The organism is Pseudomonas sp. JR33AA (assembly GCF_021378985.1).
In the GTDB taxonomy this organism is placed as follows: domain Bacteria; phylum Pseudomonadota; class Gammaproteobacteria; order Pseudomonadales; family Pseudomonadaceae; genus Aquipseudomonas; species Aquipseudomonas alloputida.
Genome location: NZ_JAJSAW010000007.1, coordinates 169636 through 225265, shown reverse-complemented (window position 1 = coordinate 225265; position 55630 = coordinate 169636). Strand labels below are relative to the sequence as shown.

General features: G+C 60.8%; 53 protein-coding genes, 1 tRNA gene and 2 pseudogenes (1 of these 56 cut by a window edge). 26 read left to right on the top strand and 30 right to left on the bottom strand.

What is annotated here, in order from left to right; translation table 11 throughout:
* The first annotated feature begins 127 nt into the window (after positions 1 to 127).
* From dapA to LVS58_RS14130, 7 genes are all read left to right on the top strand, one after another.
* Positions 128 to 1015 carry a 4-hydroxy-tetrahydrodipicolinate synthase gene (gene dapA / locus LVS58_RS14160; RefSeq protein ID WP_233691616.1) on the top strand — a complete coding sequence of 296 codons (888 nt, stop codon included), beginning with the start codon at positions 128 to 130 and terminating at the stop codon, positions 1013 to 1015.
* Positions 1016 to 1030: 15 nt separating this feature from the next.
* A complete protein-coding gene (gene bamC / locus LVS58_RS14155; protein WP_233691615.1) occupies positions 1031 to 2152 on the top strand; it encodes an outer membrane protein assembly factor BamC in 1122 nt (373 codons plus the stop codon).
* Positions 2153 to 2911, top strand: a complete 759-nt coding sequence (locus LVS58_RS14150) for an MBL fold metallo-hydrolase (RefSeq protein WP_233691614.1) — start codon at positions 2153 to 2155, stop codon at positions 2909 to 2911. It begins immediately after the preceding gene.
* 30 nt (positions 2912 to 2941) lie between these two features.
* Positions 2942 to 3652 (top strand): phosphoribosylaminoimidazolesuccinocarboxamide synthase, encoded by a 711-nt coding sequence (purC, locus tag LVS58_RS14145; protein ID WP_003254733.1) that lies wholly within the window; start codon positions 2942 to 2944, stop codon positions 3650 to 3652.
* Between the two features lie 91 nt (positions 3653 to 3743).
* Positions 3744 to 3833: transfer RNA gene (locus tag LVS58_RS14140), tRNA-Ser, on the top strand.
* A gap of 214 nt (positions 3834 to 4047) precedes the next feature.
* Positions 4048 to 5352: a DNA cytosine methyltransferase gene (locus tag LVS58_RS14135; RefSeq protein WP_233691613.1), complete on the top strand. Its 1305-nt coding sequence runs from the start codon at positions 4048 to 4050 to the stop codon at positions 5350 to 5352.
* A 22-nt stretch (positions 5353 to 5374) separates the two neighbouring features.
* Positions 5375 to 6475 (top strand): hypothetical protein, encoded by a 1101-nt coding sequence (locus LVS58_RS14130; RefSeq protein ID WP_233691612.1) that lies wholly within the window; start codon positions 5375 to 5377, stop codon positions 6473 to 6475.
* Between the two features lie 339 nt (positions 6476 to 6814).
* Here the strand turns inward: LVS58_RS14130 and LVS58_RS14125 are convergent, their stop codons facing one another.
* The 10 genes from LVS58_RS14125 to LVS58_RS14080 form a co-directional block, all read right to left on the bottom strand.
* Positions 6815 to 7543: a recombinase family protein gene (locus tag LVS58_RS14125; RefSeq protein ID WP_233691611.1), complete on the bottom strand. Its 729-nt coding sequence runs from the start codon at positions 7541 to 7543 to the stop codon at positions 6815 to 6817.
* Between the two features lie 658 nt (positions 7544 to 8201).
* Positions 8202 to 9737, bottom strand: coding sequence for a hypothetical protein (locus LVS58_RS14120; RefSeq protein ID WP_233691610.1), 1536 nt, complete (start codon positions 9735 to 9737; stop codon positions 8202 to 8204).
* Between the two features lie 271 nt (positions 9738 to 10008).
* Positions 10009 to 10533, bottom strand: a complete 525-nt coding sequence (locus LVS58_RS14115; protein WP_233691609.1) for a hypothetical protein — start codon at positions 10531 to 10533, stop codon at positions 10009 to 10011.
* On the bottom strand, positions 10533 to 10931 hold the full coding sequence (locus tag LVS58_RS14110) for a hypothetical protein (protein ID WP_233691608.1): 399 nt from the start codon (positions 10929 to 10931) through the stop codon (positions 10533 to 10535). Before LVS58_RS14110 ends, LVS58_RS14115 begins: the two co-directional genes overlap by 1 nt.
* A gap of 727 nt (positions 10932 to 11658) precedes the next feature.
* Complete coding sequence (locus tag LVS58_RS25120) at positions 11659 to 13179, bottom strand: tyrosine-type recombinase/integrase (protein WP_233691607.1); 1521 nt, start codon at positions 13177 to 13179, stop codon at positions 11659 to 11661.
* Between the two features lie 218 nt (positions 13180 to 13397).
* Positions 13398 to 13748, bottom strand: coding sequence for an addiction module antidote protein (locus tag LVS58_RS14100; protein ID WP_019472417.1), 351 nt, complete (start codon positions 13746 to 13748; stop codon positions 13398 to 13400).
* Positions 13745 to 14053: a type II toxin-antitoxin system RelE/ParE family toxin gene (locus tag LVS58_RS14095; RefSeq protein WP_233691606.1), complete on the bottom strand. Its 309-nt coding sequence runs from the start codon at positions 14051 to 14053 to the stop codon at positions 13745 to 13747. The genes LVS58_RS14100 and LVS58_RS14095 overlap by 4 nt, the downstream gene beginning before the upstream one ends.
* Before the next feature lie 383 nt (positions 14054 to 14436).
* Complete coding sequence (locus LVS58_RS14090) at positions 14437 to 14709, bottom strand: DUF3077 domain-containing protein (RefSeq protein ID WP_233691605.1); 273 nt, start codon at positions 14707 to 14709, stop codon at positions 14437 to 14439.
* Positions 14710 to 14845: 136 nt separating this feature from the next.
* A complete protein-coding gene (locus LVS58_RS14085) occupies positions 14846 to 15109 on the bottom strand; it encodes a hypothetical protein (RefSeq protein WP_233691604.1) in 264 nt (87 codons plus the stop codon).
* 538 nt (positions 15110 to 15647) lie between these two features.
* The gene (locus LVS58_RS14080; RefSeq protein WP_233691603.1) at positions 15648 to 16265 is read right to left on the bottom strand and encodes a LysE family transporter; all 618 of its coding nucleotides are present in this window, start codon (positions 16263 to 16265) and stop codon (positions 15648 to 15650) included.
* A 188-nt stretch (positions 16266 to 16453) separates the two neighbouring features.
* On the opposite strand from LVS58_RS14080, the gene LVS58_RS14075 reads away from it, so the two are divergent.
* Positions 16454 to 16645 carry a YhfL family protein gene (locus LVS58_RS14075; RefSeq protein ID WP_003254720.1) on the top strand — a complete coding sequence of 64 codons (192 nt, stop codon included), beginning with the start codon at positions 16454 to 16456 and terminating at the stop codon, positions 16643 to 16645.
* A gap of 88 nt (positions 16646 to 16733) precedes the next feature.
* Here LVS58_RS14075 and LVS58_RS14070 read toward each other — a convergent pair whose 3' ends face one another.
* The 3 genes and pseudogenes from LVS58_RS14070 to LVS58_RS14060 all read right to left on the bottom strand — a co-directional run bounded on the left by LVS58_RS14070 (position 16734) and on the right by LVS58_RS14060 (position 20817).
* Positions 16734 to 19175 (bottom strand): TonB-dependent siderophore receptor, encoded by a 2442-nt coding sequence (locus LVS58_RS14070; protein ID WP_233691602.1) that lies wholly within the window; start codon positions 19173 to 19175, stop codon positions 16734 to 16736.
* A gap of 140 nt (positions 19176 to 19315) precedes the next feature.
* Positions 19316 to 20281 (bottom strand): FecR domain-containing protein, encoded by a 966-nt coding sequence (locus tag LVS58_RS14065; protein ID WP_233691601.1) that lies wholly within the window; start codon positions 20279 to 20281, stop codon positions 19316 to 19318.
* Positions 20282 to 20285: 4 nt separating this feature from the next.
* A pseudogene (locus LVS58_RS14060) lies at positions 20286 to 20817 on the bottom strand (sigma-70 family RNA polymerase sigma factor).
* Between the two features lie 332 nt (positions 20818 to 21149).
* Here LVS58_RS14060 and mqo point away from each other — a divergent pair.
* The 3 genes from mqo to LVS58_RS14045 all read left to right on the top strand — a co-directional run bounded on the left by mqo (position 21150) and on the right by LVS58_RS14045 (position 24213).
* A complete protein-coding gene (mqo, locus tag LVS58_RS14055) occupies positions 21150 to 22787 on the top strand; it encodes a malate dehydrogenase (quinone) (protein ID WP_233691600.1) in 1638 nt (545 codons plus the stop codon).
* A gap of 176 nt (positions 22788 to 22963) precedes the next feature.
* A complete protein-coding gene (locus LVS58_RS14050) occupies positions 22964 to 23602 on the top strand; it encodes a hypothetical protein (protein WP_233691599.1) in 639 nt (212 codons plus the stop codon).
* Positions 23602 to 24213 (top strand): helix-turn-helix transcriptional regulator, encoded by a 612-nt coding sequence (locus tag LVS58_RS14045; protein WP_233691598.1) that lies wholly within the window; start codon positions 23602 to 23604, stop codon positions 24211 to 24213. Before LVS58_RS14050 ends, LVS58_RS14045 begins: the two co-directional genes overlap by 1 nt.
* A 432-nt stretch (positions 24214 to 24645) precedes the next feature.
* On the opposite strand, the pseudogene LVS58_RS14035 reads toward LVS58_RS14045, so the two are convergent.
* Positions 24646 to 25289 (bottom strand): annotated as a pseudogene (locus tag LVS58_RS14035) (helix-turn-helix domain-containing protein).
* A gap of 46 nt (positions 25290 to 25335) precedes the next feature.
* Entirely contained in the window at positions 25336 to 25671 is a 336-nt protein-coding gene (locus tag LVS58_RS14030) for an ArsR/SmtB family transcription factor (RefSeq protein ID WP_233691597.1), read from the bottom strand.
* 49 nt (positions 25672 to 25720) lie between these two features.
* Here LVS58_RS14030 and xenA point away from each other — a divergent pair, with 49 nt between their 5' ends.
* A complete protein-coding gene (gene xenA, locus LVS58_RS14025; RefSeq protein ID WP_010952388.1) occupies positions 25721 to 26812 on the top strand; it encodes a xenobiotic reductase XenA in 1092 nt (363 codons plus the stop codon).
* 124 nt (positions 26813 to 26936) lie between these two features.
* On the opposite strand, the gene LVS58_RS14020 is transcribed toward xenA, so the two are convergent.
* The 5 genes from LVS58_RS14020 to LVS58_RS14000 form a co-directional block, all read right to left on the bottom strand.
* Positions 26937 to 28184, bottom strand: coding sequence for an FAD-dependent oxidoreductase (locus LVS58_RS14020; protein ID WP_233691596.1), 1248 nt, complete (start codon positions 28182 to 28184; stop codon positions 26937 to 26939).
* A 2-nt stretch (positions 28185 to 28186) separates the two neighbouring features.
* Positions 28187 to 29764 (bottom strand): aldehyde dehydrogenase (NADP(+)), encoded by a 1578-nt coding sequence (locus LVS58_RS14015; RefSeq protein WP_233691595.1) that lies wholly within the window; start codon positions 29762 to 29764, stop codon positions 28187 to 28189.
* Between the two features lie 153 nt (positions 29765 to 29917).
* A complete protein-coding gene (locus LVS58_RS14010; protein WP_233691594.1) occupies positions 29918 to 30865 on the bottom strand; it encodes a dihydrodipicolinate synthase family protein in 948 nt (315 codons plus the stop codon).
* Positions 30866 to 30907: 42 nt separating this feature from the next.
* The gene (locus tag LVS58_RS14005; protein ID WP_233691593.1) at positions 30908 to 31834 is read right to left on the bottom strand and encodes a 4-hydroxyproline epimerase; all 927 of its coding nucleotides are present in this window, start codon (positions 31832 to 31834) and stop codon (positions 30908 to 30910) included.
* 23 nt (positions 31835 to 31857) lie between these two features.
* A complete protein-coding gene (locus LVS58_RS14000; RefSeq protein ID WP_233691592.1) occupies positions 31858 to 33471 on the bottom strand; it encodes an APC family permease in 1614 nt (537 codons plus the stop codon).
* A 377-nt stretch (positions 33472 to 33848) separates the two neighbouring features.
* Here LVS58_RS14000 and LVS58_RS13995 point away from each other — a divergent pair, with 377 nt between their 5' ends.
* A complete protein-coding gene (locus LVS58_RS13995; protein ID WP_233691591.1) occupies positions 33849 to 34631 on the top strand; it encodes an AraC family transcriptional regulator in 783 nt (260 codons plus the stop codon).
* Here LVS58_RS13995 and LVS58_RS13990 read toward each other — a convergent pair.
* Complete coding sequence (locus LVS58_RS13990; RefSeq protein ID WP_233691590.1) at positions 34619 to 35506, bottom strand: LysR family transcriptional regulator; 888 nt, start codon at positions 35504 to 35506, stop codon at positions 34619 to 34621. The genes LVS58_RS13995 and LVS58_RS13990 overlap by 13 nt on opposite strands.
* Before the next feature lie 140 nt (positions 35507 to 35646).
* Here LVS58_RS13990 and moaB point away from each other — a divergent pair, with 140 nt between their 5' ends.
* Positions 35647 to 36165 carry a molybdenum cofactor biosynthesis protein B gene (gene moaB / locus LVS58_RS13985; protein WP_233691589.1) on the top strand — a complete coding sequence of 173 codons (519 nt, stop codon included), beginning with the start codon at positions 35647 to 35649 and terminating at the stop codon, positions 36163 to 36165.
* Positions 36166 to 36209: 44 nt separating this feature from the next.
* Here the strand turns inward: moaB and LVS58_RS13980 are convergent, their stop codons facing one another.
* On the bottom strand, positions 36210 to 37109 hold the full coding sequence (locus LVS58_RS13980) for a bestrophin family protein (RefSeq protein ID WP_233691588.1): 900 nt from the start codon (positions 37107 to 37109) through the stop codon (positions 36210 to 36212).
* A 20-nt stretch (positions 37110 to 37129) separates the two neighbouring features.
* Positions 37130 to 38134, bottom strand: a complete 1005-nt coding sequence (gene moaA / locus LVS58_RS13975) for a GTP 3',8-cyclase MoaA (RefSeq protein ID WP_233691587.1) — start codon at positions 38132 to 38134, stop codon at positions 37130 to 37132.
* A 299-nt stretch (positions 38135 to 38433) separates the two neighbouring features.
* Between moaA and LVS58_RS13970 the strand changes: the two genes are divergently transcribed.
* Positions 38434 to 40764 carry an FdhF/YdeP family oxidoreductase gene (locus tag LVS58_RS13970; protein ID WP_233691586.1) on the top strand — a complete coding sequence of 777 codons (2331 nt, stop codon included), beginning with the start codon at positions 38434 to 38436 and terminating at the stop codon, positions 40762 to 40764.
* 55 nt (positions 40765 to 40819) lie between these two features.
* Here the strand turns inward: LVS58_RS13970 and LVS58_RS13965 are convergent, their stop codons facing one another.
* Positions 40820 to 41281: an Lrp/AsnC family transcriptional regulator gene (locus tag LVS58_RS13965; RefSeq protein ID WP_233691585.1), complete on the bottom strand. Its 462-nt coding sequence runs from the start codon at positions 41279 to 41281 to the stop codon at positions 40820 to 40822.
* 92 nt (positions 41282 to 41373) lie between these two features.
* On the opposite strand from LVS58_RS13965, the gene LVS58_RS13960 reads away from it, so the two are divergent.
* The gene (locus LVS58_RS13960) at positions 41374 to 42555 is read left to right on the top strand and encodes a trans-sulfuration enzyme family protein (RefSeq protein ID WP_233691584.1); all 1182 of its coding nucleotides are present in this window, start codon (positions 41374 to 41376) and stop codon (positions 42553 to 42555) included.
* A 159-nt stretch (positions 42556 to 42714) separates the two neighbouring features.
* Here the strand turns inward: LVS58_RS13960 and LVS58_RS13955 are convergent, their stop codons facing one another.
* Complete coding sequence (locus tag LVS58_RS13955) at positions 42715 to 42951, bottom strand: YdcH family protein (RefSeq protein ID WP_233691583.1); 237 nt, start codon at positions 42949 to 42951, stop codon at positions 42715 to 42717.
* Positions 42952 to 43204: 253 nt separating this feature from the next.
* Between LVS58_RS13955 and LVS58_RS13950 the strand changes: the two genes are divergently transcribed.
* The 4 genes from LVS58_RS13950 to LVS58_RS13935 all read left to right on the top strand — a co-directional run bounded on the left by LVS58_RS13950 (position 43205) and on the right by LVS58_RS13935 (position 47328).
* Positions 43205 to 44842 carry a phosphoethanolamine transferase gene (locus LVS58_RS13950; RefSeq protein WP_233691582.1) on the top strand — a complete coding sequence of 546 codons (1638 nt, stop codon included), beginning with the start codon at positions 43205 to 43207 and terminating at the stop codon, positions 44840 to 44842.
* A gap of 127 nt (positions 44843 to 44969) precedes the next feature.
* Positions 44970 to 46103 carry a ribonuclease D gene (rnd, locus tag LVS58_RS13945; protein WP_233691581.1) on the top strand — a complete coding sequence of 378 codons (1134 nt, stop codon included), beginning with the start codon at positions 44970 to 44972 and terminating at the stop codon, positions 46101 to 46103.
* Entirely contained in the window at positions 46100 to 46393 is a 294-nt protein-coding gene (locus tag LVS58_RS13940; RefSeq protein ID WP_003254683.1) for a YcgL domain-containing protein, read from the top strand. The genes rnd and LVS58_RS13940 overlap by 4 nt, the downstream gene beginning before the upstream one ends.
* 2 nt (positions 46394 to 46395) lie before the next feature.
* The gene (locus LVS58_RS13935) at positions 46396 to 47328 is read left to right on the top strand and encodes a D-2-hydroxyacid dehydrogenase (protein ID WP_233691580.1); all 933 of its coding nucleotides are present in this window, start codon (positions 46396 to 46398) and stop codon (positions 47326 to 47328) included.
* Between the two features lie 111 nt (positions 47329 to 47439).
* On the opposite strand, the gene LVS58_RS13930 is transcribed toward LVS58_RS13935, so the two are convergent.
* Positions 47440 to 48033 carry a nitroreductase family protein gene (locus LVS58_RS13930; protein WP_233691579.1) on the bottom strand — a complete coding sequence of 198 codons (594 nt, stop codon included), beginning with the start codon at positions 48031 to 48033 and terminating at the stop codon, positions 47440 to 47442.
* 145 nt (positions 48034 to 48178) lie between these two features.
* Here LVS58_RS13930 and LVS58_RS13925 point away from each other — a divergent pair, with 145 nt between their 5' ends.
* Together LVS58_RS13925 and LVS58_RS13920 are read left to right on the top strand one after the other, a co-directional pair.
* Complete coding sequence (locus tag LVS58_RS13925) at positions 48179 to 48628, top strand: YcgN family cysteine cluster protein (RefSeq protein WP_233691578.1); 450 nt, start codon at positions 48179 to 48181, stop codon at positions 48626 to 48628.
* A gap of 41 nt (positions 48629 to 48669) precedes the next feature.
* Positions 48670 to 49878, top strand: coding sequence for a hypothetical protein (locus LVS58_RS13920; RefSeq protein ID WP_233691577.1), 1209 nt, complete (start codon positions 48670 to 48672; stop codon positions 49876 to 49878).
* 57 nt (positions 49879 to 49935) lie between these two features.
* Here LVS58_RS13920 and LVS58_RS13915 read toward each other — a convergent pair whose 3' ends face one another.
* Positions 49936 to 50406: an RNA methyltransferase gene (locus LVS58_RS13915; RefSeq protein ID WP_014590033.1), complete on the bottom strand. Its 471-nt coding sequence runs from the start codon at positions 50404 to 50406 to the stop codon at positions 49936 to 49938.
* A 71-nt stretch (positions 50407 to 50477) separates the two neighbouring features.
* Complete coding sequence (locus LVS58_RS13910; RefSeq protein ID WP_003254676.1) at positions 50478 to 50849, bottom strand: YajD family HNH nuclease; 372 nt, start codon at positions 50847 to 50849, stop codon at positions 50478 to 50480.
* Positions 50850 to 50981: 132 nt separating this feature from the next.
* Between LVS58_RS13910 and LVS58_RS13905 the strand changes: the two genes are divergently transcribed.
* Entirely contained in the window at positions 50982 to 51260 is a 279-nt protein-coding gene (locus LVS58_RS13905) for a hypothetical protein (RefSeq protein WP_233691576.1), read from the top strand.
* Positions 51261 to 51400: 140 nt separating this feature from the next.
* Here LVS58_RS13905 and LVS58_RS13900 read toward each other — a convergent pair whose 3' ends face one another.
* The gene (locus LVS58_RS13900) at positions 51401 to 53443 is read right to left on the bottom strand and encodes a S9 family peptidase (protein WP_233691575.1); all 2043 of its coding nucleotides are present in this window, start codon (positions 53441 to 53443) and stop codon (positions 51401 to 51403) included.
* A 180-nt stretch (positions 53444 to 53623) separates the two neighbouring features.
* On the opposite strand from LVS58_RS13900, the gene LVS58_RS13895 reads away from it, so the two are divergent.
* Genes LVS58_RS13895 through LVS58_RS13885 form a run of 3 tightly spaced genes read left to right on the top strand, consistent with a single transcriptional unit; the run spans position 53624 to position 55440 of the window.
* Positions 53624 to 54121: an MFS transporter gene (locus LVS58_RS13895; RefSeq protein WP_233691574.1), complete on the top strand. Its 498-nt coding sequence runs from the start codon at positions 53624 to 53626 to the stop codon at positions 54119 to 54121.
* A 14-nt stretch (positions 54122 to 54135) separates the two neighbouring features.
* Complete coding sequence (locus tag LVS58_RS13890; RefSeq protein ID WP_003254671.1) at positions 54136 to 54909, top strand: class II glutamine amidotransferase; 774 nt, start codon at positions 54136 to 54138, stop codon at positions 54907 to 54909.
* A 9-nt stretch (positions 54910 to 54918) separates the two neighbouring features.
* Complete coding sequence (locus LVS58_RS13885) at positions 54919 to 55440, top strand: DUF2937 family protein (RefSeq protein ID WP_003254669.1); 522 nt, start codon at positions 54919 to 54921, stop codon at positions 55438 to 55440.
* Between the two features lie 56 nt (positions 55441 to 55496).
* On the opposite strand, the gene LVS58_RS13880 is transcribed toward LVS58_RS13885, so the two are convergent.
* On the bottom strand, positions 55497 to 55630 hold the 3' portion of the coding sequence (locus LVS58_RS13880; protein WP_233691573.1) for a LysR family transcriptional regulator. It continues 778 nt past the right edge of the window; only the last 134 of its 912 coding nucleotides appear in the window; its start codon lies off the right edge, out of view; the stop codon is at positions 55497 to 55499.

Below are 55630 nucleotides of genomic sequence, written 5' to 3'. Positions count from 1 at the left end.
ACCGATCAAAGGGCCAAGGGTAGCGAAATAAGCCGCCGAGGGGAATGCTCCACCCGCCTGCTTCGCTTGTGCAAGGTCGATGCCCCCAGTACCATTACCGCTCTCTTTTTCCGGCAGGAGCAGTTACATGATTGCGGGCAGTATGGTGGCATTGGTCACACCCATGGATGCACAAGGGCGTGTTGACTGGGGCAGCCTCGACAAACTTGTAGACTTCCACCTGGAAAACGGCACACATGCGATCGTCGCTGTCGGCACCACCGGTGAGTCGGCCACGCTGGATGTTGAAGAACACATCCTGGTCATCAAGCACGTGGTCGAGCGCGTCAAACGCAGCGCCAAATCGATTCCGGTCATCGCCGGCACCGGTGCCAACTCCACCGCCGAAGCCGTGCACCTGACCCAGAACGCCAAGAATGCCGGCGCCGACGCCTGCCTGCTGGTTGTGCCGTACTACAACAAGCCAACGCAAGAAGGCTTGTACCAGCACTTCAAGCACATTGCCGAAGCCGTCGACATCCCGCAGATCCTCTACAACGTTCCCGGCCGTACCTCCTGCGACATGCAGGCCGAGACCGTGATCCGCCTGTCGACCGTGCCGAACATCATCGGCATCAAGGAAGCCACGGGCGACCTGGCCCGCGCCAAGGCCATCCTCGATGGCGTCAGCAAGGACTTCATCGTCATGTCCGGCGACGACCCGACTGCCGTCGAGCTGATCCTGATGGGCGGCAAGGGCAACATCTCCGTCACCGCCAACGTCGCTCCGCGCGAAATGGCGGACCTGTGCGAGGCCGCCCTTGAGGGCAATGCCGAGAAGGCCCGCGCAATCAACGAAAAACTCATGCCGCTGCACAAGGACCTGTTCTGCGAGTCCAACCCGATCCCGGTGAAATGGGCGCTCGTCGAAATGGGCCTGATGCAAAAAGGTATTCGCCTGCCACTGACCTGGCTGAGCGAAGGCTGCCACGAAAAAGTCCGTACTGCCTTGCGCCAGTCCGGCGTACTGGTTTAAGAGGAAGTACACCGCATGAAGCGACTGGCTGGTCTTTCCGCCCTTGCCCTGATTATCTCCAACACCAGTGGGTGTGGCTGGCTGTGGGGCGAGGATGGCTATTTCCGCGACCGCGGCAGTGACTACCTGCAGGCGCACCCGACCGCGCCGATGCAACTGCCGCCGGACGCCAGCAACGTCAAACGCCTTGACCCGCTGCTGCCGATTCCGCGTAACGTCGCTGACGATACCGTCACGGGTGAGTTCGAAGTGCCTCGCCCGCAACCGCTGACGGGCGGTGCCGCCCAGGTCACCGACTACAGCCTGCAGCGTAGCGGCAGCAGCCGTTGGGTGCTGGCCCAGCATTCGCCAGCCGAAGTGTGGCCGGTAGCCCGGCAGTTCTTCGAGGACAACGGCTTCCGCATTGCTGAAGAGCGCCCGCAGACGGGTGAGTTCAACACCACCTGGCAGCGTTTCGACGAACTGTCGGCATCGCTTGGCCAGCGCCTGGCCAGCACTGCCAGCAGCGGCGACAGCGAGGTGCGTGTACGTGTACGCATGGAGCCTGGCGTGCAGCGCAACACCTCCGAAGTGTATGTGGTCAGCGTCGAGCGCCCGGCGGGCAGCACTGCCGAGCCTGCGTTCCCGTCCAGCTCCAGCAATACCGGCACCGATGCCCTGCTGGTCGACGAAATGCTTGCCAGCATGAACCGCAGCGCGGAGAAGGGCGGTTCGGTGTCGCTGCTGGCCGCCCGCGACTTCGACGCACCAAGCCGCGTCAGCCTGAGCGAAGACGGCAGCGGCAACCCGGTGCTGTACCTGGGCTCCGACCTGGACCGCGCCTGGTCTGGCGTGGGCCGTGCCCTGGAGCAGGGTGGCGAATGGCGTGTTGAAGACATCAACCGCAGCCTGGGCCTGTACTACATCAACCTGTCCGAAAAGCCTGACGACAAGCAGAACCAGCCTGGCTTCTTCGGCCGCCTGTTCGGCAGCGAGCCGACCAAGGAAGAGCGTGAAGCCCGTGCCGAGCGTTACCAGGTTCGCCTGAGCAAGGTGGGTGAGAGCGTGCAGGTCACGGTCGAGAAAAACATCAACACCGTGGCTCCGGCCGATGTCGCCCGCCGTGTGCTGAGCGCCATTCAGGACCACCTGGGCTAAGTGCGCTTCGCGGTACTCGGAAGCGGCAGCCAAGGGAACGGCACGCTGATCGCCAGTGGTGACACGTTCATCCTGGTTGATTGCGGCTTTTCCCTGCGTGAAACCGAGCGGCGCCTGGCGCTGCTCGGCGTTTCGGCGGCCCAGCTCAGCGCGGTACTGGTCACCCACGAACATGCCGACCACGTGCATGGGGTCGGCTTGCTGTCACGGCGCTACAATGTACCGGTCTACCTCAGCCAAGGGACATTGCGCGGCATGCGCAAGCCGGTGGAGGTGGCCGGTTTTCTCGCGTGTGGCGAAAGTCTGTGTATCGGCAGCCTGGAAGTAACCGCAGCGCGGGTCGAGCACGACGCCTACGAGCCGTTGCAGTACGTGGTCAACGACGGCAAGCGGCGCTTTGGAATGCTGACCGACCTGGGCTCTTACGACGCGCTGTTGCTGGAGCGTTACCAGGGCCTGGATGCACTGCTGATCGAGGCCAACCACTGCCGCGACCTGCTAGCACGCGGCCACTACCCGGCCTTTTTGAAACGGCGGGTGGGTGGCATGCAAGGGCATTTGAACAACCACCAGGCCGCGCGCCTGGTGCATGAGTTGGGCTGGAGCAACCTGCAACACCTGGTGCTGGCCCACCTCAGCAGCAAGAACAACCTGCCACACTTGGCCCGCCAGTGCTTCGTCGACACCCTTGGGTGCGACCCGGACTGGCTCCAGGTGGCGAATCAGGAACACGGGCTCGACTGGCGCGAAATCGCCTAGCCCAACACCTCAAGCAAGCGGAGCCCAATCATGGAAAAACGCGAAGAACTCTACCGCGGCAAGGCCAAATCGGTTTACAAGACCGACGACGCCGACCGCTTGATCCTGCTGTTCCGTAACGACACTTCGGCGTTCGACGGCAAGCGTATCGAACAACTCGACCGCAAAGGCATGGTGAACAACAAGTTCAACGCCTTCATCATGCAGAAACTGGAAGAAGCTGGCGTGCCGACCCAGTTCGACAAGCTGCTGGGCGACAACGAGTGCCTGGTGAAGAAGCTGGACATGATTCCGGTCGAGTGCGTGGTGCGTAACTACGCTGCCGGTAGCCTGGTCAAGCGCCTGGGCGTGGAGGAGGGCATCAAGCTGGAGCCGTCCACCTTCGAGCTGTTCCTGAAGAACGACGAGAAGGGCGACCCCTTCATCAACGAATCCCACGTTGTCGCGTTCGGCTGGGGCACCGCCGAGCAACTGGTAGAAATGAAGAAGCTGTCGTTGAAGGTCAACGAAGTGCTGAGCAAGCTGTTCGATGACGCCGGCCTGCTGCTGGTCGACTTCAAGCTGGAGTTCGGCGTATTCCACGGCCAGATCGTGTTGGGCGACGAGTTCAGCCCGGACGGCTGCCGCCTGTGGGACAAGGAAACCCGCAAGAAGATGGACAAGGACCGCTTCCGTCAGGGCCTGGGCGACGTGATCGAAGCCTACGAAGAAGTTGCCAAGCGCCTGGGCGTGCCGCTGTAAGCGGTGTGTTCACGCAAGCGCCTGATACCACGCGATTTTTTTTAAAAAAAGGTTTGCGTTTAAAAAGAACGCTGGTATGATGCGCGGCATTGGAGAGATGCCGGAGTGGTCGAACGGGACGGATTCGAAATCCGTTGTACTGGCAACAGTACCTAGGGTTCAAATCCCTATCTCTCCGCCATACATCGAGAAGCCCCGTAGATCAACGTCTACGGGGCTTTTTCGTTTCTGAATTGTACGTAGGATTTGTACGTACACAATTATTAGCCTTAGGGTCACGATGGGGGCTGGTGTGGCGGGGGCACCCGCACTTGAGTGGGCTGCCATTGGGTAGGTTATCAAGCGAGAATCCTCTATCATGCTGCTTATCGTTTCACGCATCAGTAGGATCATTGATGAGTCCTGAACATCTTGCAGTATCTCTATTCTCGGGTGCAGGTGGCTTCTCGTACGGCTTCTCTCAAGCTGGACTAAAGCCTATCTTCGGTGCAGAGTTCAATCCAGATGCTTGCGTAAGCTACGAGCTAAATATAGGTAGCCCTTGCCACAAGATCGATTTGGAAACTGTTGATCCTCGTGTCATCAAGCAGATGGCAGGTGGAATGAAGCCTTTCGTCATCATAGGTGGACCTCCATGCCAAGGATTCAGTACCGCTGGCCCGCGTAACGCCAGAGACCCACGCAATCAACTTATCTTTAACTATCTAGCGATAGTTGAGGAGTTGGCGCCTCAGTGGTTCGTCTTTGAGAACGTCGAGGGCCTGTTGACCTCTGGTGGAGGGCAAGATCTTACTCGTCTTGTTAAAGAGTTTATAAAGCTGGGTTACTCGATCAGGCTTCAAAAGGTTAACCTGGCCAGTTACGGGGTGCCTCAAACGCGAAAGCGAGTCCTGATAATTGGTAATAGTCACGGTCTTAACTTTGACTTCCCTTCTGAGCTGTACTCTTATGACAGCGGGAAGGCCAAGAAAACCTCTAGCTTGCCAATGGCTCCAACTCTTGATGCTGCTATTAGTGGGCTAGGTCCTACAGTTACAAATAAGAGTGATATGGCTTGCTATGCAAGTTCGGAACCTTGCAGTTCCTTTGATGCCGAGATGCGCCGTGGTAATCATGCACTAGGGGTGACGCAACACTTTCAAGCTCCTGAGCTATCAGCAAAAGCTCAGATTGAGCTGTTGCTGCCAGGCCAGACTATGAAAGACCTTCCTCCTGAGCTTTGGCATGAAAGCTTCAAGCGTCGAGCTAGCAGGCGTGTCTCTGATGGAACTCCTACGCAAAACCGAGGAGGTGCTCCTTCGGGTATCAAGCGGCTTCAAGGAAACCTGCAAGCACTAACAATCACAAGTGCTGCAAACAGAGAGTTCATTCATCCGCGTGAGCATCGCCCATTGACTATCCGTGAATGCGCTCGGCTTCAGACCTTTCCAGACGCTTATCAATGGGAGGGTAATAGTTCTAGCGTGATTCAACAGATTGGAAACGCTGTTCCGCCGCTTGCAGCTGCCACCCTGGCCCGTCACATTCAGGCAATTGATGGTCGCTTTGGTTCAGGGTTGCAGCATGCACTCCAGAGCGATTCACCTGGTTTGTTAGGCTTTGTACTTACAGAGTCTACAGGCATGAGTCCAGCACTTAAGACAACACAAGCTCTGCTAAAAGGGCTTCATCAAGGAAGTTTAGAGTTCGATGCATTATAAAGGAAAGCGCCTAAGTGCGGAAATGTCCAAGCTCTTGACGCGCCTCTTGACCATAAGCAAAACGGCGAACATGAATGCGTTAATGCATCCAAGCGAGCTAGCTAAGGTTATTGCTTTGGTTGCAACTGATATCGGTGTGTCTAGGGCTATGTCAAACGCATTTCCACAAATGTGGAGTAAGATTGCCCCTCATGCCGAGTATTATTCGCTGGATGTTGAGTGGTTTCTAGAGTCAAGCATCTGCATAACTACCATAGATGTGGTTAATCTCCTAGAGTTTGGTATAGGGCTAGACGAGGATTTTTTGACCTATCTGAAGTGCCTTGTTGAGCTCCATAAGCGTCGGCGTAAATATGGGTTAATATTGCAGCGCCAGCCATTACCTACGATGGTTCAAGTATCGCCTAGGGCGCTGATGGAGTATGGCGCGGGCTTCGAGCCGGAAGCATTAGCCTCATGGCTGACTTGGCGTAAATTCTTCTACGATTTAGACAATCGTTCAGCTCAGGAGACAGGGTATCTCTTCGAGCCCATTCTTGCTTCGGCTATTGGTGGTGAGCCTAAGTCTGCTCGCGAACGAGTTGTGCGGCGAAGTGCTGACCCTTCCAAGGGGCGGCAGGTTGATTGCTGGAAAGTTGCTTCTGACGGAACTCCTCTCGCATACGAGTTAAAGTTGAGGGTTACAATTGCGGCGAGCGGGCAGGGAAGATTTGGTGAAGAGCTATCGTTCGCACAAGATTGTTTGGATTCGGGGGTAAAGCCAATACTTGTTGTACTTGATCCTACTGAAAATGGAAAGTTGACAGGGCTGCAGGCAGCATATAAGAAAGTTGGGGGAGAGGCGTACGTTGGTGATGCTGCTTGGGAGCATCTTGAATGCGAAGCGGGGCCAACTATGGCGGCGTTCATTGAGCGATATGTTCGTAGGCCGGTAGACACTATTTCAGCATTCGAGGAAGTTTCGGAGGGTGACCCTTCTAAGCGAAACATCGTGCTGCTCGATCTTGCAGCTAAGCTGCAGGGGAATGAGTTAACGATAATGCTTGGCCCTCACGAGCAGCGTATAGAGCGGCATGAAGATCAGTCATTAGCAGACGATGATGAATCAAGGGATGATCTATAATTTAAAAATGCGCCTATTGCGTTACTCCTGAAGGGAAGTGAGCAGAAATCTAGAAGCAGGTACGCTCTCCAGAATTTTAAATCATTCGCTTACTCTGGGTCATGATCGCCGGCGATCTGCGAGCCATAATATGGTTGAGAGAGCCGGCAAATCCTACTCAAGTTTAGGTCGGAGCTTAGCGCCCTTGCTTCTGGCTTCTGGCCCGCAAACGGCTGATTTTTAAATATAGAGGGCCAAAGTAAAGCCCCGCACAATGGCGGGGCCGTATCGGTATCGCTGCTGAATACACAGGAACGAGGCAGGGTATCAAGCGATCCTTGGCGTGGCCATAAGCACTTTCTATGAGGCTACGGGAGCACTGGTAGGCTTGCTCAGTTCCAGGCCAAGGCGCTGCATCACTCGCATTACAGCGGTTGGCGACCACTGACCACCACGGGCAGTGGGGATGTTGCGTGCTATTAGGCAGTCAGCCACCGCCTGTAGGCTGCCGGCCCCCTTAAGGATGCAGTTCTCTACAGCGTCCTTGAGCAGTGCTGCGCGGTCGTCTGCCTGCTGGCGCTGGGTGGCGTGACCCCTGGCCCTATTCAACATGCTACGGCCCTTAGCGAGCGCTTGTGAGCGGTTACTGATCTTTTGAGCGGCCTCTGCATCGCCACCAGCAGCACGGGCTTCCAGTGACCGCAGAGCGGCCTTGGTTCGTTCGCTAATAAAGGTGCGCTCTTGTTCCGCTAGAACAGCATAGATATGTAGCTCCACCGTCGAGGCGTTGGGCATGGTCGCTACTTTGAATGTACTGCGTTTCATTAAGCCTGCTATATGCTCAACATCCCTACTTAGACGGTCGAGCTTGGCCACGATCACCGGGATGCGGTGAGCGAAAGCAGCAGCACCTGCTGGCCGATCTAGCGGATGAAGCGAGCCAGAGACGCCCGAGTCGGTGTACTCAGCCACAATCGTCCAGCCCTGCTTCTCAGCAGCGATATGCACATACTCCCGCTGGGCTTCAATACCGAGGCCGGATTCGCCCTGCCCTTTGGTAGATACGCGGTAGTAAGCAACGACTTCCATGGCGGTGATCCCTTGTAGTGGCTGATGATATCAGTTTACAACTGTTTCAACGACCGATCAACCATTGTAATAACCCTGCGAACGTTATGGCACTACAAAGGCGCCTGGGGCATCATCGCTTCTCGCAGCGTGTTTACCGTCGAGACTAAATAATGGATTTCAAGCAGGTGAAGAAGGAAGGTCTGCTCACGATTACGGCCAGTTAGTCTTAATCGTGATCGCGTTAATCTTGTCGGATGGCTACAACCCGCTGGGGCGGGCTGCTGTGGAGCATCACCCATAATATGCACCTCTTCAAGATAGCAATAGGTTGCGAGCCGCAGGCAGCCTGGGGAGCGGTGCAAACTTGCGAGGACGGCTTTGCGATGGCTATGCAAGCTAAGTACGTCGTATCCGCACTGGGGATTCTGCTGGTTTACGGCGTAGGCCAATACCTTGAGTTCTTCCCTTCGCTGAGGCTTTGGGGCAGAAGTCAGCGAGGAAAGTAAATCTCAACGTATTTAAGGCGATTAGCTTAACCCAGATCTAGCGGAGGCCCCGTAAATAGGAGCCTAGCCGGGTGTAACGGTATGCCAGCACTGGCCTTGTCGCCCGGAAGAGATTAGATAGCAACTAGTTCTACGATTAGTTACCGGGAGATGGCTCAAAGCTGATCCGCCTATGCCGCCAGCGGTGACGGCTCTGCTGCCACTGGTGGGGGCTCAAGGTGTGCTGGGTATCCTTTAAAGCCCCACTGATCGTAGTAGCGGCCTCGATGCATCCGCTTGAATCGAGGTTGCGCCAAGTAGTCTCGACGGCCTTTCTCGATAGCAGAATGCAGGCAGTCAAGTAAGCTGGTGCGGGCAGCTTCAACCTGTTCAACGGTGCAAAGGTCAAGTGCAAGCAATGGCTTCCACACCTGCTCAGCATCTGCGTACAAAGCAGTGATGTAATCAGGCCATGTACCCAGCTTCTTGAAGCGTTGCTCATCAGGTATAAGCACCCTAGGCATCAGTGCCGCCACATCAAGCCGCTTCAGCAGGCGAGCACACAGCAAGCCCTTAGAGATGTCTGCCCCCGATAGGGCGTGATAGCAGTGGTCCGTGATGCTGGCGATCAACAGTTGGTGGTCAGCATCAACAAGTTGTTTGCTAGGCTTGCCCCACGGCTGCTGCCAGTTCATATAGACCAGCGGCTGCCATTCGATACCCTTTTGCGGCAAGAAGCTTTTGTGGGCACCTTCAAGTGGGCATTCACGCTGGGCGATATAGATGCCAAGCACCCGGACCAGACCAAGCATAAAGATGCAGTTATCACGGTGCCGCTGTGATGGCGATACCACTGCCATCCGCTCTAGTTCATCTGCATATACACATAGTGCTGCGCGAGTGTGTAGTTCGGGCTTAAACCTAGCGACCGAATCTTTGCCACGCTGGTAGGCGTCCATCAGCTCTAACTGCTCAAGCAGTAGCTGTTCAAGCTGGCCAAGCGTATAGCTGTCTTCCAGTTCCCGTACCGCTGTGCCTTTCTGCTGCCGGTTGTAGATTCGCTGTGCCAAGGTATGCAGCGTATCCAGCTTCAAAGCACTGGATTGGGCCAGATATTCAACGAACTCTTCGCCCAGCAAGGCACTTACCTTCTTGGCTACCTGCTTGTTGGTATCGCCTACGCCTACTTGCCACTTCTTTAGCAGCTTGTGGGCAGGAATGCTCAGCCCCGCATCTGCTGAAATGAACTTGTTACCGGCTTGCTGGTTAAGCAGCGATAGACCGATGAATAGGTTAAGTGGATGCAGCGCCCCCACTGAGCCATCTACGCCTTTACGGGCCTGAATGTGGCAGCGATGGTATACAGACATTCGCTCATCCGGGTTGAAGCCATAGCACTTGTAGTAGCGGTTGTGGAACTGCTCTAGCTCGAATAGTGAAGCAGTGGTGTGGCCCATCATGATGCAGACGGTGTTGGCCTGGAAGCACTCTCGGATGATCCACTGCCCGAAACTGCTCTTACAGAATCGGGTGAATTGTTCCTCTATGCGGGACCGCCGCTTTGTTGCTTTATCAGCGCCCCTAGACTTGGCCTTTCTACAGCTATCTTTGCAGAAGCGCTTGGTCTTGTCCGCCTGCTCTCGGCGTCCTGTGTACGGACTGTTGCAGGTGTAGCAGGTGTAACTGTAGTTACGGGTGTTGTTCTTCTTGGCCTTGCTTGGTGACATTCGTTCCACTCTCTAGGGAATCAAGCCGCATGGCAGCTTCTTCAATCAATTGTTCTACCACTCGGGTAGGGTTAATGGCGCCTGTGTGCTCCATTAAGCGAAGCAACTTCGCTCGGTGTTCAGGCCGGTATACTGAGATTCGCATGTAGGTTCCTACTGGAGTTGGGCATAGCTGATTGGGCTGGAGCCCTAGTGCCATGCTGGTTTGAGCGATTAAGGCGGACAGAATCTATACTACCTGCCGCCTTCAAGTACTTACGTAAGGGGCCAGTTAGGCCACCTCGGCAGGCTCTGCGTATGCACGACGAAGGTCGGCCAGGGCGGTTGCTTCTTCACTTGCTTGCTGTGCGGCTAAAGCTGCGGCCTGCTCTGCTGCTGCCTTGGCTTCTGCTTTACGGCGCTGCATTGAGATGGTGAGTTCAACTTGGCGAGCAGTCTCAGCAGCATTGCGCTCATACCGACTCTGTTCATACTCAGTACGCACCAACTCTTCTAGCTTGCGCAGCTCGGTCTTAATTACCTTCTCGGGTTTACGCAGAATGGCCTTGAAGAACAAAGACTCGGCATTAGCCTTTACAATTCTATAACCTTGCAGCACCTCTTCTTGAAGCTCGATCAGGGACATCTCAAGAGGTTTATGGCGAACATAGTCCACATTAGCCGCCATCCCCTTATGGCTGAGCCCTTCCGAATTACTATTATATCTGATAACTCGCTGATCAAGTAGCTGCTGTAGCTCTGCGTCGTCGTGCTTGAAGAACTCAACAACATCGAGTCCATAGGTGTATGTGTTCATTATTCATTTCCTTGTTTGTTTGGCTTGTCAACCTTCTTGAAGCCCGACATAAACTCTGCCTTGGAAAGCTTCTTGATTGCACGTTGTTTATTATCAGTAACCTCTGTAATGCTCTGTGAGGGCTTCTGAGAGGGCTTCTTGTTCGGCCCTGCGGGTAGAGTCAGGGTCTTCTTCTTTGCTGCTTGCAAGCGCTCTCTGTGGCTCGCAAGGTCATCTAGAGTGGCTATCATTCCAGTTGGGAGAATAAAGTCTTCTAGAGTATTCAAGTACAGCAGTTCGTCCGTGGTAGCCTGGACATAATCGACTGTCGCATAAGGGGCTTGAGGCATCTCCAGGAAGTACGACAAGATGGCTCCATTATCCTTACGAACTTCGAGCCAGATATTATTACTGGGCATCAAGCGGCTTCCTTGTCTTGCTGGGCTGCCTTCTCTGCTTCCTGGGCAAGGTACTCTTGTTCAAGTTGCTCTTGAGTGGCTTTGTTGTTCTGCCGCCAGGTACGACTCTGGCAAGTTGACCCACAGAAGCGGGTAAGGGTGGATCGGGAGTAGTGGGTTCGTCCACATCCCGAGCAGGTGTTACGTTTTAAAGGGCGCTGGCCCATAGTTATGACCTCCATGAATTAAAGATTTACAGCGGGCAAAGTAAACCCCTGGCTCTATTAAGAGCTTAGGGGTCAAGTTGGAATCAAGATGTACTGCGCTTCTAAGTTGAAGTGCGGGCTTCCCGTTGCCGGGAAAGCTTAAAAGTAGTAGCTAGTTGCGTTGCTCCCCTAGCCGAGGAATACCTTGAAGCTAAGACTCCCGAAGCCTAATTAACTTCTTGGTACAACTTGCGACCTAATGAAGTCTCGATCATCTGCCCTGGATCGAGCAACAGGTTATGCCGCACTTACAGAGCCGTTCGTCTCAGTCGGTGCGCTAGCAGTCGGGGATATGGGTATCACGAGGGAAGAGGGTCGAGTGGGGCTCCCACTCAACAAGATATACTACCACGGACCTAAAGAGTTGTCAAGCATAAAGTCAGTCATGACGCAAGATGTTTCTTTGGTGATCGGACGTGCGGTTATCTGTAGCCAGTCTTTGCCCGCAGTAGGTTAATCTGCGGGCTATATGCGTAGTGCAATCAGGTGGTCGGGACGGCTGGAAGCTCTGGAATCTTGGAGATGGCCACTAGCTTCTGGGCGGCGCTTGCGCCCTGGCTATATGTGTCGAAGGTCACGGTGCCTGTCTCGTGGCCAACTAGCTCAGCGATCAGAGGGCCGGATACGTCGGCACGCACGAGCTGGGTAATGGCGGTCATTCGTATGCTATGGAAGACATGGTCCTTACCGAACCCCAGCGATTTCTTAAGCCTGCCGAACGCCTTACTATGAAGGTCCGACCGAATACCGTACTTGTTCTTTGAGTTAGACGGTACGAGATAGCCGTCCTGCGAATCCGCCATAAGGCGCTGCACCACGCTAGTCAGGGCAGGGTGTACCGGGACGACACGAATCCCTGCAAAGGTCTTACTATCGGCAATGTCGAAGCTTTGCACACCGTCCACCTCAATTACATCTTCAGCACGAAGCTGGCAAAGCTCCTCGATCCGGGCGCCAGTGTATGTACCCAGCAGGATCAGGTCAGCAAGCTTGCTATTCCCGCCGTTGATTGCGGCTGAATGCAACTTAGCCAGCTCAGCTAATGAGAAGTCCTTTCGCTGAGAGTCGAACTTCTCCCTGGCCTTCCTTGCGGCCAGATCGTGGTTCTCGAATGGATTTGCGGCGCCCTTGAAGTCTTCACGCCATTGGGCGTCGTACTTCATCGCCCACTTCCAGAAGGTGGTACCAGCATTGATGTACTGAGCCTTCGTCTTGGCGGAGACGGTCAGGGAGTCCAGCCAGGCTGCTACCACATCAAAGTCCAGAGGTTTACCATTGTCGCCTAGGAAAGCTGAAAGTTTCTGAAGCTTCGACTCCTGCTGGTCTACGTTCTTGTCGGAGATTTTCAGCCCTTCGCGGGCTGCGCGGAACGCGGCTAGCCGGGGCTTGGTGATTGGCGACCTGGGCTTATAGCTGGTTGGGTCTTTGAGGATGATCGAGGCTTCGGATGCCTCGGATGGCGTTAGCCCGAGCACGAACGCGTTTATTCGTGACGAGTATTCTCGGGTAAGCGCGGCTGCCTGCTGAACTGCTTCTACATAGCTCTCCGCAGGATCTTGCGCGTTATCCGCATCGAGCAGTTCCACCAGCCCTTTAACCCCTCTGCCTTCCCACTCAAAGGCGTCCAAGTATTGGGCGCTAATGAGCTCGAATAGCTTTCGCTTCGCCTCATCAAGGTCATCAGGGGTATGCGTTCTTATTGTAGGTACTCGTTTCGCTGCGGCCAACAAGCGAGTGTCAACTAGCTTGTCGAGGGCGGCGCTACGGGCTGCAAGCTCAGGGCGCCAGTTCTCTTTCAGTGCGTTTACCTGTGCCCTGGCGTCTGCGATCTGGGCCTTCCACTGAGCGAGGTAAGGTAAGCGAAGGTTCATCGCTTCGGACCGCTGGCGAGTTTCCAGCGACTTGGAGAGGACCTTCCTCCCGCCGAAAGCTTTCTGCACGTCCGCTGGAATGGCGAGGCGAACGTGCCATGTTCCGCCTTGTTGCTGAAGGTTGTCTGCCACAGGGGGCTACTCAAGGTGATTGTACGTAGCAATTGTACGTAAAACCCCTCTTCAAGCCAATGATCCTAGTGTTTTAAGGTGGTTGCGTTCGTGTGTGGTGAGTCCCTATCTCTCCGCCATACAAGATCAAGCCCCTGAAAGCGAAAGCTTTCAGGGGCTTTTTCGTTGTACGTCGCTAAATGGTTTGAAGTCAGCAGCCCCAATTGCGCGAGGCGCGCCTATGAGGAAGCGGGGAGCTTCTTGAGCGGTCTGACAGTGAGCTCTACACCCAAGGCAAGCATGAGCTTTTGAATAGTAGTGAAACGAGTTTTATCGCCGCCCTTCAACGTTTTGTAAAGGGACTCACGATTCACGCCTGCGTCTTGCGCAAACTGATTCACGCCCTTGGCTTTTGCCACTTCCCCCAAGGCATGCATCAGAGTTTGCGCGTCGTTAGCCTTCATTGCCTCCGCCAGAAAAGCCGCGATGGTTTCGGGACTGTTCAGAAACCGGGAGGCCTCGAAGCGCTTGGTATTGCTCAAATCGAGCTCAAGGATGGGCATGTCTTCGGCGGTGAATGTGTCGCTCATCGTTGTTTACCTCGTATAACATCAAGGATTTGCTTGGCGCGATTAATGGCTCTGTGCTGGTCTGCTTTATCGCTACCGTAGAGCATCAGGTAGCGGGTCGAGCCCGTTCGTACGAAGTAGATCCGATATCCGGGACCTACAAACACCCGCATCTCACTGACGCCATCGCCAACTGATTCGATATCGCCAAAGCTGCCATTTTCCGCTCGTGCGAGTCTTGCGGTGACTGCACCTTTACCGATCGGATCTTTCACGCCATCCAGCCAATCGTCAAATTCCGACGTAGTGTCGATCTGATTCGGCATGCATTAAATGTAGCCTAGTGGCTACTCCTTGTATATGAGGGATCGATGGAGTGGCTTGCAGTCCTGTGTGGACGTGGTAACCGCCACGAAAAGGGCGCATAGAAGTGATGGCCGTCTGTCATCGTCCGTCGTTGAATGGCCATGACGTGATGAGGCTAAGGCGCAAGTTGAGCACTGGCAACGGCCGGAGCGGGATTGGTCTGAGTTTGGGAAACGGACTACATCGCCGTGGAAGATGTCGCTACCCTGCCGTCGGTCGAGGGCGCTTTTGGGTCCTTTTCCGGCGAGACGCGGTAAATAAATGCAACCCCTGGATGCATCGCGTCTCCAGGGGCTTTTTCGTTGTGCCTGGGCCTGTCCGTTGTCACGGGACAGGCCCCGCCTTACTTTTTCATCATCCCCAATTCAGCATCATCCAGCAGCGCCTTGGCCATCGCACTCAGGTAGTGCGAGGCCCAGATCAGTTTCTGGTCGCCGTCCATCAGGCCGGTGATGATCAGGTCGCGCACGTAGCCCATCAGTTCGGAGGCCTGTTCGCGGGCCTCCTGGCAGGGGATGCCGGGTTCGATGCGGAACAGCGGGTGGGTGCTGTTTTCGCCTTGGTAGAAGCAGGTCTTGCCGACTGTGGTGGGTTCTTGTGTGTTGTCGGTGGGCATTGATTTGTTTCCCTGGGTTCTGGGTTGCCTGGGCTGGCCTCTTCGCGGGTGAACCCGCTCCCACAGGTGCTGTGCAGTGCCTGCGGGCGGAGATAACCCTGTGGGAGCGGCTTTAGCCGCGAAGAGGCCAGGCCTGCTAGTGCAGGGTGTACGGCTCACTGGGTAAGTGCGGCCGCATCTGCAATTGCATCAATGCCGACTCCACCAGGCTCTGTACCTCCTCCATTTCATGGATCACGGCCTGCATCACAATCGAGCTGTGGGCGGTAGGCTTGAGTTGTATGGACTGGCGCGCCACGGACAGGGCGCAGAGTATGTACTCTGAGGACTGGACCAGTGTGTCTTGCAGGGCCTGGGTGGATTCGAGGGAGTAGGGTGGATCAGGGACCATCTTGCGCATACACATCTCCAGGATCATTGGAGCTGCCGCAAGCTTGCTGTCAAACAAGAGGGTGGCAGCTGTACATGGGTTGACAGACCGAGGATCCCGGAGTAACTCGGCGCACACGACGGTGCCCCACGTACAGCCGCCATAAACAGTGCACGTGTGCGGGAAATCGTCGGCCTGTCAAAGCCGGCCGTTGATTTTGCAACGACAAGCTGAGACTAGAGCGCGACCGGATCCGTCGCAACAGTTTGAGCGGGTTGCCAGTATGTTTGGGAAACGCCCTACAAGAAAGGGAATAATTCTGAGTTCAAGCTGTAGGACGGGGGCTTATTTGCAGCGCCGAAGGGCAAACGCTACCGAAATCTACTAATAGATAGCGAAAATCGCTAGACATCGCTATCTATTGCTATAACCGTTCTCTGGAGGTAGCCCATGGACCCGTACCGCAACCCTTTCGCACCCGGCGCCGGCTGCATGCTGCCTGAGCTGGCAGGCCGCGATGTGGTGCTTGAGCAAGCGAGGTGACCCACAAACTGTGCCGCGGCCTTGCTCAGCGCATCGCCGCCAACTTGATACCAAACCCTACCAGACAAGCCCCAGCCAACCGCTCGAACAGGTTGCTGATTCGTGGGTTGGCGCGCATGCGTTCAGCCAACTGGTGCGTCAGCACCACGGCAATCAACCCATACACGAAGGTCACCACCGCCACCGTCGCAGCCATGAAGCCGAACGTCACCAGCCCTTGGTGCTTCACCGGGTCGACGAACAGCGGGAAAAACGCCATGTAGAACATGATCGCCTTGGGGTTTAGCAGGGTGATCATCATGGTCTGGCGCAGGTACTGACCGTTGTCCATGCGGCAGGTGTGTGCAGCACCACCGGGTTTGCTCAGGAGCATGCGCAGGCCCAGGTACGCCAGGTACGCAGCACCGGCCCATTGCACCATGTGGAAGGCCGTGGGGTAGGTGGCCAGCAGTGTGGCGACGCCCGCTACCGCCAGCCACAGCAGCACCTGGTCACCCACGATCACCCCAAGTGTCGCAGCCAGCCCAGCCTTGATACCGCCCTTGCCGGTTGCGGTGATCAGGGCGAAATTGCCTGGGCCGGGGATGGCCAGCAGAATGAGGAAAGCGATGACGAATGCGCCGTAGTCGGTGACACCGAGCATGGAGAGTTCCTGTTGGCAATACGAAGGCGGTGCCCTGAACTATCGTCGCCAAAGGCGCGCTTTTCAACCTGTTGTTGCACGATTGCAACGAACTTGTGCCAGGTACGACTTGGATCCAATGGATGGAGTCTGTATCATCCCGCGGCCATCAGATGATGGCCGAAGATGACTCATTTAAAGGACTTTGTATGAAAAAGCTGTTCAAGGCCACCGTAGCCGTTGCTGTTGTCTCGGGTGTTGCCCTGCTGTCGGGTTGCACTGGCCAAGTTTACAACCAACCGAAAAACTGCACTTACGACTACCTGTTCCACCCTTCGGTTTCCATCTCCAAGATCATCGGTGGCTGCGGCCCGATCGATAAACTGCCTCAGCAGCAGTAATCTTGGCGGTACCCTGATCGCGACGCTTGCGACGTGATCCAAGGCCCCCGGTCATGTAAATGGCCGGGGGCTTTTGTTTGTGGGCCACTTACCAGCGCAGCGACACGGTTCCCAGCAGCGTGCGCTCTTCACCCCAGTAGCAACGGCCGGCGTTGTTGCAGCCTGCCACATACTCTTTGTCGAACAGGTTGCGGGCGTTGACTTCGACCGACCAGTTTTCGTCGATTTCATAGCCCACCTTGGCATCCACCAGCGTCACGTCACCGGTATCCAGCTTGCCGTACAGGCTCGCCGGGGTATAGGCGAAGGTACTGTCGAAGTGGCGCACGCCGCCGCCGATCTGCAAGCCCTTGAGCAGGCCGTCACGGAAGCGATACGTGCTCCACACCGACGCCTGGTTGCGTGGCACGCCGGTCATCTGGTGGTCTTCATACAACGACCCGGCCACGTCCTTGGTAATGCGCGAATCGGTGTAGGTGTAGGCGGCGGTGACGTTGAGGTTTTCGCTCAGGTCGCTGTTAAGTTCCAGCTCCACGCCCTTGGCCCGGCTGGCACCGATCTGGCGATAGTCACCGATGGCGGAATCAAACAGTACATCGTCCTTCTTGCGCAGGTCGTACACGGACGCGGTGAAGGCGGTGTTCCAGCCTTTGGGCTCGTACTTGATACCCACTTCGTACTGCTCGCTGGTGGTCGGGTCCAGCGGGCCGCTCCTGCTTTCGGTCTGCTGGGTCGGGGCAAAGGCGGTGGAGTAACTGAAGTACGGCGACAGGCCGTTTTCAAACTGGTACATCACCCCGGTCTGCCAGGTGAACTTGCTGTCCCAGCTGTCCATGTCGGCTTGTGCGTTAAGGGTGCCGGCTTTGTTGCGGAACTGGCTGTTGACCCGGTCCAGTCGCCCACCCAACAGCAGCACCCAGTTGTCGACCTTGGTTTGCAGTTGGCTATAGAGGCCGTACATGGTCTGATCGAGCAAGGCGTTCTGCACATGCAGGGGCGTGCTTGGCTTGCCGTTCCACACCGGGTCGAACACATTGATGGTGCCGCCATTGCCCGCGTCCCAATCCTGGTTGAACGACGTGCGGTCCAGGCTTGCCCCCACCAGGAAGGTATGGTCGAACGCACCGCTGATGAAGTGGCCTTCGAACTGGTTGTCCAGCGAGTAGGCGATGGACTTGTTGTAGCGGTCGTAGGCAGTGTTACCCAAGGTGGTGCCGAAGCCGTCGTTGTTCAGGCTGCCTGGCCACATTTCCTGGCGGTCGATGCGCGACTGCATGTAGCGCGAGTTCTGGCGGAACTTCCAGGTGTCGTTGAAGCGGTGGCTGAACTCGTAGCCCAGGCTCCAGGTTTCCCGTTCGAAGTTGTCCCAGTCCGGGTTGCCGGACAACTGGTCCTTGTCGATCTTGCCGTTGGGGTTGTGCAGCAGGGTGCCGGCGGCCGGGTAACCGAGTTCCATCAAGGTGCGGTCGCGCTGGTAGGTGGCCAGCACGGTCAGGCTGTTGAAGTCGTCGAAATTCAAGGTCAGCGACGGGGCAATGTACATGCGGTCGTCGGGCTGATGGTCGACCTGGGTGTCGGCCTTGCGGCCCATCATCACCAGGCGGCCGAGGATATTGCCCTCATCGGTCAGTGGGCCGGAAACGTCGACGCCCAACTGGCGACGGTTATGCGAGCCGTAGCTTAGTTGCACTTCGCCGCGCGCTTGGGCAGTAGGCCGCTTGCTGACCAGGTTGACCACGCCACCCGGGGCGTTTTCGCCATACAGGATCGAAGTCGGCCCGCGGAACACTTCCACTCGCTCCAGGCCGTAGGGTTCGCTGCTGGTGTCGTAGCGGTTGCCCTGCACCCGCAGGCCGTCGCGTAACAGGCCATAGCCGTAGTCGGTGGCGTTGAAGCCACGGATGAAGAACAGGTCACCCGCCTGGCCATCCCCGCCGGCAAACGGCGGGGAGAAAATGCCTGGCACATAGCCCAGCACCTCGGTAAGGGTTTGCGATTGCTGGTCATCCATGCGCTGGCGGGTTACCACCGAAACCGAGCGCGGGATGTCGGCCAGGGCGCTGCTGGTTTTGCTGGCGGTGGCACTGGCGACGGCGCGGTAGCCGCTATCGCCCTGGCCGTTGCTGGCGACCAGGGTAGCGGCGTTGATCGACGTGGCATCCAGTTGCAGGGCGGTGCCATCGGCAAGCGGTAGCAGCACATAACCCGCGCTGCCTTGGGGCACGGCTTGCAGGCCGCTGCCCTGTAGCAGCCGGGCCAGGCCTTGGGCGACGCTGAAGCGGCCTTGCAGCCCCTGGCTGGTTTTGCCGGCGGCCAGTTCGTTGCTGCCAGCCAGGTAGATGCCGGCCTGGCTGCTGAACTGGTTGAGGGCACTGGTGAGCGAGCCGGGTGCGATGTTGAAGCGGGTTTCGGCGCTGGCCGCCTGTTCGGCGTGGGCCAGGGGTGCCGGCAGCATCAGTGGCGCGGCAGCGCATAGTGAGAGTGGCGCGGCAAGCGCCAGGCGGAACGCAGGGTGGAAGGGCGTCGGCATGCTGGTCTCTGGGATCGAAAGGGTGATTTGGAAGCGCTATGCCGGGTTAACCGAACGAGATTGGAAAAAGGGAACTGGGCTGGAAGTTTTTTATTGGTTGGCCCTGAGAGGATCTTCGCGGGCGAAGCCCTATACAGATATCAGGCTGGCTCGACTGTGACCCACCATGGCGTCAGCCGCTGCACCCGCACCGGCAATGCCGCTTGCAACAAGGCCAGGGCGCGGTCGGTATCGTTGAGCGGGAAGGCACCCATCACCGACAGCTTGGCGACATCCGGGTGCCAACCCAGGTGCCCATGGCGATAGCGCCCCAGCGTTTGCAGCAAATGCGCCAATGGCATGTCTTCGGCATTGAGCCGGTGATAAATCCACGACTCGCCCGCGCTTTGCGCCGGGCGGGTGTTGCTGATTGCCTGAGCGCTAAAGTCCACCTGCTGGCCCGCTGGCACGATGCAGCGCTCGCCGCTTTGAGCCGTGCATACCTCAACAGCGCCGGCGTATACATCCAGCCGGGTATTTTCGCCCAGCTGGCAAACTGCAAAGCGTGTTCCCATGGCCTGCATGCGGCCTTGCGCAGTGTCGACGAAGAACGGGCGGCGCGGGTCGTGGGCGGTTTCCACCAGCAGCTCGCCAAAGCGCAGACGCAGTACCCGGCTGAGCGCGGAAAACTCCATGTCCACGGCGCTTTGCGCCCCCAGCCACAACTGGCTGTCATCGGCCAGGCGCGTTTGGCAGGTTTCACCGATGCCGGTGGCAATGTCGGCATCCCAACCCGATAACGGGGCACCGTGCCACGCCCGCCAGCCAAGCAGGGAGCTGGCGCCAAGCACCAGCAGCGACTTGAGCCCGGTGCGCCGGCTGAAGCGCCGCGCGTCGTGCTCACGCAATGCCCGGCCTGCCGCTGCGGCTTCGGCCTGCAGCGGGGCAAAACGCTGGCCGACCCGTTGCACATAGTGCCAGGCCGCCTGATGGTCGCCGTGCTGGTCAAACCAGTGCTGCCACTGGGTGCGCAACTGCGGGGCGGCGTTTTCGTCCTGCAACTGCACGTACCAGTGCGCGGCCTGCTGCAGGCTGGCGTGGCTGAGTTTTTGCGCGGGCGCGGTCATGCCGTCACTCCACCAGCAAGCCGTCGAGTTCGGCTTCAAGAATGGCGCAATGCAGAAACGCCTGTGCCAGGTACTTCTTGATCATGCGTTCGCTGACCCCGAGGTGTGCGGCAATATCGCGGTAGGCCAGGCCATCGATCTGCGCCAGCAGGAATGCCTGGCGCACCTTGCTCGGCAAACGCAGCAGCATGGCGTCCACCTCGTGCAGGGTCTCGACAATGACCGCACGCTGTTCGGGGGAGGGCTGCAGTGCCTCGGGCTGCAAGGCCAGCTGCTGCAACCAGGCCTGTTCCAGCTTTTTGCCGGCGCCAGTGGTCCACGCACAGGCCGCGGGCGATGGTCGCCAGGTACGAGCGTTCGCCGCGTGCTCCGTCGAACTGCCTTGGGCGGTTGAGGATGCGCACAAACGTGTCCTGCACCAGGTCGGCGGCATCGCAGCGGCTGCCTAACCGGCGGTACAGAAAGCCGAGCAACCAGCGCGAATGGCTGTGGTACAGGGTATGGAGCGAGGTGTTCAACTCTGGGATCGAAACCACGGCGGCATCCGGCGCGAACGCATAATGGTGCGAATGAGAAATGATCGCAATAGTAGGGGCGCGGGAAGAATACTGCAATCACTGCAACGCTTGCGGCTATGCCCTGGGACAACCCGTCACCTTGACGCGAGGACCGGCAATTTGTTTGCGCAGGCATTTCGGATACAATCAGAAAAACGATTCAGCCCTGTCGGTCAATTCGACAAAAGGCCGAGTCGTTTTCTGGTTCTCTGGCTGCCGAACAATGATCAACAACAAGCCTGCGCTGAAGAACACGGAACACCTGGGCCAGCCACAGGCCCTCCCTCCGTTCTCCTGACTGGAATAGATCAATGTTCAAGAAAGCTGGCAAGACCTTGCTGGGTCTGGCTGTCGCTGCGAGCTTCATGCAAGTGCACGCCGCAGAAACCAAGAAAGTAGACGTGCTGCTGGTCGGCGGCGGCATCATGAGCTCTACCCTGGCCGTGTGGCTGCACGAGCTGGAGCCAAGCTGGTCGATGGAAATGGTCGAGCGCCTGGACGGTGTGGCTGAGGAAAGCTCCAACGGCTGGAACAACGCCGGTACCGGCCACTCCGCGCTGGCCGAGCTGAACTACACCCCGGAAGACAAAGACGGCAACGTCAACATCGCCAAGGCCATCGAAATCAACGAAGCCTTCCAGATTTCCCGTCAGTTCTGGGCCTGGCAGGTTCGCCAGGGCGTGCTGAAGAACCCGCACTCGTTCATCAACACCACTCCGCACATGAGCTTCGTGTGGGGCGATGACAACATCAAGTTCCTGAAAAAGCGTTACGACGCGCTGCAGGCCAGCCCGCTGTTCCGCCCGATGCAGTACTCCGAGGACCACGCGCAGATCGCCAAGTGGGTCCCGCTGATGATGGAAGGGCGCGACCCGAACCAGAAGCTGGCCGTGACCTGGACGCCAATCGGCACCGACGTCAACTTCGGCGAGATCACCCGCCAGATGGTCGGCCACCTGAAAACCCAGGACAAGTTTGACCTGAAGCTGTCCAGCGAAGTGCAGGACATCACCCGCAACAAGGACGGCTCCTGGCACGTTGAATACAAGAACCTGAAGGACGGTACCGAGTCGGCTACCGACGCCAAGTTCCTGTTCATCGGTGCCGGCGGCGGCGCACTGAAGCTGCTACAGAAGTCGGGCATTCCTGAAGCCAAGGAATACGCAGGCTTCCCGGTGGGTGGCTCGTTCCTGGTGACCGAGAACCCGACCATTGCCATGCAGCACATGGCCAAGGCGTACGGCATTGCCTCGACCGGTGCGCCACCCATGTCGGTACCGCACCTGGACACCCGCGTGCTGGACGGCAAGCGCGTGATCCTGTTTGGCCCATTTGCCACCTTCTCGACCAAGTTCCTGAAGAACGGTTCGTACCTGGACCTGCTGAGCAGCACCACCACCCACAACGTGTGGCCGATGACCAAGGTCGGTATCGAACAGTACCCCCTGGTGGAGTACCTCGCTGGCCAGCTGATGCTGTCTGACGATGACCGCTTCGAAGCCCTGCGCACCTACTTCCCGAATGCCAAGAAGGAAGACTGGCGCCTGTGGCAGGCCGGCCAGCGTGTGCAGATCATCAAGCGTGATGCCGAGAAGGGCGGCGTGCTGAAGCTGGGCACCGAAGTGGTCGCGTCCGAAGACCGTACCATTGCCGGCCTGCTGGGTGCCTCGCCAGGTGCTTCGACTGCTGCGCCGATCATGTTGAACGTGCTGGAAACCGTGTTCAAGGAAAAGGTCGCTACCCCAGAGTGGCAGGCCAAGATCAAGCAGATCGTACCGAGCTACGGCACCAAGCTGAACGACTCGGCAGCGGCCACCCAGAAAGCGTGGAACTACACTGCTGAAGTGCTGCAGCTGGAGAAACCGCCGGTGATCGACGCCAGCGTTGACTTCGGTGGCGCGGCGAGCAAGCCGGTTGAGAGCAAGCCTGAGAACGACATGGCGCTTTAATCGGCCATTGTTGTGAAAAAGCCACGGGGGAAACCTCGTGGTTTTTTTTTGCCTGTTCGGGCCTCCTCGCAGCACAAGGAAACCACTGATCAGAAACTACAAAACAGGCCCAATAAAAACATATTTTGATGCTTGAATTAATCTTGTCAGTCGATCCCCTCCAGGAGGGTGCCGTCATGAACATCAAGATTGCCGCCTTACTGCTGCTCGCCCTGTGCGCTCAGCCGGCATGGAGCCAGAGCTACTCCACCTCAACCCCCGCCGCCAACCCCGCAGCATCCGCTGCAATGACCACGCGCATGGCCCTGCGCGACCTGTGGGTTGAACACATATTCTGGGTTCGCAACTACGCTGTCGCCAACCAGGCCGGCAACGCCAAACAGGCGGAAGTCGCCGCCAATGAAGTGGTCAGCGACGCCACCCGAATCGCCAACAGCATCGCGCCGTTATATGGCCAATCCGCCGCCGACCAGTTGCTGAAACTGCTGGCTGGCCACTGGGGCGCAATCAAGCATTACAGCGACGCCACCGTGGGCAAGGACAAGAAGGGCCAACAGGCCGCTGTCGATGAGCTGACCAGCAATGCCAAGGCCCTCGCTGCGTTTCTGGCCAAGGCCAACCCGAACCTGCCCGAACCGACCCTGCTGACGCTGCTCAGCGCCCATGGCGGCCACCATGTGGCGCAGATCGACCAGCTGGCGGCGGGAGACTACGCGGGCGAGGCGCGTACCTGGGGGATGATGCACGAGCATATCCTGACCCTGTCCGACGCCCTGGCCGCGGCGCTGGTCAAACAGTTCCCGGACAAATTCTGATGCTCGAAGGCCTGGGCCGTACCCAACAGGACCTGCTCCACGCGTTGTTGCATCAGCCAGCCGGCATGAGCATCGACGACCTGGCGCAGGCCCTGGCCATTACCCGCACGGCCGTGCGCCAGCACCTGGCAGCGCTGGCGCGTGATGGCCTGGTCAAACGCGGCGCTACCCGGCCTACCGGGCGGCGCCCGGAGCAGTTGCACGAGCTGACGGATCTTGCCCGCGAACAGTTCCCCCGCCAATACCCGCTGCTGGCCAACCTGCTGATTGGTGAAGTGGCTGGCTTGCTCGGGCAAGCGGCTTTGCTGGCGCTGATGCGTCAGCTGGGGCGCAAGTTGGCAGCAGACCTGGAGCATGAGGTGGTGGATGAAGCCCGCATCGTCGCGCATATGAACAATGCCGGGTACGAGGCACAGGTGTTCTTCCGCTCGGCGGGGGAGCCGCAGATTGTCGCGCACAATTGCGTGTTCCATCACTTGGCCAAGGTGCACCCGGTGGTGTGCGAGCTTGATCTGGCGCTGATCGGTGCGCTGGGAGGCGGTGAGGTCAGCCATGAGGAATGCATGCTGCGCGGGGGGCAGGTCTGCCGTTTCGTATTGCTCAAGCAGTAATCGAGCGCCCGTTACTCACAACTGGACGTTACTTAGAACATTTATTCACTAATGATCTTAGCTTAGTGCTTGTTCGCATATCTTCAGCATCATATTTACGTTTCTATCGTCCTGTTTATCTGCGATCACGGATAAGTAGAAGCCACCACATCGCAGCGTCATGCTAACCCGCTGCTTTTCACTCTGGCGCAGTGCCGGAGGCTGCTGGGCCGTCATCTTGTTGCTGCGCTGCATGTGCATAGAATCGCCTCATCAACTCCACACCCTATCGTCGATTTGAAGAGGATTTTCACCATGATGAACGCGATGCAGATGCAAATGCCGATGAGCGCCAACATGCCGATGATGCCAATGATGGGCATGCCGATGATGATGAGCTGCAACGGTATGCCGATGATGTGCTGCACCTGCTGAGGGTGCGTGCCGCGTCGCTCAGTCGCGGCGCTCTGGATGGGTGACCACCAGAAAGGCTATCGCTTCGCTGTCTACCGGGTTGCGGTAGCGGTGGGGCTGGTCGGCATAGAACGTGATCGAGTCACCGGTCGATAGCAAGTAGCGCTGGTCATTCACACTGATTTCCAGCGCGCCTTGCGCGACCACCAGGTTTTCTTCCACCCCGGCCCATGGCCTTCGGAATATTCTTCTCCCAACGGGCTGATTTTCAGTTCGTAGAATTCCACTTGCCTGGCTGTGTCGTAGGGGTAAAGCGCGCGGCTGACGAAGGCACCGCTGGCACTGACCAGGCGCTTGCTCTCCCGCGCCGGCATCAGCGTCACACCCTCGCACTCGCGGTGTTTCAGAAATGCCGCTACCGACACCCGCAGGCCCTTGGCAATCTTGCACAACACCTTGATGGACGGGATGCTGCGCCCGGACTCGATCTGCGCAAGCATGGCCCGGCTGACGCCGCTGGCCCTGGCCAGGCCATCCAGCGACAACAGCCGTTTGCTGCGCAGGCGCTGAAGGTTCTGGGCTACGCGCGCGCCAATGACATTGTCATCGCTGCTGTCGGACAGCGCGGGCAGGGCCTGTGAGAACTCTGGCGCGTTGTCCAGAAAACGGCCGGGAACACTCATGGCTTTACGCCTGTCTTGGAGGGTTCGATGAGGACGCCCGCTTTTCTCAGGTTTGCCGAAGGATGCAGTCGAGCAGCCCGGGGAAGCGGGTATCGAGCATTTCGCCTCTCAGTGAATTCATATGGGTAGTCCCCACATTGCGGGTTTGCACCAGCCCTGCATCACGCAGCACACGGAAGTGGTGGGACATGCTCGACTTCGGCCGGCCTCCGTCCAGCTCGCCACAGCTGGCCTCGGCAACGCCGGCCAGGTGGCGGACGATTTCCAGGCGCACGGGGTCGCTGAGCGCATAGAGCAGGCGTTCAAGAATCAGGTCTTCGGGGTTGGGATGTTTATAGGCTCGCATGATTGACATGATAACGGGGGTTTCATTAATTGCCATAGTTCGATTATGATCGAACAACAGTATTCAGATGAACCCGGAGTTTCCCATGTCCGCACTGTTCGAACCCTACACCCTCAAAGACGTCACCCTGCGTAACCGTATTGCCATTCCGCCGATGTGCCAGTACATGGCCGAAGACGGCATGATCAACGACTGGCACCACGTACACCTGGCCGGCCTGGCCCGTGGTGGTGCCGGCTTGCTGGTGGTCGAAGCCACTGCTGTGGCGCCGGAAGGGCGTATCACCCCCGGTTGCGCCGGCATCTGGAGCGATGCCCACGCTCAGGCCTTCGTACCGGTGGTGCAGGCCATCAAGGCTGCCGGTTCCGTGCCCGGTATCCAGATCGCCCACGCCGGGCGCAAAGCCAGCGCCAACCGCCCGTGGGAGGGTGACGACCACATTGCCGCCGACGACGCGCGCGGCTGGGAGACCATTGCCCCATCCGCCATTGCCTTTGGCGCGCACCTGCCGAAAGTGCCACGCGAAATGACGCTGGACGATATCGCCCGGGTCAAGCAGGACTTCGTCGATGCCGCCCGCCGTGCGCGTGATGCCGGCTTCGAGTGGATAGAACTGCACTTTGCCCACGGCTACCTGGGCCAGAGCTTCTTCTCCGAGCACTCCAACAAGCGTACCGATGCCTACGGTGGCAGCTTCGACAACCGCAGCCGCTTCCTGCTGGAAACACTGGCCGCCGTGCGTGAAGTGTGGCCGGAGAACCTGCCGCTGACCGCGCGCTTTGGTGTGTTGGAGTACGATGGTCGCGATGAGCAGACCCTGGAAGAGTCGATCGAACTGGCCCGCCGCTTCAAGGCCGGTGGGCTCGACCTGCTGAGCGTGAGTGTCGGCTTCACTATCCCCGACACCAACATCCCCTGGGGGCCTGCGTTCATGGGGCCTATCGCCGAGCGCGTGCGCCGCGAAGCGAAGCTGCCCGTGACGTCGGCGTGGGGCTTTGGTACGCCGCAGTTGGCGGAGGCTGCATTGCAGGCCAACCAGCTGGATCTGGTTTCGGTAGGGCGGGCGCACCTGGCCGACCCGCACTGGGCTTACTTTGCGGCCAAGGAGCTGGGGGTGGAAAAAGCGTCCTGGACCTTGCCGGCGCCTTATGCGCACTGGCTCGAGCGTTATCGCTGAGGCTTGAAGGGGCTGCTTTGCAGCCCATTCGCGGGCAAGCCTGTCCCCACAGATACACCACAGGTGTCAGATGCTGCACCCTCTTCTGTGGGAGCGGGCTTGCCCGCGAATAGGCCGGTAGAGGCTAAAACCGATCCAGTCGGTATGCACCCATCTCAGGCCCTCCCGCCTGCTCAGCCAACCGCCCCACCCATTCCGCCGTGACCGCCGCCTGGGTCAACCCCAGGTGCTGATGCCCAAACGCCAACAGCACCCGCCCATCGCACACCCTGTCGATCACTGGCAATGAGTCCGGCAACGAAGGCCTGAAACCCATCCAGGGCGTTGCCCCTTCGACGCTCAAGTCGTGCCGGAACAACCCCTTGCTCAACCGGTGCAACTGCCAGGCCCGCTGCATGCTCGGCGGTGCCTGCAGCCCGGCAAACTCCACTGTGCCAGCCAGGCGCAAACCTTCGGCCATGGGCGTCATGATGAACTTGCGCTCAAGCGAGGTGACTGCAAACGGCAGGCGCTGGTGCTCACCCGGCAACATCAGGTGGTAGCCGCGTTCGGTATCCAGCGGCACCCGCGTGCCTGTCAGTGCGGCGGTCAGTTTCGCAGAGTGGGCGCCACAGCTGACAAGCACCTGGCGGGCATTGAGCATACCTTGGTCGCTGGCAAGGCTCACGCCGGCACTGTGCAGCTGCCCGCCATCGACCTGCGCCTGGACAAAGCGCACCCCGCTGGCCTTGGCCGCCTCGAACAGTTCGCACACCACCCTATAAGGGTCGATGAAGTGCCCGGTGCGCGGGAAGAACAGGCCGCCCAACAGTGACGGGCTGAGTTGCGGCGCCGCTTCGCGCAGGGTTTCGGCCGACCAGAAGTCCACCGGCACCGCCTGCTGTTGCATGCGTGTGCGCAGCGCCTCCAACGCCTGGCGTGACTCTGGCTTCTCGAACACCAGCAACGAACCATCCTCTTGAAACAACTCGCTGCGCCCGATCGAGCCCAACAGCCGTTGCCAGGCGCCCAGGCTGCCTTCGTTCAGCATGCGGATGCCCGCCACGCTGCGCTGGAACGGCGCCGGGCGCAGGTTGAGCAGCAGCCGGGTGAACCACGGCATGGCCTTGGGCAGGTATTTCCAGTCCAGGCGCAGCGGGCCCATCGGGTCGAGCAGCATGCGGGGCAGGCGCTTGAGGATCGACAGGTCGGCAATCGGGAACACTTGCTCGGTTGCCAGGTGCCCGGCATTGCCGAAGGACGCGCCCAGGCCGGGCGCCTGGCGATCGACCAGCGTTACCCGACGGCCCTGGCGGGCCAGTTGCAGGGCACAGGCGACGCCGACAATGCCTGCGCCGACCACGGCAATATCGGTTTCAGCGGTTTCGCGCATGCTCAGCCTTCCCGTTTGCCGTCTAGCAGGCGCCGCAGCTGCAGCGGGTTGCCGTGTTTCAAGGCCTGCGGCAGCAGCGCATCGGGGAAGTCCTGATAGCACACCGGGCGCAGGAAACGCAGGATCGCCGCCGTGCCCACCGAGGTGGTGCGGGCATCGGAAGTGGCCGGGAACGGCCCGCCGTGGACCATGGCATCGCACACCTCGACGCCGGTCGGCCAGCCATTGACCAGAATACGCCCGGCCTTGCGCTCAAGGGTGGGTAGCAGGGCGCGAGCGCTGTCGATGTCGGCCTCGTCCAGTTGCAGGGTGGCGGTCAGCTGACCTTCCAGGTGTTCGGCAACCAGGCGGACCTGCTCATCGTCGGTGCAGGCAACGACCAGCGACGCTGCACCGAACACTTCAGCCTGCAACGCCGGGTCGGCGAGAAATGCTTCGGCCTGGGTCATGAACAGCTGTGCCTGGCACTGGTTGGGGCCCTGATCGGCTTGGCCACTGGCGATGGTTTGGGCACAGGGGTTGTCTGCCAGGGCGGCGATACCGGCCTGGTAGGCACTGAAAATGCCAGGTGTGAGCATGGTTTGGGCGGCGGCCTGCTGCACGTAACCGGCGGCTGCAGTGATGAACCGCTGCAGGGCCGGCCCCTGCCGGGCGATGACCAGGCCGGGGTTGGTGCAGAACTGGCCGGCGCCTTGGGTCAGCGAGGCGACGAAACCTTGTGCCAGTGCCTCGGCACGGGCTTGCAGGGCGGCGTCGAACAGGAACACCGGGTTGATCGAACTCATTTCGGCATACACCGGGATGGGCTCCGGGCGCGCCTGGGCGGCCTGGCACAGCGCCATGCCACCGCTGCGCGAGCCGGTGAAACCAACGGCCTTGATACGTGGGTCGCTGACCAGGGCAATGCCCACTTCGCGGCCCGCGCCATAAAGCAGCGAGAACACACCGTCCGGCAAGCCGCACTGCTTCACTGCTTGCGCCACCGCCTGGCCGACCAGCTCACTGGTGCCTGGATGGGCACCGTGGGCCTTGACCACCACTGGGCAGCCAGCAGCCAATGCCGACGCGGTGTCACCACCGGCCACCGAGAAGGCCAGCGGGAAATTGCTGGCGCCGAACACAGCGACTGGCCCCAGGGCCACCTGGCGCTGCCGCAAATCAGCGCGGGGGAGGGGCTGGCGCTGAGGCAGGGCGCTGTCGACCCGCACGTCCAGCCATTCGCCGGCCCGCACTACACGGGCAAAGGTGCGTAGCTGGGTGCAGGTACGACCACGCTCGCCCTGAATGCGTGCCTTGGGAAGGCCGGTTTCGGCCACGGCGCGGTCGATCAGGGCATCGCCCAAGGCCTCGATCTGTGTGGCGATGGCTTCAAGGAACGCTGCTCGTTGTTCGAGCGATGTTTCGCGGTAGGCATCGAATGCCGCCCAGGCCAGCGCGCAAGCCTGGGCCACGTGTTCGCCAGTGCCGCCGAGGTAGGCCGGCTCCAATGCCTGACCGGTGCTTGGGTCGATGGCACGGATGGCTTCGCGGCTGCCGGTTATCGGCCGTTGGCCGATCAGCAGGTTGCCTGTGAGGGTCATGGAGCCTCCTTGGAAATCTAATACAAATGCATGGGGGTGATTACGACCCCCCGTAGGAGCGGGTTCACCCGCGAACACCGGCGAAGCCGGTGCCATGCACCGGGTCGCCTGCCTCGCGGGCACGCCCGTTCCCACAGGGAAAGCAGTGGCGGCTCAGGCGATGTTCTGCTCGGCCGACCAGCTGGCGTACCAGCTGCGGAACAGCGCGTACTGTTGTTCGGCATAGTTGCGCTGAGCGTCGGTCAGTATGTCGGTCTCGTTGAAGTGCAGGCTGTACTCGGTGTCGCCGTTGAGCACCATCAAGTGCTTGTAATACAACACCAGGTCGCAGCCCTCATCGAACGACGACAGCACCGCCAGCGCTGCTTCCAGCTCGCGCGCCAGGCGGCGGGCACGGGCGTCGCCTTTGGCGGCCTGTTTGCTCAGGCTCACCAGTTGCAGCACTTCGCGCGGCAGCGCATTGCCGATGCCGGTGATGGCGCCGGTGGCGTTGCAGTTGACGAAGCCATGCACCACCTGGGTGTCGACACCGACCATCAGGGTGACATCGTCATCCTTGGAGGTGATGTGCTCGGCGGCGTAGCGCAGGTCGGCGCCACCGCCGAACTCCTTGAAGCCGATCAGGTTGGGGAACGCGCTGCGCAGTTCGAAGAACAGGTCGGCGCGGGTGGCAAAGCCGTAGTAAGGGCTGTTGTAGATCACCGCCGGCAGTTTCGGTGCGGCAGCGAGGATTGCCGAGAAGTGGTGCTTCTGGGCGATCAGCGAAGCACCGCGGCTGAGCACGCGGGGGATGACCATCAGGCCGGCGGCGCCAACCTTGGCGGCGTGTGCAGCATGCGAAACCGCCTCACGGGTGTTCACCGCGCCCGTGCCGACGATGGTCGGGATGCCGGCCGCCACCAGGCGCGCCACGCCTTCCTGGCGCTCGGCCTCGGTCAGCAGCGGCCAGTCACCCATCGAGCCGCAGTACACCACCGCGCTCATGCCGGCCTCGATCAGCTCGCGGCCCTTGCGCACCAGGGCGTCGAAGTCCGGTTTGCGTTCGGCGGTGCATGGGGTCATCAGGGCAGGCATGGTGCCGGTGAAGATGTTGTCATTCATTGTTGTCACTCCTGGCAATGTTCAGTCGGGAAAAGACCGGGGTCAGATGCCCCAGGCGAAAGGGTCTTGTTCGTCGATCAGCAGTGTGCTGTCGGCGGTCATGTAGGCGCGGCCGGTGATGAACGGGCGAATGCGTTCGCCGTCACGCGCGTAGCGGCCATGGAACTGGCTGCCGGTAATGCTGGCCTGCACCCAGGTCTGGCCTTCGGCAAGCTTGCCGTCGGCGGCCAGGCAGGCCAGTTTGGCGCTGGTGCCTGTGCCGCATGGGGAGCGGTCGTAGGCCTTGCCGGGGCACATCACGAAGTTGCGGCTATCGGCGTTGGGGTCGTCGGCGAACAGCTCGATGTGGTCGATGGGCGCGCCGTTTTCGCCGGTGACGCCCTGGGCTTCCAGGGCCTTGAGCATGGCCCAGGTGTACTCGGTCAGCGCCTCGCGGTTATCCAGCTCGATGCGCTGGCCGTGATCGGACACAAGGAAAAACCAGTTGCCGCCCCAGGCGATGTCGCCGCGCACCACGCCATGGCCGGGCACGTCTACCGCCACATGCTGGCGATAGCGGTAGGAGGGCACGTTGGCGACGGTGATGGCGCCATCTTCATGCAGGGTTGCGCTGACCTGGCCGACTGGCGTGTCGATCTTGTGCACACCCGGTGTAATCAGGCCCAGGTGCTGTAGCGAGGCAACCAGGCCGATGGTGCCGTGGCCGCACATGTTCAGGTAGCCGGCGTTGTTGAAGAAGATCACCCCGCAGGTGGCGTCGGCGGACACTGGCGGGCAGTATAGTGCACCTACCAGCACATCGTTGCCGCGCGGTTCCAGCAGACAGGCGCGGCGCCATTGGTCGTGGTGCTCGCGCAGTTCGTCACGCTGCTCGGCCATGCTTGGGCCCCGCAGTTGCGGAAAGCCCTTCATCACCAGGCGGGTCGGTTCGCCACCCGTGTGGGAATCTATGACGTGAATCTGTTTCATGGGCTTGTCCCTTGCGTAAAAGATCAGGAAGCGATGGCGACAGGGCGGCCGTTAGCGGTTTCAGCGCTGGCTTCGCTTTCGTCTTCGCCTTCCAGGCGCACCAGGTGGGCAGGTACACCCGTGGCGGCGCCCCAGTAGTAGATACCCAGTGCGCAGGCCGCCACGACCACGGTGTCGAATGGGTGGCCGATGACACCCAGGCCGCCGAAGCTGCCCAGCCACGACAGCAGGATGGTCACCGCGTAGAAGCCGATCAGCCACGCCGACGAGCGAACTTGCTGGGCCAGCGAAAGGTGCTGGGTAGGTACGAAACGGCTGCACAGCAGGTAGAGGACGAACATCACGATCTGCAGGGCCAGCAGCCACGACACGGTGTTCCAGCCCGACCAGTACACGATCAGCGCGGCGATGATGAACGACAGCGGGCCGAGCACACCCAAGCCCTTGACTCGGAATGGGCGCGGCATGTCCGGTGCGTTGCGGCGCAGGGCGGCAACGGTGACCGGGGCCACGGCGTAGCTCAGTACCAGCGCTGCGGATACCACGTTGATCAGCGCTTCCCACGACGGGAACGGCAGGGTCCAGAACACCGACAGGCCAAATGTCAGCCACAGGGCGGGGCGCGGGATGCCGGATTCTGCGTCGATACGGGTGAAGTACTTGAAGAAGGTGCCGGTCTGCGCCCAGCCATAGATCACGCGCGGGGTGGCGTTCATGTAGATGTTGCCGCAGCCGCTTGGCGAGATCACCGCGTCGGCCACCACCAGGTAAGCCAGCCAGCCCACACCCAGGGCCAGGGCGATGTCACGGTAGGGCAGGGCCAGTTCCTTGGTCACGCTGGCCCAGCCGTTGGCCAGCATTTCGGTCGGTACGCTGCCGAGAAAAGCCAGTTGCAGCAGGGCGTAGATGGCGGTGGACAGCAGTACCGACAAGATCAGTGCAATGGGGATAGTGCGTTGTGGGTTCTTCACCTCGCTGGCCACCGATATGATTGGCGTCAGGCCCAGGTAGGCGAAGATGATGCCACCGGCGGACACCGCCATTTCCACCCCGGACAGGCCGAACGGGGCAAAGCCCTGGACCTCGAAGTTCTCCGGTTTGAAGAAGGTGAACAGCACACCGATCACCAGCAGCGGCACGATGAACTTGAACACGCTGACCAGGTTGTTGGCCTTGGCGAAGGTTTTCACGCTGCGGTAGTTAAGGAAGAAGAACAGCCCCAGCAAGGCGAACTGCACCAGCCAGCCGAGCACGGTCGGGTCGCTGGAGCCGGCTTTGGTCAGCCCGGGAAACCAGGCGGCGGCGTATTGGCGTGAGGCGACTACTTCGATGGCGATGAGGCTGGAAAAGGCGATCAGGGTGATGAAGCCCATCAGGTAGCCCAACAGTGGGCCGTGCGAGTACACCGGGTAGCGCACAACGCCACCGGCGCGCGGCAAGGCGGCGCCCAGTTCGCAGTAGACGATACCCAGCAGCAGTACGGCGAACCCGCCAAGAAACCAGGAGAGGATGCCGGCCGGGCCGGCGATGGCCGACACGTGGCTCGCGGCAAACAGCCAGCCGGAGCCGAAGATGGCGCCTAGGCCGATGAAGGTGAGGTCCAGCAGTGATAACTGTTTTTTGAATTTGCCTGACATGGGTTCGCCTTTTTGTTGGTTATTGGATAGGCAGGTCTGATGTCACGAGATGCGGCTTTTGAGGCCGCGCTCTTGTCGGACTTGGGCGGCTTGCGTGGGGCATAGAGTGGACCGATCAGGGCGGCGGTTCTTGATGGTTTTCTGCAGGGAGGATGACGAAATCGGCACAGTTGCAGAAAAACAGTGGTAAGGCGCAAAGCGGGGGGATAGGCTCAAAGCCATACCGGATAAGGGTTTGAGAGATGCAGTGCTAGTGCCGGCCCTTTCGCGGGTGAATCCGCTCCTACAGGTACGGCGCAGAATTCGAAATCTGTGGGGGCCCTGCAGGCGCGGGTTCACCCGCGAAGAGGCCGGCCCAGCCAACAGAGAACCGACAGATGACCGACGCCCCCCTGGCACCCCTCTACCAGTCCCTGGACCAGCACCGCCCTGCCACCCTCGAGGCCCTGCTCGCCGGTGTATCCCTGTTGCTGCCGATGCTCGACGCCATTCCCAACGCCGCGATCTTCATCAAGGATTCTGCTGCCCGCTATGCGTTGGCCAACAACACACTGGTCCAGCGTTGTGGCCTCAAGCGGCTGCAACCGCTGCTGGGCAAGACCAGCGCCGAGGTTTTTCCGGCACAGTTTGGCCCCGGCTACACCGAGCAGGACCGCCGGGTGCTCAAGGAAGGGATGGTGCTGGAGGACCAACTGGAGCTGCACCTGTACGGCAGCCGTGAACCCGGCTGGTGCCTGACCCACAAGCGCCCGCTGTACAACCAGGCGGGCGAGATCATCGGCCTGGTCGGTATTTCGGTCGACCTGCAGTCAGCTGCCGACAGCCACCCCGCCTATCAACGCCTGGCCGCGGTGGACGAGCACATCCGCCAGCATTTCCATCAGCCGATCAGCATGGGCGAGCTAACCCGTATCGCTGGTATTTCCGTGGCCCAGCTGGAGCGCTATTGCAAGCGGGTGTTCCACCTTACGCCACGGCAGATGATTCACAAGGCGCGCCTGGAGCACGCCCACCGCCTGTTGCATTCGGACCTGCCGATCACTGAAGTGGCGATGCGCTGCGGCTACACTGACCACAGCGCCTTCAGCCGCCAGTTCAAGCAACTGACCGGCTTTACGCCACGCCAATATCGCCAGGCCACCGCCGATCAGGTGGCCTGAAACAGCCCCCGGGCCTCGGCAAAGCATTGCTCGGCAATCGCCGAGCGCGGCTCGCTGCGGCGCAGCAGCAGGCCGACCGGGCTGTGGATGGCGGCATCGGCCACCGGTACGATGCGCAGGTGCTCGCTGAGGTCTTCCAGGCCGCAGTCCAGTGGCATGATCGCGCAGCATAGGCCGGTGTTGATGGCCTGGATAAGCTGGAAGCTCGAGTCGCTCTCAAGCACCGCATTGGGCTCCAGACCACGGCTGCGAAAGCTCAGGTCCAGCGACTGGCGGTAGTGCATGCCTTTGCTCAGCAGCCCCAGCGGAATATCGCCAAGCTCGTCCCAGCGCAGCCGGTCGCTGGCGAACTGGAAGTGCCGCGTATCGTGCAGCAGGCCCATGATGGTGGTGCCGAGTTCGATCACTTCGAAGAAGCTGGTGTTGACCTGGTCCAGGTAGCAGATACCCAGGTCGAGCTGGTTGCGGCTGAGGCCGTCGATGACCTGTTCCGAGCTCAGCGAGCTGAGCTGAAAGTGCAGTTCGGGGTATTTTTCGCGCAGGGGCAGCAGCAGGTGCATGGGGTTGAAACTGGCCAGCGGCACCGTGCCCAGGCGCAGGCTGCCGACCACCTGGCCACGGCAACTGGCAGCCTCGGCCTGCAGGCCGTCGTGGGCGGCGAGCAGGGTGCGGGCCCAGGCCAGGATACGCTCGCCGGCCTCGGTGAAACCTTCGAAGCGCTGGCCCCGCTTGACCAGCACCAGGTCCAGTTCGTCTTCCAGGTTGCGCAGGCGCATGGACAGCGTCGGCTGGGTGATATGGCACAGCGCCGCCGCCTGGCCGAAGTGGCGGGTCTGGTCGAGGGCGATGAGGAACTTGAGCTGCTTGATGTCCATGGAAGTGCCTGGCGTCTGGTTATGCAGACCTTAACCCACGTCTGCGATAGATGTCATTGATCGGCCGGTACGCCATATCGATTGGACGCCTCTGGGGTATGCCTCTAGCGTGGTGAAAATGCCCTTCAAGGAGCTTCACCGTGCGCGTCCAACTTGATGCGGTCTTCGTACCGCTGAACATCGCCGTGCTGACTGTCAGCGACACCCGTACCTACGATAACGATACTTCCGGCGCGCTGTTGGCCAACCGCTCGGTCGAGGTCGGTCACCGGCTGGTGGCGCGAGCGCTGCTCAAGGACGACCTGTACAAGATCCGCGCTCAGGTGGCCAACTGGATTGCCGATGAACAGGTGCAGGTGGTGCTGATCACCGGCGGTACCGGCTTTACCGGGCGCGACAGCACACCCGAAGCGGTCGAGTGCCTGCTGGACAAGCGTATCGATGGGTTTGGCGAGTTGTTCCGGGCATTGTCGATTCTCGATATTGGCAGCTCGACCGTGCAGAGTCGGGCGTTGGCCGGGTTGTCCAACCGCACGTTGGTGTGTTGCCTGCCGGGCTCGACCGGGGCCTGCCGCACCGCCTGGGAAGGGATTCTGGCCGAGCAGCTGGATGCACGGCACCGGCCGTGCAACTTCGTCAAACACCTGTTGCCGATGTAGGAGCGGGTTTACCCGCGAAGAGGCCAGAACAGGCAACCCCCAGGTCAGCTCAACACATACCCCACCGGCAACAAGGCGGGAGGCAGCTGCTGTTCCCCCAATCCGGCCAGCACATCGCGCTCCACAGTCCGCACCATGGCATCGGTCGGCAGGTCGTTCTCATCGCGCCCGAACGGGTCTTCCAGCTCGTTGCCGATCGCGTCCAGTCCGAAGAACGTATACCCCACGATGGTAGTGAACAGCGGCGCCAGCCAGCCCAGCGGCTCGGCCAGGGCAAACGGTAGCAGCAGGCAGAAAATATAGATGGTACGGTGCAGCAGCAGGGTGTAAGGGAACGGCAAGGGCGTGCCCTTGATCCGTTCGCAGGTGGCCTGCACTTCGGTCAGGCCCGCCAGGCGTTGTTCCAGCAGGTTGTAGCGCCATTCGCTGATCTGTTGCTGTGCGGCCAACCGTGAACAGTGGTCGCCGATTTCACGCAGGATGCCGTCGCACACATTATGCGGGCTGATCGCATCGGCCCGGGCCAGCCACGGTCTGGCAGCTGCCCGTTCGTCCTCGTTACGCAGCCGGGCATTGAGTGCATGAGCGAAGCCACACAGGTTGCGCAGCAGTTCGGTGCGCAGTGTTTCGTCGGCAATCACCACGCTTTCCCGCACGAATGAGCGGGTTTCGATAATCAGTTTGCCCCAGGCCTTGCGCCCCTCCCACCAACGGTCGTAGCACGCATTGTTGCGAAAGCTCATGAAGATCGACAGCGACAGGCCCAGCAAGGTGAATGGCGTGGCGCTGACCGGGTAGAAATACGCCGGGTAATGCCGCTCGACCAGCACGATCAGTGCGGCCAGCAGTGTCACCATCAGGCAACGCAAGGCAATGCGTTTGACGATCGACCCCTTGAGGGTGAACAGCACGCGCAACACATCGGTGGAGGGGGGGACGATCATGGAAGTCCAGAGACGGCTGCTCAGCCGCCGGTCATGTTCATGAAGCGCAGGATCTGCACATCGCCACCGACTTCGAAATGATGGCGATAGGGCTTGAGGTGCAGCGAGTCGCGAATGGCCTTTTCCAGGCGGTCGGGGTTGCCAGGGTGGGCGCGCAGCACGTGCTTGAGGTCTACCGAGTGTTCGTTGCCCAGGCACAGCAGCAGGCGGCCTTCGACGGTAAGGCGCACGCGGTTGCAGGTGGCGCAGAAGTTGTGGCTGTGCGGGGAAATGAAGCCGACCCGGGTGTTCGCGGCTTCGGCCAGGCGCCAGTAGCGGGCCGGGCCGTGGGATGATTCGGTCGACTCGATCAGGGTGAATTGCTCGGCCAGCAACGTACGTACCTCATCGCTGGAGCAGAACGATTCGCCACGTTCATGTTCGCTTATCACCCCCAGCGGCATTTCTTCGATGAAGGTGATGTCCAGCTCGCGGTCGATGGCAAAGCGCACCAGGTCGACCAGTTCATGGTCGTTGCGGCCTTTGAGTACTACGCAGTTGAGCTTGGTACGTTTGAAACCGGCCTGGCGTGCGGCGTCGATGCCAGCGATTACCTGGGTAAGGTCGCCGGTGCGGGTCAGCTGCTTGAAACGGTCGGCATCCAGGCTATCCAGGCTGATGTTCAGGCGTGTCACCCCAGCGTCGAACAGCGGCTGAGCCAGGCGCCCGAGCTGCGAGCCGTTGCTGGTCAGACAAAGCTCGCGCAGGCCGGGCAGGGCGGCGATGCGCCCACACAGGTCGACGATGCCCTGGCGGACCAGTGGCTCGCCACCCGTCAGGCGGATCTTTCGGGTGCCCAAAGCGACGAAGCGTTCGGCCACCTGGAACAGTTCTTCGAGGCTGAGGATTTGCTGGCGCGGCAGAAACTGCATGTCTTCGGCCATGCAGTACACGCAACGGAAGTCACAGCGGTCGGTGACTGACATCCGCAGGTAGTCGATTTTCCGGTTGAAGCCGTCGATCAGGGCCCGGCTGTTCTGTTCCACGTTCGTACTCGAATGGGTTGGGACATGACTCCAAGCTATAACCTGCCCGCAAGGCCGTCAAATTGCTTTGTCCGACTGGTTGATCGACAGCATCTATCACTCGGCTTGGCATCTTCAGCGTCTGTGAGATCGAGCGCCGCCCGCGCGGCGCTCGGTTTCACTGGCGCTGAAGATGGCACGCCAAGCACCCGCAAGCCCATGATCGAAACCGCTTATCACGCCGTAAGATCTTTCGATTGGACGCCCCTCCCCACGCTCCATAGGCTGGAAAAAAGCATCGAAGCGTGAGGATTCATCGCATGAGCCAGGACGAACACATCAGGGACTACAAAGGCGCCGCTGCCGGCTGGGGGGCGCTTAAAAGCGTTACCAAGAGCTGGCTGGGCAGCGAAAACGCCTTCAAGAACCTGCGGGCCATGCTCAAGACCAACCAGAACGGCGGCTTCGACTGCCCCGGCTGTGCCTGGGGCGAGTCGCCGGAAAACGACATGGTCAAGTTCTGTGAAAACGGCGCCAAGGCGGTCAACTGGGAAGCCACCGGGCGCTCGGTCGACCCGGCTTTCTTCGCCAAATATAGCGTCAGCGCGCTGAAGGAGCAGACCGACTACTGGCTTGAATACCAGGGCCGCCTCACCCACCCGATGCGCTACGACGCCGCCACCGACCACTATGTCGAAACCACCTGGCAGGAGGCCTTCGAGCTGGTCGCCAGGCACCTGCATGCGCTGCAGTCGCCGGATGAGGCCGAGTTCTACACCTCGGGCCGGGCCAGTAACGAGGCGGCGTTCCTCTACCAGCTGTTCGTGCGCGCCTACGGCACCAACAACTTCCCTGATTGCTCGAACATGTGCCACGAAGCCAGTGGCGCGGGCATGTCGGAAACCCTCGGGGTGGGCAAGGGCACCGTGGTGTTCCACGACCTGGAGCTGGCCGACGCTATCTTCGTCATCGGGCAGAACCCCGGCACCAACCACCCGCGCATGCTCGAACCCCTGCGCGAAGCGGTCAAGCGTGGCGCCCAGGTTGTCTGCTTCAACCCGCTGAAAGAGCGTGGCCTCGAGCGATTTCAGCACCCGCAGCACCCGTTCGAAATGCTCAGCAATGGCTCCGAGCCGACCTCCAGCGCCTACTTCCGCCCGGCCTTGGGTGGAGACATGGCGGCAATGCGCGGCATTGCCAAATACTTGTTGCAATGGGAGCGCGAGGCGCAGGCCAAGGGCGAGCCGGCGGTTTTCGACCATGCCTTCATCGCCGAGCACACCAGCGGCGTCGACGATTACCTGGCAGCTGTGGACGCCACGTCCTGGGCGCACATCGTCAAACAGTCGGGCTTGACCCTGGCCGAGATCGAGCTGGCAGCCCGCATGTACCGTAAGGCCGAGCGGGTCATCATGTGCTGGGCCATGGGCGTTACCCAGCACCGCCATTCGGTGGCGACCGTGCAGGAAATCGTCAACCTGCAGTTGCTGCGTGGCAACGTCGGCAAGCCCGGCGCAGGCCTGTCGCCGGTGCGTGGCCACAGCAACGTGCAGGGTGACCGTACCATGGGCATTGACGAGAAACCCTCGGCGGCGCTGCTCAATGCCATCGAAAAACGCTTCCAGTTCAGTGTGCCGCGTACCCATGGGCACAACGCGGTGTTGGCGATCAAGGCTATGGAAGAGGGGCGGGCCAAGGTGTTCATCGGCCTGGGCGGCAACTTTGCCCAAGCCACCCCAGACACCTCGCGCACCCACGCGGCGTTGCAGAACTGCGCGTTGACCGTGCAGATTTCCACCAAGCTCAACCGCTCGCACCTGGTCACCGGCCGCGATGCGCTGATCCTGCCGTGCCTGGGCCGTACCGAAATCGACCTGCAGGCCGAGGGGCCGCAAGGCGTGACCGTGGAGGACACCTTCAGCATGGTGCACATCTCCAACGGCCAGTTGCGCCCGCGTTCGCCGCACATGCGCTCGGAGCCGTGGATCATTGCCGGTATGGCAAAGGCCACGCTGGGCAACCAGCCGATCGACTGGGAGTACGCGGTGGCCGATTACAACCGCATCCGCGACATGATCGCTGACGTGATTCCGGGCTTTACCGGTTTCAATGAACGCTTGAATAGCCCGGGCGGGTTCCACCTTGGCAACAATGCCGCCGATCGCAGCTTCCGCACGGCCACGGGCAAAGCCCGCTTCATGCCCCACGCGCTGCCCGAGGAACTGGTCAACGCCAAGGTACTGGCCCGTGGTGACAAGCCCGACCTGATTTTGCAGACCCTGCGTTCGCACGACCAGTACAACACCACCCTGTATGGCCTGGACGACCGTTACCGTGGGGTGTTCGGCCTGCGTGAAGTGGTGTTCGTCAATGAGGCCGACATCCGTCGCCTGGGCTTCGAACCGGGTGAGCAGGTGGACCTTGTATCGCTGTGGGAGGATGGCGTGGAGCGGCGGGTGTCGGGGTTCCGCCTGGTGGCGTATGACGTGCCCGAGGGACAGGCGGCGGCGTATTATCCGGAAACCAACCCGCTGGTGCCGCTTGAGAGTTATGGCGAGGGGACCTACACCCCGACCTCGAAATTTGTGGCGATCAAGGTCGAAAAGGCCAAGGCGGGAAACCGCATTGCGGCGGTGTTGGCCGCGGATTGATGGGTGGGCTGTACCGGCCTCTTCGCGGGCTAGCCCGCGAAGAATCCAGCACCAGTCAGGCGCGATGCACCGGGTAAGCCGTGGTGTACTTCATCTGCTCCATGGCAAAACTGGACGTGATGTTCGATAGCCCATCGGTACGGGTAATCAGCTTTTTGTAGAACCGGTCATACGCCGCAATGTCCCCCACCACCACCCGCAGCATGTAGTCCCAGTCCCCGGACATGCGGTAGCACTCCATCACTTCCTCGAACCCGGTCACCGTCGCTGCAAACTGCTCCAGCCATGCGCTGTCGTGGCGCTGGGTCTTGAGCTGGACGAACACGGTAAGCCCCAACCCCAGCCGTTCGGGGTCCAGCAGGGCGACGCGGCCGAGGATGTAGCCGTCTTCCTCCAGGCGCTTGACCCGCTTCCAGCACGGTGTGGTGGACAGGTTGACGGCCTCGGCCAGGTCCTTCAGTGAGAGAGAGGCATCACGCTGTAGCAGGGTAAGAATGTGCTGGTCGAAACTGTCCATATCGCGCGCTGGCCGTGCAGAAAAATATTTCACAGATTACCCCAAGGCCAGACCATTTGCGTTGTGCGATAGTTGCAGCTTTCATTCTGCCAATGGGCCTGACCATGTCCGACAAGCCGCGCAATTTCGCCACCCGTACCATTCACGCCGGCGAGCAGTTCAGCGTTGCCGATAACGCCATTTTCCCCGCCATCGTCACTGCCAGTTCGTTCACCAAACGCAGCCTGGACGACAAACCGGAATATTCCTACAGCCGCGTTGGCAACCCCACCCGGCATGCCTACGAAACCTGTGTCGCTGCCCTGGAAGAAGGCGTGGGCGCTGTAGCCTGCGCCTCGGGAGTCAATGCCACCGCAACCGTGCTTGAGCTGCTGCCCAAGGATGCCCACGTGGTGGTGATGAACGGCGTGTACGGTGGCACGTTCCGCATCCTGGAGGATTACCGCAGCCGCACCTCGGGGCTGACCACCACCTATGTCGATCTCAACGACCTTGAGGCCGTAGCGGCTGCGATCAAGCCGGAAACCCAGCTGATCTGGATCGAGTCGCCGACCAACCCGTTGCTGCACCTGGTCGACATCAAGGCGGTGTGCGACCTGGCCAAGGCCAAGGGCATCCTCACCTGCATCGACAACACCTTCTGCTCGCCGTGGAACCAGCGCCCGATCACCCTGGGCGTGGACTTGGTGATGCACTCGGCCAGCAAGTACATAGGTGGCCACTCCGACCTCACCGGCGGTGTGGTAGTCGCAGCCAACGACGCGCTGCTGGCACGCCTGCGCCGCATCAGCATGGCGATTGGTGCTGTGCAGGGGCCGTTCGACTGCTACCTGGCCCTGCGCGGTCTGAAAACCCTGGATGTGCGCATGGAGCGCCAATGTGCCAATGCCTTGCAGGTGGCGCGCTTCCTGGAAGGTCACGCGCAGGTCGAGCAGGTGTATTACCCAGGGCTGGAAAGCCACCCTCAGCATGAGCTGTGCAAACGCCAGATGCGCAGTGGCGGGGCGGTGGTGGCGATGAAAGTGAAAGGCGACCGCGCCGCGCTCAATCGCCTGGTGGAGGCGCTGCAGATTTTTGTGCTGGCCGACTCGCTGGGTGGGGTGGAAAGCATGATCAACCATTCCTGGAGCATGTCGCACTGCTCGCTGAGCCCAGAGCAGAAAGGGGTGATGGGGATCAGCGAGAACCTGCTGCGGTTGTCGGTAGGTATCGAGGATTACCGTGACCTGGTCGAGGACCTGGACGGGGCGTTGAAAGCGCTGGTTGCTGGGTAAGGGCTGCAGGCCTCTTCGCGGGCGACGACAACGGTGAACGGCCAGGGATATCGGCCAGCAGGTCCGGCCCTTTCGCGGGTAACCCGCTCCTACGACGGTCTGCATCGGTGTAGGAGCGGGCTTGCCCGCGAAGAGGCCGGTGGATTCAATAGATGCCTGTCAGGATTTGGGCGGATGAATGATCCGTTCGATCTTGTCCTTGATCAGCAACCTTTCCCTGCGCAGGCGGTTGACGGCCTCGTCGTTGGTGCCGTTGCCTTCGGCGGCGACCACTTCCTTGTCCTTGGCGTTGTAGTCCTTGTGCAGTTTGTACAGGTCCTGATCCTTGTCAATGAGCGCCTGGAATGCATCAGCGGTAACGTGCAGGTCAGCGAGCAGATCGTGCGGAACTGGCATTTCTTCACCTCTGTCGGGGTTGTCGGTAAGGTCCTGACCCTTGAGGATAGCTGTCTTTACGCAGGCTTGTGACGACGCGCCAGGCTGAATAGCAGCTGAATGGTTCTGAGATAATTGATAAAAGACGCATCCTCACGAAATTGTTACCGAGTTTTTCACAAAAAATTGATGACGTGCTTTCTAGAGTTCGCCCAACTTTCCCACGGTGCCTTCTGGCCTGGGGGTTGATAATCACTCTTGATTGCGAACGCTGATGCTCAACTTCAAATCCCTGCGGACTGAATGGGTCACGCTGCTGGCCAGTCTTTACCTGCTGATTGGCTTCAACATGTTCCTCTGGGAGCACCTGCAAGCGGCGGTTCCTGCCGGCCTGTCGGGGTTGTGGCTGAGCCTGGCGTTTGCCGTGCTGATGCTTTTCGCCTTCAATCTTATCCTTACGTTACTTGCCTTCCGGTATGTATTGAAGCCGGTACTTATCGTGTTGTTCATGAGTGGCGCGGGCGTGGCTTACTTCATGAACCAGTACGGCGTACTCGTTGACGCCGCCATGTTCCGCAATATGGCCGAGACCAATGTTGCGGAAGTGCGCGACTTGATGTCGTTCAAGTTTGCCGCGTATATCCTGCTGCTGGGTGTGCTGCCATCGGTGCTGCTGTGGAAGGCGCAGATCGCCTACCGCCCCTGGCACCGCGAGCTGCTGGGCAAGTTGCTGGTCAGTGGTGCCTGTGTAGTGACCATTGGCTCGGTAGCCTTGGTCAATTATCAAGGGCTGTCGTCGCTGTTTCGCAATCACCATGAATTGCGCCTGATGCTCACCCCCAGCAATATTGTCGGTGCCTCCATTGGTTATGTCAGCGAGCGTGTCGGTACGGCCTCGCGCCCGTTCCAGCACTATGGCGAAGATGCCAAGCGCGATGCTGCCTGGCAAAAACATGAGCGCAAGTCGCTGACCGTGCTGGTGGTCGGGGAAAGTGCCCGGGCAGACCATTTCGGCGTGCTGGGCTATGACCGCGATACCACGCCCAATCTCGCCAAGGAGCAGGGCCTGCTGGCGTTTTCCGATGTGCACTCGTGTGGTACGGAAACAGCGGTTTCGGTGCCTTGCATGTTCTCGGGCATGAAGCGCAGGGACTACGATGCCCGCGTAGCGAAGAACCGCGAAGGGCTGTTGGACATCCTCCAGCGTGCCGGCCTGGCCGTGCAGTGGCGTGACAATCAGTCGGGCTGCAAAGGCACCTGCGATCGCGTGCAGTTCATCGACGTCAGCAACCTCAAGGACCCGCAGCTGTGCGCCGATGGCGAATGCCATGACCAGATCCTGCTGCAAGGCCTGGACGCATTGATCGACAACCTCGACAAGGACACCGTGCTGGTGCTGCACCAGATGGGCAGCCACGGCCCCGAGTACTTCAAGCGCTACCCCAGTGATAGCGAGCGCTTCACCCCGGTGTGCCAGAGCAACGCCTTGAACCAGTGCAGCAAGGAGCAAATCATCAACGGATACGACAATACCCTTGCCTATACCGACAAGGTGCTGGCCTCGCTCATCGATACCCTGCGCAGCAAGCAAGACAAGGTCGACACGGCGATGATCTACCTGTCCGACCACGGCGAATCGCTGGGCGAGTACAACCTGTTCCTGCACGGCACGCCCTACGCCATCGCTCCCGAGCAGCAGAAGCACGTGCCACTGCTGACCTGGTTCTCCGACAGCTACAAGGAGGACTTCGGCGTCGATACCGACTGCCTGGCACGGCTCAGCGATGCCCCGCTGTCCCAGGACAACCTGTTCCACTCGATGCTTGGCCTGTTGCAGGTTCATACCGAGCTCTACCAGCAGTCGCTGGACATGTTCGCCAGTTGCCGGCCCTGGCTGGCGGCCAAGCGCTGACCTGGAGCGCGCTTGGGTGCCCATCTGCCACACAACAGCACCACTTATCGATATCAAGGATGGCACGGGTTTCACCAGCAGTGCCCGCGCCGTATATACTGCGCGCCAATGTTAGTGGGAGAGCCTTGTGGCCATCGAAATTCACTGGATCCGTGACGACCAGAGCCTGGCCGAACACTGCCGCGACTGGCATCAGCTGCCCTTTGTCGCCGTCGACACCGAATTCATGCGGGTCGACACTTTCTACCCCAAAGCCGGGCTGATTCAGATCGGCGACGGCCAACGCGCCTTTCTGATCGACCCGTTGCTGATCGGCAACTGGCAACCCTTGGCCGACCTGCTGGAAGACAGCGGTGTGGTCAAGGTGCTGCACGCCTGCAGCGAAGACCTTGAAGTGCTGCTGCGCCTGACCGGCAAGCTGCCTCAGCCGCTGTTCGACACTCAGCTGGCCGCCGGTTACCTGAACCTGGGCTTTTCCATGGGTTACTCGCGCCTGGTGCAGGAAGTGCTGGGCATCGAATTGCCCAAAGGCGAAACCCGTTCCGACTGGCTGCAACGCCCGCTCTCGGAAACCCAGGTCAGCTACGCTGCCGAAGACGCCGTGCACCTGGCCGAGCTGTTCACCGTGCTGCGCCCGCGGCTGAGTGACGACAAGTATGCCTGGGTGCTGGAGGACGGCGCCGAGCTGGTGGCTGCGTTGCGCCGTGAAGTCGAGCCCGAAAGCCTGTACCGCGACGTCAAGCTGGCCTGGAAGCTGGCGCCTCAACAACTGGCAGTGCTACGTGAGCTGTGCGCCTGGCGCGAGCGCGAAGCGCGCAACCGCGATGTGCCGCGTAATCGTATCCTCAAGGAGCACTCGCTGTGGCCCATGGCCAAAAGCCAGCCGAACAACCTGTCGGCCTTGGCCAAGATCGACGAGATGCACCCGCGCACCATTCGTCAGGACGGCGAGTGCCTCATCCAACTGATCCAGCGCGCCGCCAGCCTGCCTCCCGAGCAATGGCCAGCGCCCTTGCCCGAGCCGCTGCCGATCGAGGCTGCAGGCCTGCTCAAGCAGCTGCGTGCCATCGGCCAGGCCGAAGGCGAGCGCCTGGGGATTGCGCCCGAGCTGATGCTGCGCAAGAAAACCCTGGAAGCGCTGCTCAAGAGCGGATACCCCAATGGCCCTTATCAACTGCCCGATTCGCTGCGCGGCTGGCGCCGTGAGCGCATGGGCCAGGCCCTGCTGGATAACCTGGCAGGTGCCGGAGAAACCCGATGAAACGCATTTGCTCGATCTACAAGAGCCCACGCAAGAACGAAATGTACCTGTACGTGCTCAAGGCTGACGGCCTGGAGCGCGTGCCCGAAGGCCTGCTGCCGTTCTTCGGCACCCCTGTGCACGCTTTCGACCTGGTGCTCAGCCCTGAGCGCAAGCTGGCCCGCGAGGACATCACCAAGGTGCTGGAGAACCTCGAAAGCCAAGGCTACCACCTGCAGATGCCGCCGCTGGAAGATGAGTACATCGAGCACCTGCCCGAAGAGCTGCTGCGCCGTAACGACCCCGTCTGACCATGCGCGTACTGATCGCTGAGCATGACCATGCTCGATACGCCGGGCTTTTGCACACAGCCGCGCCAGAACTGGAAGTGCTGACCAGCGGCGACTCTGCCGAACTGGCTCGCCAGGCACCGCAGTGCCCGGTGTGGCTGGGCCAGCCGGACTTGCTGGCCAGTCTGCTGCGCCAAGGCCACAAGCCGGACTGGATGCAGTCGACATGGGCCGGTATCACGCCGTTGCTGGCCGACGGCCTGCCGCGTGATTACCGCCTGAGCCGCGCAGTTGGCATCTTTGGGCAGGTGATGGCCGAGTACATGCTCACCTATATGCTGGGCCATGAGCGTGAGGTGCTGTCGCGCCTGGTCAGCCAGGTCGAACGGCGGTGGGACGACCGCCCGGGGTGCAGCCTGGAAGGGCGCAAGGTCCTCATTGTGGGTGTAGGCGACATCGGTCAGCGTGTGGCCGAGTTCCTGCAGCCGTTTGGCGTGGAGCTTTACGGGGTTGCCAGCAGCGCCCGTGCGCAGGCCCCGTTCGTCGAGGTGGCGGCGCTGGCCGACCTGCCGCGCATGGTTGGCCAGGTCGACTACGTGCTAAACCTGCTGCCGGATACCCCGGCGACTCATGACCTGTATGACGCAGCGCTGTTCAAGTGCTTCCAGCCCTCGGCCTTGTTCATCAATGCCGGACGTGGTGTGGCGGTGGTCGATGCCGACCTGGTTGAGGCGTTGAAGGAGGGGCATCTGGCAGGTGCGGTGATCGATGTGTGCCGCCAGGAGCCGCTGCCCAAGCAACACCCGTTCTGGACCGCCTGGGGCTTGCTGCTGACCGGGCACAGCTCGGCGCCCACCTCACCGGCGGCGATGGTGCGCCTGTTTGTGGAGAATGTGCGAGCGTATGCGGCGGGTCAGGGGTTGCGTGGCGAAGTCGATTTCGCCCGGGGCTACTGATTGTTGTGCCTGTACCGGCCTCTTCGCGGGTAAACCCGCTACAGCGCAGGGTGGTAATCCCCCGTAGGAGCGGGCTTGCCCGCGAAGAGGCCAGCACGGCCAACACAAACCTTACAGACTGAAATCGCCTTCAGCAGCCAGCTCGCTCAGCGGCTTGCGCGGGCTCGGCACTTCACGCGCCTGCAGTGCTTCATCCAGGCTGGCCTTGTCCCCCAGCTTGCCGATCGCCACCATGGCATGCAGCACGTAGCCGTCAGGAATCTTCAGTTCCTGACGTGCCAGGTCCTGATCGAAGCCGGCCATGCCATGGGTATGCCAGCCGCTGAGGCTGGCTTGCAGGGCCAGGTGCCCCCAGGCAGAGCCCGTGTCGAAGGTGTGCCACAGCGCCGGTTTTTCTTCCGTGGCGCCCGGGGCGGCGAAGGTGGTTTTCGAAATGACCAGCACCAGCGCCGACGCGTGTTGCGCCCAGCTGCGATTGAACGGCACCAGCAGGCTCAGGTAACGCGCCCAGTTCGGCGTGTCACGGCGGGCATACAGGAAGCGCCAAGGCTGCGAGTTGTACGCCGACGGCGCCCAGCGCGCGGCTTCGAGGAAGCTCAGCAGGGTTTCTTCGCTGATCGGCTCGGCGGTGAAGGCGCGTGGTGACCAGCGGTTGATGAACTGCTCGTTGATGGCGTAATCGGCAATGCGGGGGGTGGCGCTCATGGCGGCTCCTGCAAACGGACGGGAAAAGCGCACGCTACTGCGTGCCGTCGCGACTGACAAGCGGTCTGGCTTTGCCGAAGCCCAGGCTCTAGACTGGCGCCGCCGCGCGCCGTGGCCCCCAAGATGAATGCAGGAACCCTGTGTGATGACCGCTGAAAACGCGCCGTTCTGGCGGCGCAAGACCCTCGAACAACTCAGCCAGCAAGAGTGGGAGTCGCTGTGCGATGGCTGTGGCCTGTGCTGCCTGCAAAAGCTCGAGGACGAAGACGACAACAGCGTCTATTACACGCGCATCGCCTGCAAATTGCTGGACCTGGACACGTGCCAGTGCAGCGACTACCCCAACCGTTTCGCCCAGGTGCCAGACTGCATCCAGCTTACCCCGGGCAAGGCCGACCAGTTCAAGTGGTTGCCGAGTACCTGCGGTTACCGTCTGGTCAGTGAGGGCAAAGACTTGCCGGCCTGGCATCACCTGGTCTGTGGTGATCGCCAGCAGGTCCATGAACAGCGCATTTCCCAGTCGGGGCGTATGCTCAGTGAACACGATGTGCACGAAGACGACTGGGAAGACCACCTGATCTTCCGCGCCAGCTGACCGGCGCGGCCCGCTGTCTCGGGGAAACAAGGAGTTTCTGTATGCGTTGCCAGCTGTTGTTGCTGTTGGGCCTGATGGCCAGTTCGCCGGCCTGGGCGAAAAAGGTCGACCTCCACTACCAGGTGCGCCTGCTGCCTGCCAGTGGCCAGGCCGAGGTCCGCGTAACATTGGCCGAAGGCAGCGCGGTGCGCAGCCTGGACTTCGACCTGGGCAAGGCGGGGGCCTACAGTGGCTTCCAGGCTGATGGGCAATGGCAACTGAAGGGGCAGCGTGGTGTATGGCAGCCGGCGGCCGGCAAGACCAGCCTCAGCTACCGTGTGCAGCTGGACCAGAAACTCGCCAGCGGCGCCTATTCATCACGCATCACCCCGCACTGGGCATTGTTCCTCGGCGACCAGCTGATACCCCCTGCGCGCCTCGATCAGCAGGATGGTACCGAGCTGGTGGCGCGCCTGGCTTTCGACCTGCCCGAGGGCTGGAAGAGCATCGAAACGTCCTGGCCGCGCATCGGCAAGGGGAAGTTTCGCATCGACAATGTGTCTCGCCTGTTCGATCGCCCGACCGGCTGGATGCTTGCCGGCGACCTGGGCAGCCGCCGCGCGCGCCTGGGCGAGACCGAAGTGACCGTGGCCGCGCCGGTGGGGCAGGGCATGCGGCGCATGGACAGCCTGACCTTGCTCACATTCGTCTGGCCACAACTACAAGCTGTGTTCCCGCGTAACCCGCCCAAGCTGCTCTTGGTCGGGGCGCGTGACGGCATGTGGCGAGGAGCTATGGCTGCGCAGGGCTCGTTGTACCTGAACAGTGCCCGGCCCATGGTCAGCGAAAACGGCAATAGCCCGTTGCTGCGCGAATTGGTGCAACTGTTCGCGCAGATTGAGGGGCGTGACGGCAGTGACTGGCTGGTAGAGAGCCTGACCGATTATTACGCCAACGAGTTGCTACGCCGCTCGGGCGGGATGAGTGATGACCGCTACCAGGTCTGGCAGGCGCGCCTGAGCAAGCAGGGCGCCAAGGTCAACCGGCTCAAGGGTGAACGCGCAAGTCCGGCCCAGGTGGCCCGTGGCGTGATGCTGTTGCAGGCATTGGACAAGGAAATCCGCATTCACACCCAGGCCAAACGTTCGTTGGACGATGTAGTGCGTGGGCTGATGCGCCTGCCCAGCGTCAGTACCGAGGACTTCGTGCAGATCAGCGAGAACGTGCTGGGGCGGCGTTCGGATGTGCTGCAGAGCAAGGTGCTGCACTAGGCAATCCCTGGCGCCTGCACCGGCCTTTGACGCCCCAGGCCTGGCCGCACGGCCTTTTTATTTGAACTTGGGCCCCGAGCGGGTATTCAGCCCCTTGGCCATGCGGTCATACAGCACCACATTCACCGTCGCCGCCAGGTTCATGCAGCCCTCGGTCGGGATGTAGATAGTCTCTTCACACCATCCCCGCACCTCTTCGCTCAACGAGCCATCCTCTGGCCCGAAGATGTAAATGGCCCGGTCCGGGTGGGTGTAATCCGGCAATGGCCGCGCGCCCTCCACCAGCTCTACCGCCACTGGCGTGCAGCCCAGCGGGATAATGCGCTGCAGGTCGTCGATGCCGATCAGCGGGATGTCATAGTGCACGCGCTTGGTGTCGGTGACGAAGTCACGTGCGCGTTCATAGCGTTTGCCCGTGTAGAACACCGAATTGACGCCATAGCAGCCCGCGGCGCGCATCACAGAGCCGACGTTTTCTGCCGACTTGGGGTTGAACAGGCCGATGCAGCTGTATCGTTTGTTTGCCACGTACCGGGGCCCTTCGCGAAAAAAGCGCGATTATACGGGCTGCCCGGTAACAGCGGGGGGCGAATCGATAGTCAGTCTTTCTTCAGCATGCCCGCCAGCCCGGCAAACGGGTTGTGCGTAGCCTTGGCAATGCTCGGGGTGCTGGTGGAGCCTTCGCTGAAGTACTGCTGGTCGGTGTAGCGCGAGTGTTCGTTGTCGTGGCAGTACAGGCACAGCAGCTCCCAGTTGGAGCCGTCCTGAGGATTGTTGTCGTGGTTATGGTCACGGTGATGCACGGTCAGTTCGCTCAGGCGCTTGCCGGCGAACTCGCGGGCGCAGCGGCCGCAAACGTGCGGGTACATTCTCAGGGCCTTGTCGCGGTAGCCCATTTCCTTGTCGCGCTTGGCATCGGCCAGGATGCGGTCGAGGCGCGCGGTGGCGGCGGCAGAAGAGGTGGAGCTCATGGTGTTTCCTTTGTTCTGATCAGGCAGGTGACGGTTATGCCATTGAGTCTAGCGCGCTTGCAGGCCAGGCGGACAGGCGAAAGCGTTGATTTAGGCGTAGCCTGTAGAAAGGTTCCCGACAGGAGGTTGCTGATGTTTCACGCGATCCTCACCGCGCTGTTGATGGCTGGCCTGCCCATGGCAGAAGCTGCCAGCACGCCACCTCGTCTCAATACGCCAGTGCCTGGTGCGCCGGGTACGCCTACGCCCACGCCATACCCGCAGATAACCCCGAGTACACCGCCCAAGGCTTACGACAGCCAGCCGGGGGCGCCACTGTTGCCGCCGATGCCAGTGCCCGGCCCGCCGAAGGACCAGCCATTGCCCGGGTTGCGGCCGGAGCCGCCGAAGCCGGTTGTGGAGGATGATTGACGGGTGCGAGCTGAGGGGGCTGGGGCTGCTTTGCAGCCCATCGCGACACAAGGCCGCTCCCACAAGTTGGACTGGATTGCGCGCCAGTCTGTGGGAGCGGCCTTGTGTCGCGATGGGGGTGCAACGCGCCCCCCGCTATCTCAAAGAATACCCAGCTCGCCAAACACGAACGCATACTCCAGGGCCACATCCTTCAACCCTTGGTACCGCCCGCTCATCCCGCCATGCCCAGCCCCCATCTCGGTCTTGAGCAGCAGCAGGTTGCTGTCGGTCTTGAGCGTGCGCAACTTCGCCACCCATTTGGCTGCCTCCCAATATTGCACGCGGCTGTCGTTGTAGCCCGCCACCACCAGCATCGCCGGGTAGGCCTGCGCTTTCAGGTTCTCGTACGGTGCATAAGCCTTGATCCGTTCATACACCTCCGGCTCCTCAGGGTTACCCCATTCATCGTACTCGGTCACGGTCAGCGGCAGCTCCGGGTCGAGCATGGTGTTGAGCACATCGACGAAGGGCACTTCGGCAATCGCGCAGCGGAACAGCGCCGGGCGCAGGTTGAGCACCGCGCCGATCAGCAGGCCGCCCGCGCTGCCACCACTGATGGCCAGGCGGTCGGCAGCAGTCACGCCCTGGCTGATCAGGTGCTCGGCGCAGGCGATGAAGTCGCTGAAGGTGTTGTGCTTGTGCTCCTGCTTGCCGGCACGGTACCAGGCCTCCCCCAGTTCACCGCCACCACGCACGTGGGCGATGGCAAAGGCCACGCCGCGCTCCAGCAGGCTCAGGCGTGCATGTGAGAACCAGGGGTCGAGGCTTTCGCCATAGGCGCCATAGCCGTACAGGTACAGGGGCACGGTCTTGCCCAGGTCCTGGCGGCGGCGTACCAGGCTGATCGGGACCTGGGTGCCGTCCGCTGCGGTTGCCCACAGGCGCTCACTGACATAGTCATCGGCATCGAATGCACCCAGTACCGGGGTTTGCTTGAGCACCACCTGGTCGCCCGTGGACAACGCCAGCTGGCGTACCTGGGCCGGGCGGTTGAGCGCTTCATAGCGCAAGCGTATGCGAGTGCTGGCAAATTCCAGGCTGTCCTGCACGTACAGGCTGTAGGCGGCGTCTGGCAGTTCGACGCGGTAGGCCGGCAAGCCCTGCGGGCGTACTTCGATGATCGGCAGGCCGCCCTCGCGCAGGCTCAGGGTCAGGGCATCGGCGTTCAGGCTAAGGCCTTCGAGCATGACCGTGTCGCGGTGCGCCACCAGCACCTGCCACTGTTCGCGGCTTGGCACTGGCGCGACGGGCGCGTGGTACAGGGCGAAGTTGATGCCATCCTGGTTGGTGCGGATGAACCAGCGCCACTGGCCATCGAGTTGGCCATGGTCAGGGAAGTATTCGTGGCCTTCGACACGCGGCGCCAGGCAGGTGAACGGCGCCTGCGGGGTTTCGGCGTCCAGCACCCAGGCCTCGCTGGTAGTCTTGCTGTTCAGCAGCAGCACCAACTGGCGCTCGGAACTGGTGCGGTAGCAGTGCAGGAAAAAACGCCCGTCCGGCTCTTCGAACACGGTTTGCGCGGCGTCGCTGCCCAAGGTGTGGCGACGCAGGCGCCAGGGGCGGTGGGTGTCGTCCAGCTCAGCGAAGAACAGCGTCTGGCTGTCGTTGGCCCAGGTCAGGCTACCGTCGCAGTTGTCGAAGGGCAGGGTGGTGACACGGCCACTGGCCAGATCCTTGACATACAGGGTATAGATTTCGTCGCCGCTGGTGTCGAGGCTGTAGGCCAGCAGGCGGTGGTCGGGGCTGATGTTGAACGCACCGAGGGAGAGGAAACCGCCGTTGGCCAGGGCGTTGGGGTCGAGCAGCAGTTGCTCCTGGCTTTGATCGACGGTGTTCGAGTCGTCGGCCGGGCGTGGGCAGCGGTAGTGACGCGGGTATTCGTCGCCGGCGGTGGTACGGGTGTAGTACAGGTAGGAGCCCCAGGGCGCCGGCAATGACAGGTCGGTCTCCAGGATGCGGCCCTTGATTTCTTCGAACAGTCGCTCACGCAACGCTGCCTGGTCGGCCAGGCAGGCTTCCTGGTAGGCGTTTTCGGCTTGCAGGTAGGCGAGTACCTCGGGGGTGTCGCGTTGTTGCAGCCAGGCATACGGGTCGGTGGCCTGGTCGGCGTGGGCAATCGGGGGTTGGGGCTTGGTTGGCATTGAAGATCTCTTGGTTGGGGTTGCCTGTGCCGGCCTCTTCGCGGGTAAACCCGCTCCTACGTCGGTGCGGTCCCTGGTAGGAGCGGGTTTACCCGCGAAGAGGCCGGCACAGGCAAACACTGTCTGCGCCCGGAAAAGTGTTTATCATAGGCATCTCTTTGCCTGGCTTGCACGAACACCATGACCGAGAACGACTACACCTTCGCTTGGGGCCTCTACGCTGTTGCCGCCCTGGGCTGCCTGCTGGTGGGCTTCAAGCTCACCGGCTGGATGTGGCGCTGGCTGCGCGAACCGCTACGGGTGGTGCTGGCGGTGCTGCTGCTGACCCCGACCATCGTCGACCCGGTCAAGGACAGCTTCGCCCCTGCAATCGCCATCACTGCGCTGGATGTCGCTTTCAAGGTCGGCAACAACGCCTGGCGCGCTGTGTCCGACTTCGCCATGTACGGCATGATCGCCTTCGGCCTGTACTTCCTCTTCGTGCTGCTGCGCTGGCCGCTGGAAAAGCGCGCGCGCGCACGCCGTGAGCAGGCCGACGCCGCCGCCAGGCGTCAGTTGGCCGAGGATGACCAGCTCGGCACCCAGGCACCGCTGGCTGCCGAGCGCAGCGACCGCTACCGTGACGACTTGCCGCCCGCCGCTGCGCGTGGCGCAGGCCGGGTCGAGCCTCGTCTGTAAACGGAGACACGCCTATGTGCGAACTGCTGGGCATGAGTGCCAACGTCCCTACCGACATCGTTTTCAGCTTTACCGGCCTGATGCAGCGGGGCGGGCGTACCGGCCCGCACCGTGACGGCTGGGGTATCGGCTTTTACGAAGGCCGCGGCCTGCGCCTGTTCCAGGACCCGGCCGCGAGCAGCGAGTCGGAAGTGGCCAACCTCGTACAGCGCTACCCGATCAAAAGCGAAGTGGTGATCGGTCATATCCGTCAGGCCAACGTCGGCAGGGTGTGCCTGTCCAACACCCACCCGTTCGTGCGCGAAATGTGGGGCCGCAACTGGTGCTTCGCGCACAACGGCCAGCTGGGTGACTTCAAGGGCCTGGCCAGTTTTTACCGGCCAGTGGGCGACACCGACAGCGAAGCGGCCTTCTGCGACCTGCTCAACCGCATCCGCAGCGCCTTCCCCGAACCGGTGCCGGTGGAACAGCTGCTGCCTGTGCTGGTCGAAGCCTGTGCCGGTTACCGTGGTCAGGGCGTGTTCAACTGCATGCTCAGCGACGGCGACTGGCTGTTCTGCTTTTGCTCGACCAAGCTGGTGCACATTACCCGCCGTGCGCCCTTTGGTGCCGCACGGTTGAAGGATGTCGACCTGATCGTCGATTTCCATACCGAAACCACCCCCAACGACGTCGTCACGGTGATTGCCACCGAGGCCCTGACCGAGAACGAGACCTGGCACCGCTACGCGCCGGGTCAGTGGGCCCTGTGGCGGCACGGTGAGTGCGTGGCGCACGGCCAGAGCTAAGGACGCTGCATGTTCAGAAGTTACCTGCGATTGCTGTTGTTCACCTTCGGCCTGCTGGCCGGTATCCAGGTCCCGGGGCTGGTCAAGGACTATAGCCAGCGGGTCGAAGCGCACCTGTTCGAATCGCGCGAGGCGCTCGATGGTTTCCGGCAAACGGCCGAGCGCTTTTTCAAGGGCGACTTGCAGGCGCTGCTGCAGCACTACCGCAGTAGCGACGACCCGGTGTTCAACAGCGATGCCAACAGCATCGAAAGCCTGATGATCCGCAACGAACTGCTGGAAAACGAATGGCAGGTGCTGCAAGGGTCATGGGCCGAGCGTACCTGGCACGTGCTGGTGCAGGCCGACCCGCAGTTGCGTGAAGAAACCCTCAATGGCTACAGCTACCAGATTCTGCTGGTGCCCGAGGCGATTGGCTGGGGTGTGGGTGCCGGATTTGTGCTGGCCTTCGTGGTCGAAAGCCTGTTGTTGGGGATTGGCTGGCTGATCCTGGGCGGGCGGCGCAGGGTGGTGAAGGAGAGCTGGCGCTAAGTTCTGCTGTACCTGTACCAGCCCGCGACAGGGCCGGTACAGGCATAGACTGTCGTTCAGACCAGCACGATACGCTGCCCACCCACATCCCGCGCATACCGCTCCAACACCTGCCGGCAAACCCCAACCACCTCATCAACCAACGCCACCCCGGTCTGCCACGCCACCACCAGCTCAAGGCTCGGCGGCG

Bases quoted from the DNA above. Each gene is read 5' to 3' on its own strand.
- LVS58_RS13905 (WP_233691576.1), top strand. From the start codon at position 50,982: ATGTTTCACGCGATCCTCACCGCGCTGTTGATGGCTGGCCTGCCCATG.
- LVS58_RS14090 (WP_233691605.1), bottom strand. From the start codon at position 14,709: ATGCCCACCGACAACACACAAGAACCCACCACAGTCGGCAAGACCTGC.
- LVS58_RS14010 (WP_233691594.1), bottom strand. From the start codon at position 30,865: ATGAATGACAACATCTTCACCGGCACCATGCCTGCCCTGATGACCCCA.
- LVS58_RS14030 (WP_233691597.1), bottom strand. From the start codon at position 25,671: ATGGCAATTAATGAAACCCCCGTTATCATGTCAATCATGCGAGCCTAT.
- LVS58_RS13935 (WP_233691580.1), top strand. From the start codon at position 46,396: ATGCGCGTACTGATCGCTGAGCATGACCATGCTCGATACGCCGGGCTT.
- LVS58_RS13885 (WP_003254669.1), top strand. From the start codon at position 54,919: ATGTTCAGAAGTTACCTGCGATTGCTGTTGTTCACCTTCGGCCTGCTG.
- LVS58_RS14080 (WP_233691603.1), bottom strand. From the start codon at position 16,265: ATGCTCGGTGTCACCGACTACGGCGCATTCGTCATCGCTTTCCTCATT.
- LVS58_RS13995 (WP_233691591.1), top strand. From the start codon at position 33,849: ATGACCGACGCCCCCCTGGCACCCCTCTACCAGTCCCTGGACCAGCAC.
- LVS58_RS14000 (WP_233691592.1), bottom strand. From the start codon at position 33,471: ATGTCAGGCAAATTCAAAAAACAGTTATCACTGCTGGACCTCACCTTC.
- LVS58_RS14020 (WP_233691596.1), bottom strand. From the start codon at position 28,184: ATGCGCGAAACCGCTGAAACCGATATTGCCGTGGTCGGCGCAGGCATT.
- LVS58_RS13900 (WP_233691575.1), bottom strand. From the start codon at position 53,443: ATGCCAACCAAGCCCCAACCCCCGATTGCCCACGCCGACCAGGCCACC.
- LVS58_RS13920 (WP_233691577.1), top strand. From the start codon at position 48,670: ATGCGTTGCCAGCTGTTGTTGCTGTTGGGCCTGATGGCCAGTTCGCCG.
- dapA (WP_233691616.1), top strand. From the start codon at position 128: ATGATTGCGGGCAGTATGGTGGCATTGGTCACACCCATGGATGCACAA.
- LVS58_RS14085 (WP_233691604.1), bottom strand. From the start codon at position 15,109: ATGCGCAAGATGGTCCCTGATCCACCCTACTCCCTCGAATCCACCCAG.
- LVS58_RS13895 (WP_233691574.1), top strand. From the start codon at position 53,624: ATGACCGAGAACGACTACACCTTCGCTTGGGGCCTCTACGCTGTTGCC.
- LVS58_RS14005 (WP_233691593.1), bottom strand. From the start codon at position 31,834: ATGAAACAGATTCACGTCATAGATTCCCACACGGGTGGCGAACCGACC.
- bamC (WP_233691615.1), top strand. From the start codon at position 1,031: ATGAAGCGACTGGCTGGTCTTTCCGCCCTTGCCCTGATTATCTCCAAC.
- LVS58_RS14110 (WP_233691608.1), bottom strand. From the start codon at position 10,931: ATGCCCAGTAATAATATCTGGCTCGAAGTTCGTAAGGATAATGGAGCC.
- LVS58_RS14065 (WP_233691601.1), bottom strand. From the start codon at position 20,281: ATGACCGCGCCCGCGCAAAAACTCAGCCACGCCAGCCTGCAGCAGGCC.
- LVS58_RS14125 (WP_233691611.1), bottom strand. From the start codon at position 7,543: ATGGAAGTCGTTGCTTACTACCGCGTATCTACCAAAGGGCAGGGCGAA.
- LVS58_RS13980 (WP_233691588.1), bottom strand. From the start codon at position 37,109: ATGATCGTCCCCCCCTCCACCGATGTGTTGCGCGTGCTGTTCACCCTC.
- LVS58_RS13955 (WP_233691583.1), bottom strand. From the start codon at position 42,951: ATGCCAGTTCCGCACGATCTGCTCGCTGACCTGCACGTTACCGCTGAT.
- LVS58_RS14045 (WP_233691598.1), top strand. From the start codon at position 23,602: ATGCTCGAAGGCCTGGGCCGTACCCAACAGGACCTGCTCCACGCGTTG.
- xenA (WP_010952388.1), top strand. From the start codon at position 25,721: ATGTCCGCACTGTTCGAACCCTACACCCTCAAAGACGTCACCCTGCGT.
- LVS58_RS13950 (WP_233691582.1), top strand. From the start codon at position 43,205: ATGCTCAACTTCAAATCCCTGCGGACTGAATGGGTCACGCTGCTGGCC.
- purC (WP_003254733.1), top strand. From the start codon at position 2,942: ATGGAAAAACGCGAAGAACTCTACCGCGGCAAGGCCAAATCGGTTTAC.
- LVS58_RS13925 (WP_233691578.1), top strand. From the start codon at position 48,179: ATGACCGCTGAAAACGCGCCGTTCTGGCGGCGCAAGACCCTCGAACAA.
- LVS58_RS14075 (WP_003254720.1), top strand. From the start codon at position 16,454: ATGAAAAAGCTGTTCAAGGCCACCGTAGCCGTTGCTGTTGTCTCGGGT.
- LVS58_RS14135 (WP_233691613.1), top strand. From the start codon at position 4,048: ATGAGTCCTGAACATCTTGCAGTATCTCTATTCTCGGGTGCAGGTGGC.
- LVS58_RS13910 (WP_003254676.1), bottom strand. From the start codon at position 50,849: ATGAGCTCCACCTCTTCTGCCGCCGCCACCGCGCGCCTCGACCGCATC.
- LVS58_RS13965 (WP_233691585.1), bottom strand. From the start codon at position 41,281: ATGGACAGTTTCGACCAGCACATTCTTACCCTGCTACAGCGTGATGCC.
- LVS58_RS14120 (WP_233691610.1), bottom strand. From the start codon at position 9,737: ATGTCACCAAGCAAGGCCAAGAAGAACAACACCCGTAACTACAGTTAC.
- LVS58_RS13970 (WP_233691586.1), top strand. From the start codon at position 38,434: ATGAGCCAGGACGAACACATCAGGGACTACAAAGGCGCCGCTGCCGGC.
- LVS58_RS13960 (WP_233691584.1), top strand. From the start codon at position 41,374: ATGGGCCTGACCATGTCCGACAAGCCGCGCAATTTCGCCACCCGTACC.
- LVS58_RS14100 (WP_019472417.1), bottom strand. From the start codon at position 13,748: ATGAGCGACACATTCACCGCCGAAGACATGCCCATCCTTGAGCTCGAT.
- LVS58_RS14015 (WP_233691595.1), bottom strand. From the start codon at position 29,764: ATGACCCTCACAGGCAACCTGCTGATCGGCCAACGGCCGATAACCGGC.
- LVS58_RS14095 (WP_233691606.1), bottom strand. From the start codon at position 14,053: ATGCCGAATCAGATCGACACTACGTCGGAATTTGACGATTGGCTGGAT.
- LVS58_RS13890 (WP_003254671.1), top strand. From the start codon at position 54,136: ATGTGCGAACTGCTGGGCATGAGTGCCAACGTCCCTACCGACATCGTT.
- LVS58_RS14050 (WP_233691599.1), top strand. From the start codon at position 22,964: ATGAACATCAAGATTGCCGCCTTACTGCTGCTCGCCCTGTGCGCTCAG.
- mqo (WP_233691600.1), top strand. From the start codon at position 21,150: ATGTTCAAGAAAGCTGGCAAGACCTTGCTGGGTCTGGCTGTCGCTGCG.
- LVS58_RS14115 (WP_233691609.1), bottom strand. From the start codon at position 10,533: ATGAACACATACACCTATGGACTCGATGTTGTTGAGTTCTTCAAGCAC.
- LVS58_RS13990 (WP_233691590.1), bottom strand. From the start codon at position 35,506: ATGGACATCAAGCAGCTCAAGTTCCTCATCGCCCTCGACCAGACCCGC.
- LVS58_RS14130 (WP_233691612.1), top strand. From the start codon at position 5,375: ATGTCCAAGCTCTTGACGCGCCTCTTGACCATAAGCAAAACGGCGAAC.
- LVS58_RS13930 (WP_233691579.1), bottom strand. From the start codon at position 48,033: ATGAGCGCCACCCCCCGCATTGCCGATTACGCCATCAACGAGCAGTTC.
- LVS58_RS14070 (WP_233691602.1), bottom strand. From the start codon at position 19,175: ATGCCGACGCCCTTCCACCCTGCGTTCCGCCTGGCGCTTGCCGCGCCA.
- LVS58_RS13940 (WP_003254683.1), top strand. From the start codon at position 46,100: ATGAAACGCATTTGCTCGATCTACAAGAGCCCACGCAAGAACGAAATG.